A 57671-nucleotide genomic window follows, 5' to 3' on the forward strand; every position below is an offset into this window, starting at 1 on the left:
TGCGTTATCATCATCTTCTTCCGTATCAGAATTGTCTTGTACTCCAGCGTTAGCCTGCGCCCATGCGACACGCTGTTGCCAAAAAGCATAGTCATCGACAAGGTCTAACAGTTCAAGTTTATGCTCAAAGGTCAAATCATCAAATCTGTATGTAGGAGTCACATCATAATGGTCTGCTGTTGTAACTGTCCTATATTGCGTTTTTGAAGGATCTAAACCTAGATTAATATTCATTGAGTACACAGTGTTAGGATTTACACCAAATGACGATACTTGACTTTGTTTTACCAATTTATTTTGATTTATGCTGCTATTCACGTTGTAAATATTGCTTGCGAGAATATACTCACCTATCGTCCTATTTGTTGCAGTATCTTTTGTTGTATTATCCTTTGCAAACTGCACACCCACAGTTTTAAGGTCACTAAATGATGAAACGAGTATCGGCAATGCGATAAGGAAAAACAGTGACGTCAAGATATTTCGTACATAGTCTGTTATGTGTATCTTATCTGCATTGACGATGATAAGTATTCCTATAAGCACCACTGTCATTCCTGCCAACGCCCACGCTATAGGGTATATAATAGTATCTATGTTAAATACGTCTTTTATAACGTTGTAAAGATTAAAATTCAGCACCTGATCCACAGCTTCTGAAATGTAATCCACAACATATGCAAGCCATTTCAGCAACGTATACTCAACATTCTGTACCATTTCTCCGTGCCAAGTTTTCTTGACGATTATCTCCTGCACTTCAGGCAGAAGTGTACGAGGGTCAGCCGCAAATGCAAGTATGCTCAATGACATTGTGCTTATAAGCAGTGTTATGAATACAGAAAACGCATATTTTTTCGTTTTTGATACTCTCATTATATTCTGACTCCTCGTTCATCGTTAAGATTTCTGAAATTTTCATTTCTCAAATCAATAGTTGCACTATCAACATTTACCAAATCAGCATGATAACCGATAAGGCTACGATTATTACGGATAATGTCGATTTTATTATCACTTGCATTCGTCACGCAAGTCGCATTTTCAGAGCCTAAGCTGAAATTTCTATAGATTACATACACATTATTGCAATCAATAGCGTTGTCCTCTATGCACTTTTTTAAATCAGCATTATTCTCAATGGAATTTTCATTTACATTGTGTCCTGATGTTACTGCATAGTATGTATTTTCCTCCGTAAACAGCTCAAATTCTGTATACAGTATGCGATTATGCTCCAAATCAAGTGCATTTGATAATTCTTTAAACGTTGTCATATCATTATTAATGAATGAAGTATATTTCCAATCTGTCATGAAAGGCTTAAAACTATTCTTGATAAAATTCTGATACTGTTCATTATCCCTGTTAGGTTCGCTCTCAATAACTTCACTCAACGCACTGTATATACTGTCTGTGCCATAGCCTGCAAGTAATTTTTGCGTTTCATCTATCCATTCGTACACAAAATCTTCTGGTTCGGCAAAATTGTTCTTTCTCCAATTCTTATCGGCAAAATCTTTGAGTTTGTCATAATAGCGATAAACAAATTCCGACCAATCACAGCACAGACTCATTATATCTTTTGCGTCTGTTATAACATTTACTCTGCTCAGAACATCATTATAATAGCGGTCATATGGTTCATTCGTTCCGTACTCTGGCGATCCAACTGTCACTGTTATATCATAGTCAAAGTCACAACTGTCATAATCACAGTCCTCTTTAATTCGTTTGAACATATCAGCTATTGACTCAAAATCTTTATTCGCTCGTATATAGTTATACTGAAAATCGTCAAGATTACCGATTGCTTTATCAATCAGCTTATCTTTAATAATGCCATCAACTACGCCTGTAAAAACGCCTTTTGAAAACTTGCGTAGTGGCATTCTTCCACTTTCATTTTCTTTTGGTAAACCATCATTACCTAGTCTGTCATAATCAACGCCTATCTCTATCGGACCACTCTCATGGAGAATGTGATAGGTAAATGCTTTGAACGCTTCTTCATAGTCTATGCCGTCATAAACACCCTCTGTACGTTCGATATAAAAATCGAAGTTAAAAAAATCACCATTGTATAACCTTTCTTTCATAATTATCCGTCCTTTCTGTTTCTAATGCACTGTATGCACCGCTATAGGCTCAAAGCTTAAGACCCATAGCGGTACATACAATATGTACCGTCCGCTCCGCTTATTTAATAAAAAGCATACCGCTCGATGTTGCCGCCTGAAAATCCTGAATGATAGCAGGACCAAAGCCGAGTATTGCTAAGCCTCCAAGTATTCCTATAAATACACCTTTTGTTTTGCTCATACCGCCATTGCCACCGCCAATAAGCATGATACCTGCAACTATCACTGCAAGAACTGATATGGCATAGCCAATATACTTAGCTGTGTCACCCAAGTCATTGATCCACTTGAGCAGACCAGACAGGTCAGCAAGGACTACAGCCGCCTTGCCATTGTCATTCACATCAATAGCGTCTGCACTTGCGGATACAGCGTTCATCAACATCATTGACAATGCGGCAACTGATGATGAGAGCGTTGCACCAATTTTCTTCATCTTCTTGTTTTTCATAGAAATCACTCCTTGATTTTTTGTATCAGCGTGACCGCTGAGTTATATTTGTAACAGCAACTTCTTCACTGTTATCAACTGTTCTCTGTTCTGTAGCTTCCTCCGCTACAGTTAAAAAGCTGACAAGTGTTTCGTTGTAGTCTTTGCCCAATTTAGGAACGTGAACTGTAATGTTATACCTGTCAGCATACTTCTCATTTATTTTTGCAATTCCATTTCGACCTGCTTCATCATTATCTAAGCAAAGCACAATGTTTTTTATTTCAGGATATCTTTGCAGATATGATTGCAATGCAACATCTGATGTTCCCGACAGTGATAGCCTGTTTTGCTTTTTCCAAACATCATAATCAGGTTTTTGCCCCAATCGTTCAGCCCTTTTCTTTTCAGATATGACATACATCGTTGCATGACTAAGCAAGTCAACTGGAGCTTCAAAGACATAAACAGTATCCTTGTTGCCCTCAGGTGTCAAGTGCGTCAGATTGAAACTGTACTCTTTTTGACTTCCGCTTACATTTTTGGGCTTGCGCTTATAAAAGGTATTCGTTATCTTGCTCTCGGCAAACTTTGCTTCATTCTTATCATCAAAACCCACAAACACAACATTTTTGTATTGATCCTGATATATGTAACTATTTTTAATACAATAGCTGACTATATGAGGGTCTATCATTCGTGTTTTCGTGAGATAGGCGGCAGCGTTTCTATACGTTTCGCTTTTAGGTGGCAAATGAAATTCTTTTGGCTCATTCTTTATTTCAGGAGCTTTCACAAACTCCGTCTTAATATTTCCCGACAAGTCTATAATTGTTTCAAATGCTTCTTGAACGCCCATACCATCAATTTTCATAAGCCAATCAATGCAATTAAGCCCTTTAAGATTTTGCGAATTCCAATACCAACGTTGCCTGTCACCCTGAATTATAAGGCTATCATGCTCTTTGCATTGATATACAGAGCCTGCTTTTATAAAGGTAAAACCCTCTTTTCGGGATAGAAAGTCAAGCATATCCGTTTGCCGTGCGTCTGCCATTTCTTCAGGAGAATAGCGTATGAATTTCTTGCCCGAACCTATGTACTCACGCCGTATTGCCATTGAGTTTATCCCCCTTTTTAGAATATAAAGCAGAATTTTTAAGCCTTGCCAACTCAATTATCGACTTTAGCGATTTACGCCGTCTATACTTCTCTGCGTCACTTTCCACTAAATTCATTATTTTAGTGATATAGTCTGTATAGAGCTTGATAGCATAATCAATATTTTCAACGCTCTTAAAGTCAATAACGTCCATATATCCATCAAATGCGGTACAATCTTTTATTTCTGAACGAATAATTCCTAACGCTTTATGCTCACTGCCATAGTCCGCCACTAAGTACTCAGCTATATATAATCTGCTCAATACTCTATCCGCAAAAGCAAGTGAAAATGCTTCTGCACTTTTGTCCACGGACAAAATCTTGCAAGCATATGGCTCTTGTCTTGCAGTTCTTTTAAACTCGTCTGCTGAACTGCACCCGAAATAGCTGTTAAACGCATTTTCATCGATATAAAATATCTTTGATAGTCGCCTATTACAGCCTATCTGAATTTTATACAATAATTTTCACCTCCGAAAGAAAAAAAGCCCCTGACAATCAATCAAGGGCTTATATCTTAAATTCTTCTATTGCGTGAAGCAGCAATATCTTCATCGCCAAATGGAATACCAAGCTTTTCAGAATAGAGCTTTCCGACAGAACTTAAAGTTTGATATGTCTGATAATCATAGTCAAATGTTCCTACCTTAATATGCTCTCCGTTTGATTTAACTCCTTGCAATGTCAAAAGCTCACTATCTTCCTCCAAAACTATTGCACGGCACTGTTTAAACGTTAAGAACATCGTATCATCAACCGCAGGAATATCATCATCAACGATTTTTCTTGCTTTTTTAGATTTTTCATAGAATCGGTTATCACCCTGAACGCTCTTAACGTATTCCTGTAGGCTACCATATTCCAAGCTCAGGTTATCATCATCGTTGTAAATCTTCTCTATATAACTCTCAGGAACACTATAGGTGAACTTTGCAATTATCGTTCCTGAATTATCTCGGATGTAGCTCTTGTCGATAACAGAAGTAACAGCGTCTTGCTTGAAAACTATATCCATATCCCCTGAGTTATCATTCAAGCCTATTTCCGATGTGAGCTTATTGAGTTCTTCTCTCTTTTCCTGATACTCCTTTAACTTCGGAAACTCTCGCTCTGCTATCTCTTTTGACTTCTGCATATTTTTTTGAGCTATTTTCAACTCTTCCTTATGTTTCGATAACAACTGTGGCATATCAACGTCTATAGCATTATCAATGTTATCAAAAACATCTGTGTTCGACACGCCAAGAGAAGTAAAGAGCGTTGCATTTTCGTGCGAAACTATTGTCTTGAAAGAGCCATATCCGCCAAGTGATGAATACTGAATTTGTATTTTAAAACCTCTGTAATCACACACATCAATAGGCTCTTCGCCACCAACTTTTCGCAATGCTTTTACAGCCTTGCCTGCTTCTTCCCTATCTGTTATCTTGTTATCAACTATTTCTACGCAGAAATTCTCAGAACGTGGATATTGCTTTGAATACTCTACTGCATTATCGAATATCTCGATAAACTTCTCTGCTCTTTTTATTTGCGTAGGAATAGTGAATGTTATTTCTTCTCTTGCTTTCATTCTATCAGCTTCAAACTCTGCCTTTTCACGGCACAGATTATCCACCTGAGTTGAAAGCTCGAGCTGTCTTTTAATGCGAGGGTCACCTGTTGCCAAAGATTTTATCTCAGCGTAGTTCAATGCCGCTTCGTCAACATCATCTATCGAACGTCCAAGCGGTTTATTTGTCATGACCTGAGATATAAACTTCTGCTTATACTCAATTGTCTGCCACGAGTAACTATCGAATGTACCCTCTGTTGCATAACGGAAAATTTCGACCTCCTTGCAGTCATTTCCCTGACGGAGTATACGTCCCTCACGCTGTTCGATATCAGACGGACGCCATGGAACATCTATGTGATGAAGTGCGCATAGTTTTTTCTGAATGTTTGTGCCTGCACCCATTTTCTCCGTAGAGCCGATAAGTATACGCACTCTGCCCTCATTCACATCTTCAAAGAGCTTTACCTTTTCCTTATCATTTTTTGCGTCATGAATGAATTTTATCTCTTCTTCAGGAATACCAAGAGCAATAAGCTTGCTCTTGATATCATCATATAGGTTAAAACCCTTTGACGGCGTAGAGCGGTCAAGGAAAACTACCTGTGTCAGGCTATCATCTTTTGTTTCTTCCCATTTGTTGAAGATGTTATTTACCGCCATATTAACCTTGCTGTCAGGATTATCTTCCACAGTTGGGTCGACAAGTCGCATATCTAACGCACACATCTTTCCGTCATTGGTTATTTTCAGCATATTATCCTTGCTAGGGTCAACTCGTTTTTGATGAACTTCCTCTGCTCTTTCGCCACAATCAAAGATAAATAGTTTCTGTTCCTCTGACGGCTTAGTCAGGCATATCGTATACTTGCCGTTTTTCAGCTTTGGCACTGGTAACTTCAATGTTTCTGCTGTTTGGATATCTGCCACTCTGCGATAGATACTCATCAATTCAGGCAAATTTTTAAACGTTGAGCAACGTTTTTTGGCTCTCCACGAGTTACCTGTAGGAGATAACTCTATATTTGTTGTCACTTCTGCAAAATCGGCAACCCATGAATCGAAATGCTGTAGACCTTTTTCTCTGAGATAATCAGGCTCGAGATATTTTTTCATGACATACATTTCAGTAAGTGAGTTTGAGATAGGCGTACCAGTTGCAAATACAATGCCACGATCCAATCCATTCTGCTTTTCCTTAATGTACTGAATTTTCAGGAGCAAGTCCTCACTTCGTTTGGACTCAGTCGTTTGTATGCCTGCAATCCTTGACAGCTTTGTGTTTATGGAAAGATTTTTGAAATTATGTGCTTCATCAACAAAAAGTGCGTCAACGCCAAGGTTTTCAAAATAGATATTATCGTCCTGCTCAGTATCATATTCAAGATTTTTAAGTCTTGTTTCTAACTGCTTCTTCTTTTTCTGAGCGTCCTTAACAGACAGATTATCGTCATCATCAGAACTTTGGATAATGTCTATAAGCTCATCTATCTGCTGTTGATAGTATTCTTTTCGCTTTTCAGGCGAAATTGATATCTTTGCAAAAGTTGAATAGCCCATTATTACTGCGTCATAATCTCCTGTTGCTATTCGATTAACAAACGCTTTTCTCCTGCTTTTCTCAAAATCCTCTGATGTTGCAAGAAGAATATTTGCGTCAGGATAAAGCGTCAAGAACTCTTTTCCCCACTGTCCTATCAGATGATTAGGAACAATAAACAGCGGTTTATTTGCAGCACCTATTCTCCTCATTTCCATGGCAGCGGCTGTCATTTCAAATGTTTTTCCTGCACCGACAACGTGAGCAAGCAATGTGTTTCCACCATACAAAACTCGTGCAACTGCATTTTTCTGATGATCCGCAAGCTGTATTGAACTTGTCATTCCTGCAAAAAACAGATGTGAGCCGTCATACGTTCTTGCACGTTCTGTGTTATACTTTGCGTTGTAGATGTTTTCAAGGTCCTGCGTTCTATATGCGTCTGTCCATACCCATTCTTTGAATGTTTCCTTGATTTTCTCCGCCTTGTGATTAGCAGCTATGGTTTTTTCTACGTCTTTTTCTCTGACCTTATTTCCCTTATCATCATAGACCAAGTGACCCAGCTCATCACGCTTATCACGCCATACTGTGCTATCTCTCAGATTAAGAGAGTTTTCAAGTATGTACATAGCATTTATATCCGCTGTTCCATACTCCGTGCTTGTGGACGAGTGATAATTGCCATTGACCTTATTTGACAGTTTCCAATTTGCTGTTGCAGTGTTGTGTTCAACAACTGTACCAATGCCGAAAACCTCTTCTACAAATTGCTCTATATATTTTTCAGGTATCCATGATGAGCCTATCTGAGCTAGTATATCAACTGCTTTGATTTTTTCAGGCTGTACCTTTTCAAGTGCTTCAACGTTTACTTTCAGCTCAGGAAACCTTGATGATAGAAGTTTTGCTTTTCTTAGCTTTTCGACCACATTTCCCGACAGGTATTCGTCTGCCGTCAACCAACCATCAGTACGCTGAATGTCAGCAGAAAACAATTCGTCAGGGTCACGATACATAAGTATGCCGTTAAGTCTGTTAATGCACTCGTCTACTTTATATCCTGTTATTTTTGATATGTGATTAAGGTCAATATATCCATATTCCGCAAGTGTAGCCTGAAAGCCGTCCTCAACTGTATCACAGTGAGTTATTTTTATTGACGGACGTATTGTTCTTTTCAATAAAATATCTGACTTTTCAAACTTTGGTGTTTCAATGCTCTTGAGAAAATCGAGATTATCGTCCCTCACATATCTGAGAGTGTTGTAAACCAGTTTATTGTTCGGGTCAGTTATCTTGCCGTATTTTACGGAGAAATAATTATACTTGCTTTCAAGACTTATTCTGATTTTCTCGTAGTCCTCATCCGATATGTCTGTGTTTTGAATGTTTACAGCATACCTCAAATCTTTGGCAAGGTCTATCGCAAGAGTGAGCATTCCCTTTTCTCTTTCTGTAAACGCCTTGCCGCTTTTCCTTTTTGCTTCTACAAGAACGCTTCCGTTTCTTTTATAGATATTATCATTAATTGAAACGTAAAATCCGTCAGGAATGTTTTCAGGTGCAGGCAATGCTTCTTCCTGTTTCTGCGTATCGTCTGCTTCAGCGGCTACTGGTCTGAGAGATAATTGTGTATAGCGCACATCTGTATTATTCACTAGATTTTCAACACACTCTGACAATGCGTCTTTCAGACTTTTATCTGAAAAAGGGTCAACTGTCATTTCAGGACCATAAGGACCTGACTTTATTTTTAGCTCTCCACATATCATTTCAGGGTGATTGATAAAATACTGATTTATACGCTGACCATCTTCATTATAGGCGGTATCGACCCATTCACTGAGTTTTGTCTGTGGAAATGACCTCTTCTTCAGAAAGATTATATCACTGACAACTGTTGTGCCTGCAGTAGCTTTAAAAGCCGTATTCGGCAACCTAATTGCACCGATAAACTCAGCTTTTTCGTCTATTTGCTTTCTGATTTTACTGCTCTGCTTATCCATTGTTCCTTTTGACGTGATAAAAGCTATCACACCATTTGGACGGACCATTTCAAGCGTTTTTAGGAAGAAATAATCGTGTATCATAGCATGGTCACGATTATACTTCTTATCGACTACACTATAATCACCGAAAGGAACATTGCCGACTGCCACATCGAACGTGCCTGCTCTGAGCTTTGCGTTTTCATAGCCACACACCTGAACTTCTGACTCAGGGTAGAGCTGTTTTGCAATCCTGCCTGATATGCTGTCTATCTCCACCGCAGTAAAGAATGACCTATCTGCAATATTCTCAGGCGCACAGCCGATAAAGTTTCCAACGCCTGCGGCTGGCTCAAGTATTTTACCGCCACTAAAGCCAAGCTCTGACAACGCTGTATACATTGCGTTGATAACAACAGGCTGTGTGTAATGGGCATTAAGCACCGAGCCTATGGCATTTTGATATTCTTCTTCCGTAAGAAGATTTTTCAGTTGTTCATACTCCTGCGACCACGAGCTATTATTTTTATCAAACGCTTCAGGGATACCGCCCCAACCAACATACTCCGACAGCACTTGCTGTTCATCTTTGGTTATGTTGCGATTTTCTTCTTCAATCTTTTTTAGAAGCTGAATAGCTGTCACGTTTCTATTGAATTTCTGCTTTGGACCTCCAATGCCTAGCTGTTCGTCAGTGATAACAAAATTTTCAGATAAAGAGCCGCTATTGACCGAGCCTTCATCATCTATTTTAACAAAGTTGTTAGGCTTAGTTGCCAATGCTTCAGACTCAACTATCTCCTTTTCCCTCACCGCTTCAAACTCGGCAATGACCATTGACAAGTCCTCATCATGAGAAATAGGATACCAACCTGTATTATAGTCAAGGAGCGTAACTGTATTTTTCTCTTTGTCGATTTTTGAAATCGTGTAATGGCGTTCGCCATAATCTATTTCATCACCAACTGCAAAAGGTATCTCAACTTCCGTATCTTCCAATGTCGAATTTTCAAAGAAAGAGAGTTGTTCTGCATTATTTTCCTGCTGCATACCCTTGACAATATTGCGACTTTGGTGTATAATAATATTGAAGTCAAGATTGTTTGTTAATTCGGAGTATTGTTCTCCCCATCTCTCAAACATTGCTTGGCTTTTTTGTTTGTCACAAAAAAGGAGATTATCAGATTGAACTATTCTCCTAAAATACTCAGAAAAATTATTTCTCCCATACACACTTGTAATGAAATTAGAGCTGACATTTTCAACTTCATATCTACCCTCGCCATTTGGCTTTATGCTCGCAATTATCGGATTATCACTCTTGTCAACTTCTGATGTTACAACAATGATACTGTCTTTACGATTTGGAGAATCAATAATCATTACAGGGTGCGAGAGAAGTTCTGGTAATCTTTTTATCTGCTCAATTTCAAGACCATGCCGATGATTTTTTTCATCAGGCGGTAAAATTGCATTTTTCAAATGCTTTTGTGTATACAGCATAGGCAGCTGTTCACAGCCAACATCAAGCAAGATTTGTGGAGTGTCACATACTTTTAAGCTTGTATAGAATGGTAATACTCCGCCTAAAGCTTCATCAACCTGTTCTGCAAATGATTTTTCAGAGCTAATATCATTGACTTCCTTAACATTGTCAGGGTCATTATCAATCATTTCAATATGCTTTATAATGACATAATCATCATCCGTTTCAGCTCCGAGAAGAAGTGCTTTTGCCGTTGACTGTATAAAGCTTTCTTTGTTATATACAGCGTCATAGTCTTTGAAATATTCAAAGAACTGATTTTTTTGATTATCTGAAAAAGAGGAAATAAACTTGACCGCTACCCTATTTTCTAGGTCAACTTCAACTGCGTACTCACCACTCTCTTTGTCAACAACATTAACAATGTTATCTCGTTTTTGCTCAATGATATACTCTCTCGATACACCATTTTCGGAAATAACGATCGTATTGTCCTCATCTTCTGTATTGTCAGCGGTAATACTTTCACTTATCTTAATATCATTTATTTTCGAAATGATTCCGTCAAGTATACCTGCAATATTGTTTCTATCAAAACGCTGATAATCTATATCGTGAGAGTCAAGCAGTGTATTTATCTCACCGTCTTTTTTGATACTTTCTTCAAGATTATGAATTCTGCCCTCTTGCTCAAATTTGACAGACAAGTCACGCTCAACAACAACATTATAGTTGTTATAATTCTCATATTGAGAAAAAACGCTCTCTATATACTCAGGTGCATTTTCTTTTAGATAGACTGTGTTAAGCAAAAGAGGCGAATCGGTGACTACCACATCTACATTGTCAAGCATTATATCCAGACGCCTTTTTTGTTCTGAAAGTATTTTGCTTTGATTTTTTAAAGTTCCATCAAGGTGTTCAAAATCCTTAGCATATACAAGCTCTTTTGCAACTTCGGAAACATAATCAGCGTGATACCCCAGTTTCTTTAATTCGGCAACAAGTTGTAATGCAGTTGTTGATTTTCCTGCCCCCGGACCTCCATAAATATTAACGATAAGCGTGGTGCTTATGGGTTTAATATTGTCCTCATTCTCATTTTTGTCCATGGACAAAACATTCGCAAATGTTATCTCTTTTCCATGTATGTTTATGGCTTTGACAGGTCTATACGCCTGAGTTGAAATATTATTGAACCAAGTATCTACAAAAGAATTGCAATTATCCTGTTCGTCACTGTCTGGTTCATACGTTTTATATATGCTCATGCCGTCCTGTTGATATGAAATTGCAGTAAGTGTTTTATTTTTACTATCAATATCAAACACTATTTCAGGGTCAACCATTAAATCGCCATTCTGCTCATAGTAATGTGCCATTGCTACAGAATTGCTACCGATTTTGTCCAAGGACAAAGTCATAAAGCCTAAGTCGCTTTCAAGCTTGAGATATTTATAGTCCGTCAGAAAATCAGGAAACAGCTCGACAAACTTTGAATACAGTCTTTGCTGTTTCATCGTGCTTGCGGAAATAATATTACCACGGTATTTTTCCGTTTCTTTTTCTTCTTTTTCAGATGTTGCCTCTATGGTGTTGCTTATGGCATACTCGTTATCCCTGATGAGCTGCTTAACATAGCCGCAGGCAGTACGCCAGTTTACACAGTATAGTTCCGCTCCATTAGCGTCAGCAAAGACAACGCCCTTGGAAGTCGCAGACCATTTGACTACATCAGGCATTTCAGCAAGCTCGATAGGGTGTGAACCTTTATATACAGCATAGGTATACCGCATAAGCACCTTAGCTGACTTGTTGATGTTATAGAACTTGATAACTGCCTGCTTATTAACTTTTTTATAATCCGCCTGAAAAATCTGTTTAAGCACTGTTTCCTGTTGCTCAGCGGTAAGCGTCAGACGTTCAGCTTTTTCAGGAACTTCTACAAATTCATTGTAGTCAGGCTCAGGCTCAACCGTATCATCAGGCTCAACAACATATCTATCATCTTCTTTTTCAGATATATCATTTTCCGTTTCGATATCAGCATTATCTGTCACTGTTGTTTCTTCAACTGTGACTTTCTGCTCAAACTCTGAAATATCATCATTGACAATTGGCTTACGCATAGCCTGTCTGCCCTGAGCTTCTTCCAGTGACACAGTTTTTACAAGCTGTTTTGCAGTTCGGCAAAAGACATTGACATAGACTGCCGCAACAGTACCTACAAGCTCCTGAGCATTTTCATTGATTACAGGAAAGTTTGAAAAATCGTACTTGTACTGTTCTTCAATGACGTTTAATCTTTCGCATACTGTATATGTAACTGTTTCTGCGATCAGCTCACATAATTCCGTTGAAAGCTGTCCTGTTGGTGACTTTGGGTGTGAATACACCGACTCGAAAACATAATCATAAATGTTATTATGAAAGGTTTTCTCGCCACGATCTGCTCTTGTTTCACTACCATTCTTTTCGTACATCTTATCCAACATATCAAAGATATACTCATTATATGATACGTTGTATTTCCACGGCTTGATATCTTTTCCGTTAGTTTGAGATACATCAAACAAATGTTTCTTTATGCCGTTTTTGTCATAAATGGTCATTGACCTTGTACCACCATTGATACGAAGTCCAATATTGCTCCATACCTCAAATGGAGCTACAGCCGTAGCATTTCTGTTAATATTGTAAATCTGAAGCTGTTCATCATATGGATAGGCATATAGATTAGACGCAAACTTATGAAATTCGAGCCATTCCTGCAAATTAAATTTTTTCATCTTTTTATAATCCTCCGCAAACAATTCTCTAAAAAGAGTAGCATTTATATGGGTTGTTGCGCAAAAAAAGAGCCGTATAGCTTTGTAACGGCTTTTTTTATATTATCTTCCTAGACCTCTGCTTTCACCTGTCATGTCAAGCACTTCGTCTTGTCCTCTGCTGTTATCGTATGAGTTCATTCTTTTCATATTTCTCGTATAATTCAGACCATTTACAACACTGTCACGAAGTTCATTGTAAGTTTCCGCCTTTACTGGGTGAAAGAACTCCACATACTCATAGCCTGACGTTTTTTTCTCATTTCTGACCTTACGTTTGGGCGAGTCAAAATATTCACCGCTTTTGCCATTTCTGACCTGAACATTTTCAAGCACAAAACTGTCAGAAAAAATCACAGAGCCAACACCCTCTATATCTTTAACGGAACTTTCAAATATTCTTGCCAAAGTGGGCTGAAACCTGTCATTACCGAACTCCACTGTTGTATACTTGCCATCATTCTTATTGAATGAGTCCATTATAGCCGAATTTAGCACCTTTCGGCTCTCTGCGGTGATAGGGTGAAAAACTTCCTTAAATTCCTTGACATATTCACCCTTATCATTGATAACATAATTTCCGTTCTGGTCCTTTGTACGAACCATCAGTGACGGCAGCGCAATAAAAATCTCATTACTGTCTTGCCTTTCCATTATCTTCACCGACTCAAGCACATAACTGTCATCAAACTTGACTGTAGCATAACCTCTCAACTGAGGGCTATTATCGTTAGTATAATGCGTTGTTCTAACTGAAATTTTCATTGTAATACAGACCTCCTATAGTCTTTTTCCTCTTTTTTGATAGTTTTCCTCCTGCTCCAACTGCCACTCATCACAATCAAAGTCAGAATATTCGTCCACCACTGCGACATTATTCAGTATACATAAACCTGAAACATAGTTTACACAATTTTCGCAGCACTTGATGTCAAGGTTTCCACAGCTAGTAAACTGACTTATTTTGCGTTCTATTTCAATCACACTTTACACTCCCCCTTTATAGCAATTTCTTTAGCACAGTTATAACATATATGCTTATTCTCTATTTCAAATGGTGCATTAACCTTGCCACAGAAATAGCAATTATGCTCCTGTTCATCTCTGTCATTGATAACCAAGAATTCATCATCAAATAATTCTCCTACCAGTGTTTTGTTTTTATCATAGGATTTAAACATGGTATCCGTTAAATCCTGCGGAATAAACACCAAGTAACGATTACCACTCAATGAAACTGCTGACGCATAGCCTGTGTCTAACAGATGAATTTTTTGCGTTTGGTAGTTTTCAGACCATTCTTTCATTTTTATCATACACTGCCTGCACACTGGTTTGCCGTTACATAGTATTCTGCTATGTGTATGCTCTCCGCACACTGCACAAGTATCTGGTTTACGTTCATATTTCAGATAGAGCTTATATCCATCCGTATAAATCTCAACCTCTTTGCAAATTCTGTTATTATCTATAATTCCTTTTCGTATTCCTGCAAACAGCATTTTTTCTTTATCCTTTTTTGCCATTCACACCGACCTCTCTTTCAAGAATATTTAATAACTGCTCCAAAAGCTCCTTGTTCTTTCCTTTTCCTGTGTCTGTCATATCCATCATATTGAGAGCATATCTTATTCCCTCGACAAATCCCAAATCATGGGCGTCATCAATTACATTCGCTTGCAGTTCACATTCTTCTTCTTGAAGCTGAATTAATCGCTCTTTCCGCTCTTTGTAGGTTTTCACCCAATGGGTTTGAGCATAATCTGTTTCATAATCATCTTGAAAGCTTATCATGATTTCTTCCAAGATATCAAACTTAGTTTTCTTTGGCGTTTCAGTATTCATGGTGTTTCTCCTTTCGTATATAAAAAGAGCGTATGAATTTCTTCACACGCTCGTGTTTGCGATTTTAAGTTGTGTGTCACTGTGACACACTTATGTATCTAGGTTACTCTGTTCTTTTAACCTTATATCCACATATTTTCTAATATAAACCGAATTTCTGTTCGAATAGTTTTCACTTTTCTGAAGAAATTCGTATTTTTCGTCTTTTTCTAATAGCTCTGTGAACGTTTCAACTTCTTCTGGCAAGCCCTCTATGCGTACTTTTACCATTCTTATCAGCTTCTATTATTATAATTTTGTTATTATTTATCCATGTCATGACCTCTTGCTCGATTTGTCTATAACATTTGTACTTTATAAGTAGTTTTTCAAGATAGAACTGAGTACGTCATAAATAGTTCTTTTATCAGAAAACCAAAAATGTGCATATGCCATTTCAAGCCGTAATTGTACAAGAGGAGGATGATTTTCTAATGTAGAAGTTGAAATACTCATAATATCAGCTATTTCAGGCAAAAGGGAAGCATAGCTTTCCTTAGAACCCCAATCATAGTCAGAAAGTAATTGTTCGATAAAATTGGCAGTATCAGTTTTTGCTTTATTAAGTATTTCTTTTACCTTTATCTTATCATTAAGAGAATAATATAACATAAGGTTTCTTTCATCATACTTAGCAGAAAATTGAATACCCGACAGGCTAAGACCATTTAAAATACTATTTGCGTGTGATGTTTTTATCATTAGAAACTGCCTATTTGGTATTTCTTTTGCCACCTTACAACCATAATTTAACCACATTCCTTTTGAGAAGTCTTCGATTTCTTTTATTTTCTCATTATTCATATCTCTACCTCCCCAGCCCCTGCCCAGTTGCAGGGGCTTTTTTTCATGTATAGATTAATTGATCCCCTTTTTACTGCCTTTTCAGACAATATCAATTACCTTTTCTTTTTCTTTCAGCTGAACATCACAGCAGACGTTCCAAAAGTTCCTTATTCTTTTCTCTTTTCAGCTAATATAAAGATCAATCCCATAAGTGCAGGAAGTATCATGATCGGTAGTATTCTTGCCTTAATATACTCTGACGGAGTTGACCAATCTGCTTCGTTATTGACAACAATTATCGAGTTGACTGCATTTGCGATAATAAAAGTGATGTTGTAGAAATTACGCTTGATTAGCTTTTTCATTTGAATATTCTCCATAATTTTTATATAATAAAAATAGCGTATGAAATTCTTCACACGCTCGTGTTTGCAATTATTATTGCTGTGTGTCATTTATAACTTCGGTGAACTTATATGTTCCAACAGGAAGTCCTTTTATATTGATAACTCCACCTTTATCAGCAGAAATATACGGAAAATCCACAACTTTGCCGTCAGAAGTTATTCCCTTCAAGTTATACATCTGTGGTCTATCACTATTCCTTTTATGTAGTTTTGTAAGCTTTGAGAAGAAATATTTTTTGAGTTTTTTCATTGCTTTTACTCCCATTCTATAGTTTTTATTGAATACCCATATTTGCTTAGATACTCCAAGCACGCCACATAAGGATTACGAAATTTATCTTGTGGCAATGCTTTTTCATCAATAGTGATTTTATTTATTTCCTGTATCACATCATTGAATATCGATTTTAAATTATTATTTTTATAGGAAACGATAGCTGCTGTCTTAAACCACAAAAATGTGTTTTCATTTATTAAAAGACCAATTTCTATACTATTGCCATTTTTTGAATAACAGTTTCTTCGTATTCCGAATACTCTTTGATTACTTTTGGGTCTGTAAAAAATAATCAGGCTTTCTTCGTTTGTTTCGGCGTACACAGCAAGAAACCCATTTTGTTTACAGTGTTTCTTTAATTTACAAAATAGCTTTTCAGAAAGATTTAATTCCTTTGGCTTAAAAATTCCTATTGTTCTTATGATATCATATGAACTGCAATTTCTTTCCCATGTTTCTAAATCATCAATAACAAGATCCGTATTGTCCATTGATACCGCAAAATCGTTTGGATACATAGTCAAAAGCATATCAGTAAGCTCGCTTGAGCTAAAACCAACGCCTTCGTCCGCATATTCCTCAAAGAATTGCCCCATAACATATGTTAGCAAGTATGGTAAACTTACAATATCGTATGAAGTCTTGAGAACAGTTTTTGCCGTGCCACCATTTCTTGAAATGACAAACCTTAATTGTCTATAATTTGACAAGAATCTCATCCTTTCTTAGCATTAAATCGACCGATAGTGCGTAACATCTTCTGCGATTTTTCTCCTGAAAAATGTTTCTTTATTCTGTCAATATCGGTGTACATATATCCATCACTTTCACAATAGCCACCCTCATCGATAAGGTCATAGTATGTATAAGGCGTATCAGGATTAGTGTTGAGGTCAAGAGCTGTAATATGTTCCTTCATAACACTAAAGCCATACATGGTTACAAGCTTGTCTACGATATCATCAACGGACGCTGCATTGTAAAAACAGATAACGTATCCGACAAGAAGCAGCATATCTTCGCCTTTTATTTCATTACTGCAAATCAGAGTTCCTGTTTTATTATCGTCTGCTATAAAGTATCTATATTCATTCATTTTTAGCTCCAAAATCTTCTCGCTTTGTCACAGCTATGACATTAGACTTAGGGTCATGAATTATCAAGTTCTCTGTACAGAGCTGTTGCTCTATCAATGAAAAACACTGTCCCATGCCACTATAGTGATTTCTGCGGTGCTTTTTGAAAATCTTTATGATATTATTCATCATCAACCATTATCTCCACATATTTTCTGACATAAACTGAATTTCTGTTCGGATAGTTTTCGCTTTTCTGTAAGAACTCATATCCGTCTTTTTCAAGCTGTTTTGTGAACTTTTCAACTTCTTCTGGCAAACCCTCTATGCGTACTTTTACCATTCTTATCAGCTCCTATTATTATAATTTTGTTATTATTTATCCATGTCATGACCTCTTGCTCTGTCAGTTGTGGATAATGCTCTTTTTTCTCATCAATCTCTGAGCAGATGTTGTTTGTGATATCCTTGGTCCATTCTAAAAAGATATGAAACATAAGTGAAACTACTCCACCGCAGTACACAAGACCGCCAACATTTAGCATTAATTCAGGTATATCACGTACCATATCTCTCAAATCAATTGTTTCTGATATCTCTGTCACAAAATATCTTTTATCAGTGTAAAACATTATGTACCTTGCGGCACAATCATCAATACGTCTTAATAGTCTTACATTATACCCTTTTTCTTTCAGCTCGTCAGCTATGCATTCTATGACTTTTTGTTCTTTTATCATTTTTATTTCCTTTTTATCACGTTTTCTTAGTTTAAACAGGCAGACAAAATTGTACAAATTAAAAACAACAAATAAGATATCCAGTATCTTCATGATTTCACCTTGAAACGCTTTTCTATTTTCTTAATAATTTCGATCGGTTTTCGCCAAGCATATAAAGGATCACCAGTGTATATTGACCACAACAAAGACCAAGATCCTATTACAAGTACATAGCATATAATCAAAAAAAGAGTGTTCACATTACTCTACCTCCCCTGCCCCGTTGCAGGCGTTTTCTTCTATTTAAACTGCTTGTGCTTTGAAAATAAATATGCTATACTATTTAAAAGTCTGAATTTTTAGCGAGTTAAATTTTTGCCAATAGCCTTTGTAGTTTTTTTTATCATGATTTTTAAAAATTTCTCAAAACGTGCCGTATCTGCGGCTGTGGCTTTGTAGCGTTCAGGAACATCATGATACAGTTTAAATGTTCGTCCTTTTCCTTTTTGCCCAAGTTCCATGTATTATTTTTCTCCTGTCATGCTTATTAACTGATATCCATTTTCTTTTAAATATCTGGCGATAACATCTTCTTGATTTTCAAAAAACAGCTCTAATGAATTGTCTACCCAATAAGTATCCGTGTCGGGGTCATAAAAGATTGTAAACCTATAGTCCTCAGCTGCCTTATCTACGCCTTTCATTTTCGCTATCATTTTATTAAAATTGTTATCGCAGCCGTCATAAAATGAAACACCGAGCTTTTCATCATCGCCTCTTTCAAGGCAACCAAGGTCAAACCACTTAGAGTCATCACTTTTATGTATGACGTATATCTTTGTGCTTTTATAATTTGGATAAAATAACAGCAGCTGTTCATGCTCATTAGCCGCATGATATGTCAAGTAGCTCTTACTTTTATAGTGATTTTCCAATCTTTTAAATATGCTCATTTCTCAACTCTCCGAATGATTATTTCTTTTAAGGTGTATCTCCCTGTTAATGCAGCCCTTAAAAGTATCAATATTTGTGAAACAAAAAATACAACGTACAATAGTACTATAAATACATTGTATTTTTGAGGTATAGACCATTCGTTTGAAAAGAAAGAGCAAAGTATTGCAGCTATAGCAATACTTTCAGCAAGAATAGTCAACTCATCTATTAAAATGGACTTTACCGCATATATAATTTTTTCCTTTTTACTAGGATACCTGATTTTAAAAGTTACATCATGGAGTTCATTTTCGTTATTCATCTTCATTTCCGCCTATCTTAGTTTTTCCGCTATAAGTGATTTCCCCATTATGAAACTTGGCTATAATGTTTCCCTCATATGTGTATTTTTTCGAGAATATATTTATCAATATAGCACACTGCATAAAGTAGAAAATTGAAAACATAACTATCATAAAATCATCGTTACCACAGTGTTCTTGCGGTAAGATCCATCCGTTCTCAAAACAAACACATACTAGAATAGCTGAAATGATACTTTTGCCAAACAATCGAATTTCATCTTTTAAAATAGATGTTACTGTATAGATTACTCTTTCTTTTTTGCCTGGATACTTGAAATTAAAATCGATATTCACATTATTCATTCCCGTCCTCCCAAGCCCCTGCCCAGTTGCAGGGGCTTTCTTCATGTATGATAAATTGATCCCCTTTTTACTGTCTTTTTTCAGACAGCATCAATTATCTTTCTTTTCGCTTTCGGCTGAACATCACGATAGCAGCTCCTGCGAGAATGATAGCCACGCTGCACAGTGCTTTGCTGCCGTCTGAGTCATTGTCCGTTACGCCTGTGTTCGGCGTATCAGGAGCTTTCTCATTTACCATATCTGTGTCAACAGTCTGTGCATATGCCACTGTCACCTGTTTGGAGTCAGCCACAAGATAACCGTATGGAACTGTGCTGCCGTCCTCGGTGATAGTGTATGTACCAACTGGAACGCCCTCAAACTTCGCAAGTCCGTCCTTGTCAGTGGTTGCCTCAATGCGTATCTCTCTGCCAGTATCGGAAATGCCTGAAAGGATAAATCTGATGCCCTCAACGTTAGTCATATCAGCAGTTTTCTTGTGTACCTTAACTGTTCCTGTCTGCTCGTTATTAAGAATAGTTTCATCAATAGTCTGAGCATACTCGACCTTGACCTCTTTTTCGTCAGCTACGAGATAGCCGTATGGTACTGTTTCCTCGTCCTCGATAACCATGTAAGTTCCGATTGGAACTCCATCAAACTTTGCTATGCCGTCCTTATCAGTTGTCGCAGGGATATCAATAGCTCTGCCGCTATCAGATGTACCTCTGAGATAGAATTTTATTCCCTCGATGTTCTTCTGACCCTCAGTTGTCTTGTGAACTGTGATAGAGCCTGTCTTTTCCTTGTTCTCAATAGGAACTTCTTTTGTTTCAGCATAGGTTACTGTCACGTTCTGTGGGTCAGCGACAAGATATGCAGTTGGTACTGTTTTCTCATCTTCATAGATAGTATAAGTTCCAATTGGTATCTCACTGAAAATCGCAACGCCGTTCTCATCAGTTACCGCAGGAATGTCGATATCTCTGCCGCTGTCTGATGTACCTCTCAGGTTGAATGTGATACCGCTGACATTGATGTTGCCAACAGTGGTTTTTGTGACCTTTATCTCGCCTGTTTTCTCGATATTCTCGAACGCAACCTCTGCTGTTTCGTTGTATTCAACTGTTACTTCCTGCTCATCAGCAGTGAGGTAAGCCGCAGGAACTGTTGATCCGTCCTCTGTGATGACATACTTGCCGATAACAAGCTTATCGAACATTGCTACGCCATTTTCATTCGTTGTCGCTTCAAACTTCAAGTCCTTGTTTGTATCAGAAATTCCTGTTGCAAAGAACTTAATGCCCTCGATATTGAGATTACCTGTTGTTGTCTTTGTGACCTTTATAGAGCCACTTTTCTTCTTGTTTGTCATTTCAGCCTTGACGATATCATCGTTTTCAGTTATTTCAAACGGATAAGGAGTATCGTCTATCTCGTAAATATCAGGTGCTGAAATCTCACGATAGAAATATTTGCCTATAGCAAGCTGAAACTTTGCAATGCCGTTCTCGTCTGTAGTTCCTGTGATGACCTGTTCTTTATTTTCATTAAGAATTTCAAAAGTACAATCAGGGATAAGCTCACCTGTTGAAATGTCAGTCTTTGTTATCTCAAAAGGAATAGTGTTTTGTTTGTTGTCAAAATCCACAACAAACTCCACCTGCTGTTCAACAAGCTTGATAGTCTGTGTTGGCTCATCAGAAATTGAATAGCCCTTTGGTGCTTCGATTTCTGTCACTGTGTAGCTGTAGCCCTTGTAGATAGCCTTTGTTGTTTCAGCTATGCCGTCTGTGCCTGTGGTTATGGTGTCGATAACTGTTCCTTTCGGATAGATACAATAGCCATTGCCAACGTAGATATCCTCGGCTGCTGCCACTTCAAACTTTGCGCCTGCAAGGTCAGCTCTTGTTTCAGCGTCACGCTTGTGAATTGTTATCTTGCCCTTGTCAGGAGCAGAAGCCTTGTTGATGAACTCCGTTTTAGCCGTCTTGTCAGCGGTAACAGTGATAGCTTTCTTTGATGAAATCATATATCCGTCTGCCGTGGATATTTCTCTCCACTCATAATCGCCCTCTGGCAGACCTGTTACATCAATATCACCCTTATTGTTTGGCGTAAGGTCTGTAGCCTGTGAAGCGAGGTCAGTGAAGCTGTAGCTTCCGTCCTTTCCAGTTGCCTTTACAAACTTGTAGCTGTCACCGACCTTGCAAGCAAGCTGAAACTTGACGGCTTTGTACATATCAGCTGTGGCTGTCTGAGCGTTGCCGAAGTAATCTGTGAATGTTTTGTTGATGTGAGCTGATCCTATAGGTGTTGTTATTTTCAGATAAGCCTTTACTGGGTCTTTATCCTCGTAGCAAGAAACCACCATTTCCTGAACGTCTGAGCCGCCCGAAAGGATAAGAGGTGAACACTCGTCAATGTGGTCAACATACTTGCCCTTTGTCTTTGTTATCGTTATGACAATGTTTTTCAGGTCTTTCTCGTTATCGGCTGTAAGGATAATCTGTGAGCCTGACTTCTGAGAAGTTACTGCGTTCGGCTTTGAAACGCTGAACTGTGATAGAGAGCTGTCAAGCTTAACTGTGGCTGTCCACTTTCCTGTCTTGACATCATATTTTGCAGGATATGTTGCTTTTTTGCCTATAATACTCTTGTTGTTTGAAGTACCACTAGGAACATCATAGTGCGAAAGCATTTCAGACTTCATTTTCTTGTAGCAATCGACAAGGTCATTGTGATGACTGCTTGCGTTGCTGCCGTTGTAGCTGTAGGCGTTGAGAAGCTTTGTTTCATTGCTTGAAAGTCCTGTTGTGCTTTCATCAAAAAAACGAGCAGAAACCGCCTGTGACATAACACTTGACGCACACAGTTCGGTGTCCTTAGAATAGCCGTACTGAGTTTTGCCTTTGTAACTGTAAATACAGAACTCTTTTATCTGATACTGCATATCATCAGGAATATGACCGTTTTTCATGTAATCATTAAGTGTCTGCTGCTTTGAAACTGTTCCGCTATTATGCAGCTTATCAAAGTTAATGCAGTAAGCGTAGTTGTTATCAGATGTTGTGAAATACGGCACTTCTGATGCAAAGTATCCAGTGAAGTGAGTGTCATTGTATTTCCCTGTTTCAATATCATAGCCCTTTGGCAAACCTGAACCACGGAAATCATAGCTCCATGTTGACAGCCACTGCTGTGTGGCTTGGTTTTTGTCGGAGAACGCACTGGCTGTTATGCCTTGTGTAAGAGCCGACAAGCTGAGCAGAAATGCGAGTGCAACACTGCTAAGACGTTTGAAAAGACTTTTCTTTTTCATTTGTTTTCCTCCTAAAAATTTTTTATCTATCTAAAAAGCCATAAGGCTTGATTTTCGGGCAATAAAAAAAGCAATCCGAAAGAAAATCGAATTGCTTTTAAATCTTATTCAATTTTATTTACATATCAGTAAAGGAGATATATTTCCCATGCAGGCTTGCCGTCTGAGTTTATTGCTGAGCCGTCACCATGCCACTCGGCATATACTACAATGTGCGACTCGTATTTTATACGCTTATACAGAACATCAATGTGTCCTCTTACCTTTTGATATAACTCGTCATATGATGAGTATGTATCAGGTGAAACAGTATCAGGTGTTCCCCAAGAGTTATCGTCAAGGTTGGCTGCTTTTTCCAATGCGTCATAACAATCATCAATAGAAGAATAACCACACTCCTCATATATTGATGAAATGAAATCCCATGACTGTTTTTTGGAATAATCGTTAAGTTCCCTGCACGCTCTGTCTATATCACTCTGAGTAAGCTCGAACTTTGGTTTTGGCTTAGCCGTTGTTGTAGTCGGCTTTGGCTTCGGGGCTTGCGTTTTCTTTGCCGTTGTTGTGGTCTGTCTTGTAGTTGTTGTCTGACGCTCTGTCTGTCTTTCTGTCTGACGTTCCGTCTGCTGTGGCTGATAGCTGTTGTTATTGTCATTGCTGTAGCTGTTGTTGCCCGAACCGTTGTTTGCGGTGCTGTGGCTGTAGCTCTGATTATTTACTGTGCCGCCATTACTAGCCTGTGGGCTGTTCGATTTTGTGGTTGTGCCACCCTTTGTGGTAGTCGATGATTTACCACTGCTTGTGCTTGCGGACGTTGTTGATGATGTTGTGGTAGCCGAAAGAGATGTTTCCTCGCTCCGAGAGGTCAGTGTGGCTTCCGTTGTGGTAGTTGCCGAAGCTTCTGTGCTTGAAGCTGTTGTGGTTGCCTTTGGAGGGGCTGATGATGTGTTGTCTGTGTTGCCGCAGGCGGTTATGCTTATCATTGTCGCACTGATTATCAAGGCGGCTATGGCTTTTATCGTGTTCTTCATATGGTTTTCCTCCTTTTTTAGACTTGACATATATCTTAAAGTGATGTATACTTATATATAGAAAAGGTAAACCGCATAGACGGCTATCCTCAGTTTTTGATTATGTAAAAAATAACCGCAACTTTTGGTCGAGGGCGGTTATTTTTTTATGCTTTTTATCAGCTCGTTGAGAGCGACAATCAGCACGATAGTCAAGACAAAGAAAGCTAAGTCCATTCTATCACCTCCCGAATATCCTATTTTGCCTGAGCCTTTCGGCTGACAATATTCAGACCATTCCGTGTGGGAGGACACCGCCTACCGTTTAAGTTTACCTTTTCCAAACTAGATTATATCACAATCATTTCTTTGTGTCAATTTTTCATTTTGTCCGTGGACAAATTTAGCTGAAATATCCTGCTTGAAGATTAAGCGAATAGATGTACATATCGTCCATAAATTCCTTTATCATATGGTTTATCCAGAACATATAGTGTGTTCTGAGCATTTCTATCGGTTCTTCTGAGGGCAGTTCTCTCTGCGTATGGAGAAGTGGATAGTAAAGTGACAGCCAGTATCTTTCAGAGTTGCGGTCAAACCTTTTCCAAAAATCTTCTTCGCTGACTTTCATCTCAAAAAGCATATTCTTGAATTGTATCTGGAATTTTTTCGATGTGCGTAAAAAAGCTTTTCTTGAGCCACTGAAATCATGGTTCTCACCCATGCCGTCAAGCTGATTATAGTATGCTTTGAAAATCTTATCATAGTATGCTTTCATTCGTTCAAGACAACGTTCTTCTTCGGTCATTGCTAAGTGCTGTGGCTGTTCCGTAGCCGACCAAAACTCCTCACCGACAAAATCTTTTATTTCGTCAATGGTGTAAAGAAGCATTGTTTTTTTATCAAACTCAGGGTCATTGAGCTTTTCTTCCCCTTTTTTGATAAAATCATCAACTTCATTGCTCGGTCTGATAAGGCTCTCTATCTTCGCTTCATCAAGTTCGGGCAAGTTTTTATAATACTTATAATCTTTTACCATTGTTATACCTCCCATATGTTTTCTACACCTATATTATACCATACAGCAAGAAAACACGTCAACGGCAGAATAGCCAAACTTTCGCACCAAATATTGTGCATTTTTGAATTGATTAAAACATTTATAGGCTTGTTTTCAGGGAAAACTCTCGAGAAAAAATTATAATGACAACGATCTATCATTTGTCATGTCAAGCGCATCGTCTTTTCCAATTTCTTCTCTAACATAATCAGGGACGCTCACCAGTTCATCAAATTCAAGATTACCCAAAATCATATACATTTTGTCTTTACTTTCTCCAAAATATACTCCGCTGTCAAATTCGCTGTTATTATTATACCGCTTCACCAACTTCATTTTTTCGAGGTCAACAAAAACATTAATCGGAAATTCAAGTATCTCATCGGTAGTGTAGGCTATCGGTATATGAGAAAGGTCAGAAAAATCTGCGTCATTTTCAAATTCGATTACTGTAAATTCATTGATAAGTTCTTTGGCAATGCTGACCATATCCGCCCTTCTTTTCATTGTTTCAATCTCAGCTTGTGATAAATCATTTTTTACGGAATCAATTTCATTTTCAGTAAATACAGCGTATTTCAGAATTTCGTCCTTAAAGATATCTTTTTTCGCAAACTCCAAAAGAGCCTGATTAATACTGTCAAACCCGACCTGTTCGCAGCAGGCAAGTTCTTCTTTAAGCATTGTAAATCGAGTCTTACGCTCGATATCGATCGGTGTAAAATCAAGAATATCCTGCTGTTCACTGTATCTTTTTTTTACTTCCCAAGCACAGGTATCAAGGTAGGCATTTTTCAAATTCTCCTTACCGATATTATCTGAAAAAGGAGAATAAACAAATGGAAATTCTGCGGCTTTTACACCATAATGCTTAAAATAGTCGATGATATCATCACTTGAAACGCTTTGCGTCAAACGTCCTGCGATATACTCGTCATCGTCCTTAATTGTACAACACTCATAGCTATCATCAACGCCCAGCTTTTTGATATATACTTCATCACTTTCTTCCGTATAGCCATTAAAGTCCATTGTTCTTTTGTGTTCAAGAAAGCAATCATCAGTTATCCAAACTCTGTGAGTTGAATATGAGTAATAGAGAAACTTAAACTCGTGAGAATACTCATTTTTAACAAGGTCCTTGTTTTCTTCAAAGAAATCTTCAAAGGACTGTCCCGAAGTCTGAAATTGCTTGATAACGTCAAAACTATGTAATGTATTATGAACGTCCTGTTCTGTCATATCTATTCTCCTCTATCGTCTTCGTCATTCTTTTCATCATTCTTGATAGCAATCTTTCTTGCAATCCTTGAAAAAGAGATTCCTAATGCTATATATACAGGTATGCATATCATAAACTTATAGTTTATATTTACCGAAACATTAAGCTTATCTACAGCAAAGCCAATCATGAAATTACTAAAGGTATTCGCTGCTAAGACAATTCCAAATATAATTCCTAGTGCATAAAAAGATATCGATATACTTTCAAGCACCTTAATCATAAGTTTATCACCAAAGAAATATTTAGCTAACTCCCAAGTCACAATAAATGCAGCTGGGGTCATATAAACCAAAAAGCCTGCCATTAACTATCCTCTCCTTTTTCTATCTTTTTTTAGTCTTTGTGTCCCCCATACGCAGATCAACAATGAGGTGACAACTGAGAAAATCACAAAAATTACTCTCTTATAAAAAAACTCCCACTGCCCTGAATACGGCATACCATAGCATAATATAACTATAGCTGATACTAAGTTTGCCACGAAAGAAAGGACATACACAGGGAGCATTTCAATTATTGCGTGTTTCATCATAGCGACCTGCCTGTCTTTTCCGTGAGGTCAAGTACATCATCAGTGTCATCTAAAAAAGATGATATCGGCTTAAAACCTATATCGTCATCTCTCTTTAGCTTTTCAATTCCTTCTGCAAAGCAAGGATCTTCAATAGCAGCATTGATTATATCAAGCATTTCCTTCTTCTGTTCTTCAGTCATTGTGTAATGAAAAACAGGACCCTTATCCATACTACTGTCATTAGTCAGAGCTGAGTAGTTTTGCTCGGAAAGCATATAGAAAGTGTGCAGTCCTGCCGATGAGCCGTGATGACCTTCCTGCTTAGTCACATATCCTACAGGTATGCCAAGTTTGACAGCCTGTACGACTTGCTCTTCCGAAAGAAAAATATCATTTTGTGACTGCTTGTCGCACAGCTCACAGGCATTGCGGCAATTTTCAGCTATGTCTGAGATACGCTGTTTGGTTGCCATATAATTAAGGACTTCATCTTCCCTGATAAGCCTATCTTCAACAAGCTTATCATAAACAATGTTATCTAGTTCTGAAATCTCAACCCCATTCTTTCTATCTTCATCTATTCCTTCAATAAAGTAAACTTTGGCTTCAGTTCTCATTGTTTTTATCATTCCATCAATGTACTCACCAGTTTTGTTTTTGGGGGCTTTTAAACAATCTTGTCTTATTTTATCAAAATCTCTCTCAGTTATTAACGTTGTATAAAGCATATATTCAAGTCTTGAAATTGCAGGCTCATTAGTATCATTCCAATCCATTGCCATTTCAGCACTTTCAATATACTGTTCTTTATCAGCGAGGCTCATATTTTGAGCGTAATGAGATACAAGTTTGCCTGCATAATTTTTATCAGCGTTATCCAACACATCTTCTATAGCCATGTTGTAGTCCTCAAGGTGATCGTCCATTTTCTCGTAACGATAGATAACGTCAGAAATAAAAAGATTGCTGTTTTTCAGAAAATCCTTTGAAAGTTCAATGTTGCCTATTTTCAGACTATCCATTTCGTCCAAAGCATTGAGTATATCCTGCCGTCTATCATCATTCTCTTTGATACAGTATGCCTGAGATATTTCCGCAGGCGTTAGCTCAATGCCAACTCGCTTTCCGTCAATGACACGTTCGATTATCATTGTATCAGAATTAATCTTATTATAGACAAAAAGCGTAGCATAGCAATCGCCCAAGCTGTTATGTGCAGTTTCAGCTCTTTGTGACCAGTCATAGCCGTAGTAGTCGGCGGCTGTTGTGAGCTTCTGCCATTTATAGCCGTCACGGAAACTGTTCCGTTCACCATATATCTCAGCGAAATCTTCCATAACATCAATTGTATCTATATCGTCAGGAACTATCGCACCATTTGCTTTAAGAAAACCAATGTCAAACTGCGTGTTGTACCCGATTATAGTATCAGAATTTTCAATAATAGCATTTATCTCTGATATTTTTTCAGAAATAGCAGGGCGATCAGCGACCATTTCAGGACTTATGCCGTTCACCTGTTCAGCTTCTTTCCATTCGGTACGGTGCTGCGGCTTGAAATATTCATCGAATAATACATTTCCGTCAGTATCTATGATAGATACTTGTAGCAACTCGTCCCCGTCATATGGGTGAAAGCCAGTTGTTTCTGTGTCAATAATGATATATTTGTTTTTCATAATTATTTATCCTCCTCTATCCAATGCAATTTCTCTTTGTAAATTTTCAAAATAGCTTGACATTTTTCAAGGCTATCCTTTGGAAGTTCAAAGTTATCACATTTACTTAAAATTTTATTGACATTTATTTTTTCTCGGTATTTTTGTTGAAAAATGATGTTGTTATCATAGAAAAGGTAATCAAAGTAGTTTTGATTATTATGCAAAACTAAATTTGCTTTATTAAATATCGCAACAATCTGGTTAGCCATATCCGACGTTTGTGGCGCATTAGCAACCATTTCTGGCGTTATTCCGTTTTCCTTTTCAGTTTTTGTCCACTCTTTGTGTTTTTTGGGTTTAAAATAGCTGTTAAAAAGAATATCCCCTTTGAAGTTGATGATTGATAGTTGTAATAATTCATCTCCATATTCATATCCCGTTGCTTCAAAGTTCATAGCAATGGCTGTTGACGGATCGTTATCAAGAGCATTTATAACCATGCTCAATTCTTCAATTTTTTTCTTGTAAGGCTCAACAGCACACCACTTTGCCTCTTCAAGTTCTCTTTCACGTTCTTCCTGCTCACGTTCTAGCCTAGCCTTACGATATGCCCTTGCCTGTTCTCTGCGTCTTTCTTTTTCGGGCTGAAAAAAAGCCTGCAACTCACTCTCTGTTGCAGGTCTGACTTCATCAGGTTTGTAATACTTGCATGGCTGTTTGCTTTGTTTGCTTGGCAAAAGCTCTATGCCCTCTACATTTTCTGCTACAAGAAAGCCCTCAAGCGCCCACTGACGTTCGGTCTTGTAGCTGTCATATTCTCTGTGATAGTGCTTTACTTTCATACCATTACCTCCATTTCATTAGTCACATGAAAATCTCGAACCTGATTTTGATTGCTTCGAAGTAGTATGGTGCATAGGTGCAGTTGAAAATAGTATTGGGCACATAGTATTTGCTTGGTACATATTCTTTCTCTCCATTTTTGTCGATATAAGTTTCAGGTGGATCTGAGTCATAAACAGTGCCGTTCCACAGGTTAAAGGCAAGACGTGTTGTTTTCAAGCTCGTATGAGTCTGAAAAGGCTTGCTCAAGCCCTCAAAAATAATAACATCTTTTTTTTCATCATATAGTGCACTTATATGTTCACGAAGCACGTTATCCATTGTCAAAAGATATGCAAGCGACAAGTGATAGCCGTCAAGATAGGGCATTTTCTTGCACAACTTATTAAACAGTTCCTCATGTTCTTCGTCATAAAATATCATTTTTCTTTCCTGCCTTTCTTGAAAAGTCTGTATTTTTCAGGAATAAATTCTCTGATTATTCCCCAAATTCCTGTTATACAAAGAGCTATTCCCAGTGAACCATAAAATATTTTTTCCATTGTCCAATCACTCCTTTTTATAAAAAAAAGGACACCTGAACCTTCAAGTGTCCTTAAGTTTGTATTCGATTTTTTCTGTCCTCAGGCAAAATCATTTTTCAGCTTTGAATTTATTATATACTTCTTCATCAAGTTCTGCAAGCTCCAAAGCTTCAGATAGCTTAAACCCTCTTGCTAAAAGGTTGTCGATTATATTCATCTGCATTTTTATATTAGCTTGAGTTTGTTCCAGTTTCTCTCTTGACTTTTCTACAGATTCATTCGAGCTATGTACTTCTTTCTCATTTATATCCTCTTTTATCATTTCCATCGTAATATCTTTGCCATCGTTGTATTTATCGATCCAATATCCTTTTATTTCACAAATAAGAGCAGCAATTATATTACTTATTAGGAATGGTAAGAATGCGTAATTTAATGCTGCCTGCACTATTCCTTTTGGCGTGTAGCCAATCGATATCAGAAAATCGGAAGAATCATATTTTTGAAACAGGCTATCAGGTAGAACGTCAAAAATAGCGTCCTTAATGTATATCATCAATCCAATTGCAGTAGATAATATAATATTTGCTAATGTAGCAACTTTGTTGTTAGCCATGCAACTGACAATTGACCATGAAATGGTTATTGCTAATACTATCAATACATATTGTATGATGAAATCATATGAATTATTTCCTAAATGTGCAATTTTGTTAAAGACATCAAAAAGTACGGCTACCGATATAAGCTCTAAAAAGACACTATCTAATAAAAATGAACGTAATGATGTCGTCATTTTATTTAGTGACCTTATAAAATCAATCAGAAAAAAACATATTGATATTATTACTAGCATTGCTTCAGAAAATCCATTCCGAATAATTAAAGTTAATATAATGTTAAAAAACATCAAAAACCATGCTGTGCTATACATTCGTTCAATCAAGTATCTGTTTTGGTATAAAAAACGTCGAAACTTTAGCCTGCAATTAAACAAGAATTTAAATAAACTCACGTGTCCACTTCCAACATAGAATTATTAGAAGAATGATTGTTGCACATACAAAAATTACTTTCCATTTTTGCGACAATGGACTGTAATATTTTTCACGAATTATAATATATATTGCCATTAGCCAAATAACTATCAATCGTGGAAAAAGTAAACGTGTCGATTCTGTTGACATTATATACACCGTCAATAAGCAGAGTATATCATATAACGATACCATTAACTCATTCTTTTTGTTCTTATTTTTCACTGTGTATAAAATTCCAACTAAGAATATTATTATGAATATAATACAACCAATCATTCCTCATTCTCCCATTTTATCATTTAAAGTGACTTTTGTCAACAAAAAAGGACACCTGAAACTTCAAGTGTCCTTACGTTTGTATTCGATTTTTGTCCACGGACAAAATTACTTCTCAGCTTCGCCCTCGTCATAAAAGCCCTGACTTAAATTGCACATATCATCGACCTCAGTTTCTGAACTACGCTATAGTCAGCATTACGCATTCCAATACATATCCATGTATTTCTTGCCGTCCTCATGTGATATGTGCAGCTTATCAACTACCATATCAAGTGTTTTTTCATAACTTGCGCCAAGTTCTTTGGCGGCATTTATTAAGCCCTTGGCTTCGCCCTCAGCTCTGCCTTCAATTATGCCCTCAGCTCTGCCCTCAGCTTTGCCGTCATCATAAAAGCCCTGACTTAAATTGCACATATCATCGACCTCCTTCAGTCTGTTTTTAAACTTGACTCCATAATTCTTTTCGAGAATATCCATTGCTTTTTCCACTGATACTCTTCTCATATTCGTAAGCAGGTTAAGCATTTCTATCAATCCGCTGTAATTCTTATCTGACTTTCCCAGATTTATCATTACAAGGGACATCATATCGTATTTTTTATTGTCTACAGCACCATTTCCAACTATAGCAGTCGGCTGAAAACTGTATTCTGTGATAGTGTTCTCCAATGCTTTTGGAGCGTGGGTGCATATCCAAATGGAATACACCTTTTTCATATCATCAAAATTTGAATTTGCAAACTCAACGTTGTACTGTGATGAAATAAGGCGGCTAAGATAGTATATACCTCGTTTCTCCAGTGTATACCCATTGTGGTATTTGTTCTGTGACTCGAGATTGACTATCAGCTCGGCTTGCTCGTTGCTGTTCGGAAGCTTGACCTTGTACTTGATGTCAAAGCTACGTATGCCGTCATTTTCCGAAACGGACTCACTGCCTGCTGCGTCTATCAGCTCAGGGCTGTCATCAACAGGAACGTTGCCAATCTCAGGCTCACCATCAAGGCAAGCGATTATCTCGTCAAGGGTACAGTCTTTGAACTCTCTTACTGCGTACTTGAGAATGTTTGCAAATACATCTTTTCTTGAAAGCAACTGTTTCGCCTTTGCGTCATATAGCTTGGCTTTTTCGGATTTTAACATAAGCGTCCTTTCTGTGATACATTTGTTTTCATCTTTATTTTATCAGATTTTTATGATAAAGTCAATAAAAAAGGGCATTTTTCATTGACTGTGCATTAAAAAAACACTCATTAAACACCTTTATTTTGTCCACGGACAAAAAACTATCACAATGACATTCCGCTATTTATTGTCATGCTCAGTCCGTTATTTTCAGACCTCTCCTTTACCATTTCTGCAAAGCCATTAAGCACTATAGCATGGCTATGACACAGTGGCAGAATTTTGAACTGCTCAAAATCTATATCATTGTTTTGCAGAAAATCATTAGCCCACTCGACAACATCGCTGTGATATCTCATATCACGTCCGACCTGATTATGTTGCTTGACTACAAGTGCCATTGTGCAGGCAATATCAAATGCCGTGTTATTCTCTATCAGCTCATCATATGCACTGTCAAGGTCATAATGATAGCCGTCTGCATTTCTTGCAATACAACTGTCGATATCTTGTGATATCGACATTACTCTGTTCTTATCCTCAAAGTTGAAATACATTTGCCGAAGCTCCTTTGTAACATTTATCGCTTTTTCCTGTGTTATAAAATCGTATTTGAAACGCCAATCTATTGTGTAGTTGTCTATGAGAGGCTTAGCCACCGCAGAGTAAACGCCAGTGTTAGCCGATATAATGCAGGCGGCATTATCTGAAAAAGATAGGATTTCAAAAAGTTCTCCGCTATAACCTTGATACAACTCAGCGACTTTCATCGTCTTATCCTTGAATATATCGTAGGAATTGACTTTCCGTCAGCATCAGTGACATATTCAACGTTAGAGAACGAACAAGTATATCCAAGGTCATGCGCCCATGCAAGCACTTCTTTTTGCTTGTGAATAAAACATCTCACTCTGCCAAGCTCATTTGGATCAGGCTTAAAACTGTCCTCATTCATCATTTCTGTCACCTTTTCAGCCGTATAGCGTCCAACATAAGGCAACTTCTTATATGGTCTGAAAGATATTTCATCATTGATAAGACCAATATAGCCGACCTCAAACACCATTTCTTCCTCATATGGATACCTTGCATAGACAACAGGCTCTAAAGGTCCACGAAAAACAAACGTCATAGAGCCACTGTGATGTTCATCGTCCTTGAAGTATGCGGCTCTGTAGCCCTCTATTCTTGACTTGTTTTTGAACTTAGAAAGTTCAAAATCTATTGCTCCGAGATGATGTTCAGCCATTGTTCTCAACTTCCTTTCTGCTATCTTCACTCTTGACCGCAGGAGCGACTGTTTTCTTCAGCGTAAAGCTTTCCTGAGCAAACAGCTCTCGTACAGCTCTAGGGACATATTTTCTGTACATGACCTCAACAGCTTCGTTGATTTCTTTTGCGAGCTGTTCGTCAAAGTCTGCACTGTCCATGCCCTTTTCCGCCATGTAGTGCCTTATCAGCGTTATCTTTGTTTTGTCGATATTGTCTGCAAAATTAAATTCGTTCTTCATGATTTTAATCTCCCTTATTCAGATTTCAGATTGTCCATGGACAATTCTGTGAGTTTTATAAGTTCATCGGCTACCTGACGCCATGTCAGTTCCAGTCTTGTTGCGCCATTGGCATTGAGTATACGATTGGTGAATTTAATCAGCATTGTATCTCCGCAGAAGATGGTGTACTCTCCGTCAGGCGTTCCATAAGACGTATTAATGCAATGATTTCTCAACTGTGTAGCAATGTCAAATGCCGATATATTTCTTTCAAGCATACGTCTGATATCATACTTTCTCGATATTCTTATCACAGCCGTATCGACCTCAACTTGCATTGATTTGCCGTCCCATCTAACAGGCTTAGTGGCTTCGTTACCGCCCTCCTGCTGTTCGGTCATATGCTGTTTCAACAGCCTATATACAAGCTCGTCCAACTCTTGCTCACTCATTCCCTGAATGAGCAATGGTTCAACGCTGTATATCGTGTTGTAAACAGGACTTTTATAGACCTTTTTAATCTTTGGCGGATTAAGAGCCTTGTCGATATCATCAACTGTAAAGTCTTTGTTTTGGTCCGCAAGCTCAATTACCTGTTTTGCCGCCTTTGGTGTCAAAGCTTTTTCTACCTTTTTTAGATAGCTAAAAAGCACTTTCTGCTGTTCATTATTCAGAGCGTCTATTATCTCAACAGCGTGTATCGACAGCATACCAGTATCGACCAACGACTTAAGCTCGTCAATAAGATTATTGATATGGATACACCGATATAACGTTTTTGGTGAAATTCCAAAAAACGTTGACATTTCCGTTACAGACATATCCTCACCGAAACGTTGTCTGTAGCCATTAAACATATTACATATTTCTGTAGGCTTCTCACCTTTACGCTGTATATTTGCATGACAAACAGCCTTGAATGCTTCTTTGTCATTAAAATCACAAACACGGCAAAGGATAGTTTTCTTTTCAAGTTTCTGGAGTGCAATGTATCTCTTATGACCTGAAAGCAACTCGTACTTGCCACTGTCAAGCTCTCTGACAGTGGCAGGCGTAAGCTGTCCCATGCTCTTGATAGACTCTGTAAGCCTGTTCAGCTCTTCTTCGTCAATGTTAAAAGGCTGTGCAACATTATTGTCGCTATAAAAATCTATATCCGTGAGCGGTATCTCCGCATTATCTTTGATTATTCTGCTTTCCTCGATAACAGTATCTTCTGTCGGAGCTTTGGTGCGGCTCTGAGATGTTGCTAATATCTTATCAAATTTCATATGCTCACGCCCTTTCCTCAATTTCTGTTGCAAGTTCCTTGTACTGTGCTGACACCCTGTTACGCTGTGCCGAACTCAGCACCACAGCTTTTTCTTTCATCGGTGACTCAGCTACAGCCGACATTTGCTCTATGTATGTTTTGAATACCAACTCACCGTAGGTATTGTCGATCATTTCTTTTGTATTTTTGCAGATATTAGTTCTGCTATACATCGTAGTCACTATTCCAAGAATGCTAAGGCTGTCATTCAGTTCTTCCTGAATTTCCTTTACCTGAAGTATCAAATTTGGCAAAGCGCCAAAAGACATAGGCGAAGCCTGACAAGGAATAAGCACATGGTCTGCGGCAGTCAGAGCATTGTCAAGCATGACATTAAGACTTGCAAGACAATCGATTATAACGTAGTCATATTTCTCTATGATTTCCTTGCCCTTTGCAAACGCTCTTTTCAGCACTGTTTCCTTAGACCTTACCGAAATGAGGTCTTTCTCAAGCTTGTTCATGGCGTTAAGCTCTGAGGGAATGAAGTCAATTTTGTTGACTTCATTGTGTACGATATACTCAGAGATATTGCAATCACGCTTGTTGATGACGTTATACATCAGCCCTGCAATATTCTTTTCAGCCGCATAACAGCCAAAGAACTGTGACAGTGACTCCTGCGGGTCAAAGTCGATAAGCAGGACCTTGCGTCCCCTGATAGCAAGTGCAACACCTGTGTTAATGGCTGTGGTAGTCTTTGCGACTCCACCCTTCTGATTAGCTACTGCGATAATTTTTGTGTTCTTCATGAAACATCGTCCTTTCAGATATCTTGTGTTCTTCAATAATCTAAAAAAGCATAGAAAAGGCAGATGAAGAACACTAAACCTGCCTGTCAGGGAGCTACCCTGTTCTATGCCATGATGATGAAAACATCATCAAAATCATCACCGACAAGCTGTTAGTGACAATTTTCATGTTGCTTTTTTCATCGATCCGCTACTTATATACTTAAAATACTTTAATTACTTATATATACTTAGGGAGGTCGCAAATGGCGTATCTACGCTGTTTCAAGCGTTTAAAAACCACTTTTTCCTAACGTAGCGACCACTTTTTCCTAACCAAAAGCCACCTTTTCCTAACGAAAAACCACCTTTTCCTAACCAATCGACCACTTTTCCCTAACTTTCAACACACTTTCATGTTTTAGAGCCACTTTTTCCTAACTTTCAACAATTCAGAGCAGAAAAACCTGATTTTTGTCTGCGTAAAGACCACTTTCCCCTAACGAAAAGCCACCTTTTCCTAACCAATCGACCACTTTTCCCTAACTTTCAACACACCTTCATGTTTTAGAACCACTTTTTCCTAACTTTAAAAACCACCTCGTTAGGAAAAGGTGGTTTTTAAATCGGGGCGTCAGGTTCATCCCAACTTTCATTCCATTCTATGCTTGTTTTGATGATATTATAGTAATCATCACACGGCAGAAAACATTCGCTTCTGCCGAGAAGAATGAAAGAAACGCCCTCAACTGCTCTGCCGTTCTTGTTATACTTGGCTGTCAACGTGAACTCTGATGTATCAGAGTTGTTTATTTCAAAAATCGCTTTGCCAATGCACTTCTCCTTGAATTGGCTGAATTTTAAAAGCTTATCCTCACAGCCCATAAGCTGTCTGAGCTGTTCAATAGAGTACTCAAACTTGTGCCTATTTCTTGAAAAGAAACTTGCCTTGAAGTCGGAGAGCAAAATCTCATAGAGCCTGATAGCATATACAGATTTGAAATTCAGGATACTGCCTATCTCGTATTGCGTATAAAAGCCTTTTTGTTGCAAAACAAAAGGCTTAACATCATCGTTAAGCCTGATAGTAAGTATTCCATTGTTGCATGAGCAGGAAGAAATGAGGTTGATTTTTAGCCAACTTTCACGATTTCCAATACCACCCGTATTGATTTTAATGAACGCTTGCATAAGCTTATCCGTAAGCTCATTAATATCACCATACATGGACTTAGGTTTCATTCCAAGATACTTCGCAAGGTCCGTTATCTTACAAGTATATGTTTCCAGACCCTTGTCTGAGGGCTTTATCTGCGAAATGAGCAAGCGAAAAATCTTATGCTGCCACAGTGTCAACACATCCTGCTTGCCCTTGACCATGCTGTTTGACATGACTATTTTGAAGTCCTTATTCAAAACCAACGCATTGCCCATGATTTTCTCCCCCTTTTTTGCCGATTATTTCCTCAAAAAACTTGAGTGTTCAAGTCCCGTTTGCCGCACCAAGTTAGAAAGCTTGCAAATCCTTTATTTATGAGGGTTTGCGAGTTTTTTGTTTTACAATAAAAACAGCTTCCGAACAGCCGCTGACAACTGCTCGGAAGCTAATGCTTTACCTATCATATATCGCTTATCCCTGCACTATCTTTCTTCTTGCACATGATCCTATACCCCACTCTCCCGTAAATAAAACTCAGAACCCAGCCTGCCGGCATTGACAGCCATACTGCCGATACGCCTATGACCGATACCAGAGCGTAGGTGAAAATAATTCGGAACGTGAGATTTATTATGCTTCCGGATAAAAACAGCTTCAAACACCCAAGCCCCCTTAACATTCCGTTGAAGCTTGAATTTATTCCCATTATTATATAACAAAACGCAAGGTCTGTCATGTAGCCCATGCCTGTTTCTATAGCGGAAGCTGAAGAGCTTGACAAGTCCATAAAAAAGCCCAAAAATCGCCGTCTGAGAAGCATTATCACTGCAAATTCTATCACCGCTATGCCTGCGCATAACAGCACGCTCGCCTTGTAGCCCTCTCTGATACGCTCTTTTTTGCCTGCCCCAAGATTTTGTGCTGTGTAGGTGGATACCGCATTTCCACAAGCTATGAACGGCATTATCGCAAAGGAGTCTATCTTTGAAGCCGCCGTGTACCCTGCAAGCACGTCCGAGCCAAAGGGATTGACAGCAGACTGCACTATTAACATTCCCACCGACACCACTGACTGCTGTATCACCGATACTGCCGCATAGGACGACATCTCTTTTAACACTGCCCCCGAAAAGAAGCTGAACTCTGCTCTTTCATGGTCTTTTATGTATACCTTGTCAGTAAGAAGCAGAAACGATATCACTGCCGATACTCCCTGAGCAATGAAAGTCGCCCATGCCGCACCTGATACGCCCATGGAAAATCCCCCTACAAACATAAGGTCAAGCCCTATGTTCAGCAAAGAGGACATCACAAGCAGATGAAAAGGCGTCTTTGAGTTGCCAAGGGCACTAAATACCGACGCTTGCACGTTGTAAAGAAACATAAACGGCATACCTAAGGAATATATCCGCAGATAGTCAGCAGCGTCATTTATGATATTCTGCGGCGTTTTCAGAAGTCTTAAAAGCGGCATACTAAGCACCACACCAAGCACCGCTATCAACGCTGCGACCATAAGTGAAAATATCAGCACAGTGGAAATGCCCGTCTTGACCTTTGACTTGTTCCCGGCACCGCAGTATTTCGCTATAAGCACCGATGTTCCTATGCCCGTACCAGTTGCAACGGCTATCATGACCATTGTCACTGCAAAGGAAACTCCCACCGCCGCAAGAGCTTCGTCACCATTTATCTTGCCCACTATTATGGTGTCCATGGTGTTGTAAAGCTGCTGAAAAAGATTCGCAAGTATAAGAGGCTGTGCAAATCGGAATATTATTTTCTTAGGGTCGCCCTCTGTCATTATTACATTTTCCGGCTTATTTTTCAAATTCTTCACCGCCTGTGAATGTGGGTATGTATCTTTGCTGGTTTACGTCAAAAAGCCCTTTTTCCGTCAGCCCCACCTCTGGGATAGTCTGACACAGCGACACTGTGAGCACCACCGTCATACGCTGTATGTTTCCCCCTGTGAGGGCAAGGGCTTCTCTGAAAGCTTTCTGTGCCTTTATCTCGCCTGTGATGTTTTCACCGCTTAGTATGCCTGCCACAGGAAGGGAGTAAAGCCCTGCCACCTTGCCGTCAATAGCTATAGCCGCACCGCCGCCGTTCGCTTCAACAGCTTTCACAGCGCAAAGCATATCCTCAGGGTCAACGCCCGATACAACGACATTATTGCTCTCCTGAGCAAAGCTTGCGGCAACAGCTCCCCTTTTAATGCCAAGACCTTTTATAAAGCCACTGCCTATCTCACCACTCCTGCCGAAACGCTCCACAACGAATATGGGCAGAATATCGGCTTTTGTATCACCGCATACAATGCCGTTGCTGACTTCAAGCCTGCCTTTTACAAGCCTTGTGACTATGCCACCCTCGGGCATTTCAATTGCATTTGCAGTAACATAGCCCCTCTCAAAGCCTGCTTTTATCTCAAAAGAATGGCTGTCAAGCCCTCTGGGCAATATCACAGTGTTTTTAAGCTCAGGATAGCAAGTTATGTCAAACTCATGCCTGCAAAGAAACTCGCCGTTTTCAGCCACAAGCCTGCCCTGGTGATAGACCTTTTTCACTGTCATATTTTCAAGGCTATCCATAAGCAGAAAATTCGCCTTTCTTGAGGGAGCGACCGAGCCTATGATATCGTCAACACCATAGTGCCTTGCGACGTTGAGAGTAGCCATTTTTATTGCTGACACAGGGGAAATACCGCATTTCACTGCAATGCGCAGAGCATTATCTATACAGCCGTTTTCCTTTATATCCTCCGCAGACTTGTCATCAGTGCAGAATATTATATCGTCCGTAGGGATATGATTTTTTACTATCCCCTCGCAAAGAGTGCGGCAGTTCGGCTCTATAGTTCCCTCTCTTACCAACACCGCCATTCCGCAGGCCAGCCGCTGCTCAAGGTCGCTTATGCTTTCGCACTCATGGTCGTCACAAAGCCCGGCGCAAGCCGCCTGCTGAACGTCACGAAATCCCATTGACGGACAGTGACCATTCACCTTTACACCTGCCCTTTTTGCCGCACCGAGAAGCTTTATTATCTCCTCATTCCCGACCACAGCACCGCTTATCTCACCCACAGTTTTCGCCCTGCACTCTTTGATAACATTGGTGATATCATCTTGCGTTTTCAGGGTGGAAAGATACTGCGAAGAAAGCTGCAAAAAGCTTTCTATGGGCATTTCTCCAAGCATTTCGCATATAGCTTTTATGCCCTTAAGACCAAGAGTATTGGACATCTGCATAGGGTCAAAGAATACACAGCCCGTTCCGTGCGGCACTGCGCCCTCGCAGTATGCAAAAGGCGTGAGCTTTGAGGACTCTATGTGCATATGAGCGTCGATAAAAGAAGGCGCAAGATACATCCCTCTGCAATCAATAAACTCTGTTGCTCCAGGCTCAAAGTCAGGGCAAACTGCGGCGATAATGCCGTTTTTTATCCCCACCGAGCCGCTGTCTATTATCCGTTCTCTGTAAACGTCAACTATTCTTGCGTTGTAAAAATAAATATCAAAAGGCAGCTTACCCTTAGCCGCCAGTATAAGTTCCTTTAGCTGCCGATCATTCATAAGCTGCCTCTTTCAGATACAAATATTATCAGTGTTTATATAGCGACTTGTTCAGCGCAAGATTGCAAAGCACATTGATTATACATCTTGACGCCGCAAGTGAAGTTATCTCGCTCACATCAAACGGAGGAGATACCTCCACAACGTCCATTCCACAGATACCGGGAGCTGTCACGAGCTTGAGAAGCCTTAAAAGCTCTCTCGGGAGCATACCGCCAAAATCAGGTGTGCCAGTACCCGGGCAGAAAGCAGCTTCCAGAACGTCTATATCAAGGCTCACATACACTGCCTTACAGCCCTTCCATGCGATATCGAGGGCAAGCTCTGCCACCTTGTCGATACCATACTTGTCTATATCCTCCATTGAGATCGCAGTACAGCCGCTGTCACGGGTGAATTTTGACCATGACTTGCAGCAGTTTCCGCCTATGCCTATCTGCACAAGATTTTTTGCGCTGAGGTTAGGCAGGTGAGTGGAATGATACCATTCTGTGCCGTGCATTTTTTCGTCCATTTGGATAGCGTCGCAATCGCTGTGGCGGTCGATATGGATAACGCCGATATTGCCGTCGATATACTTTGAAATGCCCCTGAGCGTAGGGAAAGTGGTAGAGTGGTCGCCCCCAAGAACGATAGGCGTTACCCCCTGAGAGAATATATAGCCTATGCCCTTTGTTATCTGGTCGAAAGTCTTTTCGGCATTTGCAGGAAGTGTGTAGATATCTCCTGCGTCGCAAAGCTTTATGTTTTCGTATAGGTCAACGCCATAGTCAGGGTTGAAAGGGGATATCTGCGAAGAAGCGTGTCTTATGCCGGCAGGGCCAAGTCTTGTGCCTGAGCGGTTTGACGCACCGCTGTCATATGGGATACCCACCACTGCAACGTCATATTCCGACACCTTATGGATATCCTCGCAGAAAGGGCTTCTGAGAAAAGTTTCGTGGCTTGTGTATGTAGGGCCGAGATTTGTTCTTGCAAAACAGCTCATGCCCTCGCTTTTAATGCTGTCCGCAGGCTCTAATCCAAGCTCAACGGCTCTCTTTGCCATTGTAGGAAATCTTGTGTTGCCAAATTCATCAAATCTTGCCGCCGTTTTCATGGCGTGCAGTTCATTTCTGTCTATCATGATTATTTCTCCCTGCTTTCTTTTATAAGCGGAAACTGAAGCTCCGCTATAGTTTCATCACTGTTGTCCGTAAGTGTTATGTCTATACGGTATATCATCACTCCGACGCTTCCAAGGGTGTAGCCATGCTCCTGTGCAAGACAGCGCATTTTCATTATAAGCTCACCGAAATAGCTGTAGCAATTCCTGTGAAAAGCGCAAACGTATTTTCCTCCTGCCACTGTTGTGAAGCTTTCCTTGTCAGCCTGATCTGCCGAGCAGAACACCATAGGGCAGACCTCGGAGTCCATATCGTCAGGGTCAACTGAGTTTTTTATGGTCATTGCCACCTTATCAGTGGCAAGCACAGGTGAAGTTCCGCCTATAGCCTCCTCAAGCTTCATAAACTCTATACCAGTGAGATTCGTTCTGAACTTATTGCTCTCCCCTTTGAGGGCATATCGTTCAGGAAGCTCCTTTATAACAGGGTCATCAAGCTTGAAATCTGTGTTGTTAAGTTCTCTGATAAATTTAAGCTTTTCTTTCAGCACACGGCTTATTTCAAGCTTATCCGCTATCTCCTGCTGTAAAAGCTCATAACGCTGTCTGAGAACACGCTCGGACTTTTCAAGGTTTCTGTCGCTGAAATAGTCCTCTATTTCTTTCAGTGATAAGTTCAGCCTGCGAAGCTCTTTTATAGTGCCAAGCTTTTCACACTGCTGTGCCGAATAAAACCTCCGCCCTGTGAGCTTGTCAACATAGTCAGGTCTTAAAAGCCCTATCTTATCGTAATATCTAAGCCGTTCGGTAGGTATGTTTCGATACTTTGCTATCTCGGTTATGCTCAGAAGCTTTTCCCCATTCGGGACAAGCTGTCCGTTTTCGTCTGTATAAAACACAGTGTATTTCATATCATCAGTCATATCTTGTCCCCCATTCCAATTATTATGGCAGCTTATTCAAGAGCCTGCTCGTCCTCTGCACCTGTTCTTATCTTCACAACGTTTGCAACGTCATAAACAAATATCTTTCCGTCGCCTATCTTGCCCGTATAAAGCACCTTTCTGATAGTGTCGATAAGAAGTCCAAGAGGAACAGTGCTTATAACTATCTCCACCTTTATCTTAGGCAGAAGCCTTGATTCAAGCTCAGAGCCTCTGTAAAGCTCAGTGCTTCCTTTTTGTATTCCACAGCCGCTCACCTGCGTAACTGTCATACCTGTTATATCAAGCTTATCCAAAGCATTTTTCAGCAACTCGAACTTTGCGACGTTCATAAGAACGACCACCTTGTGCATCTTTCCGTCCGCCTTGTAGTCAGAAGCGTTAAGCTCTGAGGCTTCGTCTATAGCCCTCACCTTTGAAGGCTCGTCAGCGGCAGCGGTGATGAACTGAGCAGTGTTGAGAAGATCCGCATAGCTGCTTGAAAGTCCATGCTCGCACTTGTCAAGGCCAACTATCTCTGTGTTCTCGCTAACTCTCAGACCCATTGTTTTCTTTATCACTGTGAACACTATCACCATAATAAGCGCTGTCCATGCCGCCACTGAAAGCACGCCTGCAAGCTGTATAAGCAGATCCTTCGGGCTTCCTGAATATATAAGACCGCTTTTCTTTGCGAAAACGCCCGTCATAAGCGTTCCCCATGCTCCACACAAACCGTGAACACTTACCGCACCCACAGGGTCGTCAGCCTTTAGCTTTGTTATAAGCTCAACACCAAACACCATTACAAAGCCTGCTGTTATGCCGATAAAGAATGCTCCTCCTGCCGAAACTGTGTCACAGCCTGCGGTTGAAGCCACAAGTCCTGCAAGTGCTCCGTTAAGGGTCATTGTCACGTCAGGCTTGCCGTAGCGCACCCATGTGATGAACATTGCAGCTATTGCGCAAGCCGCCGCAGATATGTTTGTGTTAAAGAAGATATCCCCAAGCTTTGCCGCCGCATTGCCGCCCTGAGCGGTGAGAAGCGAGCCACCGTTAAATCCGAACCAGCCTATCCACAAAATGAATATGCCCAAAGCTCCGATAGTGAGATTATGTCCCGGTATGGCTCTCGCCTTGCCGTTTTTATCAAACTTGCCTATCCTTGCTCCCACAAGCAGCGCACCTATAAGTGCAGTAGTTCCGCCAACAACGTGAACGGCAGTTCCGCCTGCGAAATCGTGAAAGCCTATACTTTTGAGCCAGCCTGCACTGTTCCATATCCAGTGACCTGTTATAGGATAAACTATTCCGCTCATAACAGCCGAATATGTAAGATAAGCCTTGAACTTTGTTCTGCCTGCCATTGCTCCTGAAACTATAGTCGTGGCAGTTGAACAAAAGACAGTTGCGAACATAAGGAACACTCGCTTAGGCAGATCTCCTGCGGCTGCAAACTTTCCTGCTGCGAACAGGCTTGGCGTTCCGATAAATCCTCCTATGGAGTCGCCATACAAAAAGCTGAAGCCGATAACCCAGAAAAGAACAGAGCCTATGCAGTAATCCATAAGGTTTTTCATTATTATGTTGCCTGCATTTTTTGCTCTGGTGAAGCCTGTTTCCAGCATTGCAAAGCCTGCCTGCATAAAGAATATCAAAGCTGTGCAGAGAAGAACCCACACGGTATCCAGAGATGAATACATTATCGCACTTCCTTTTTCATATTATTTCTTATTTTGCGACATGAACGTCTGCATAACTGAAGTTATACCAGAACATCGGGCTTGGGTCATATGTGAACTTGTCGCTTACTGCGTAAACATCAGATGATGTGTAAAGTCCAAGGTAAGGGCACTCATCAGCAAATATCTTATATGCGTCAGTATAGTAACCCATTTTCTCAGCGTCGTCTGTTGTCTGAGCCACTTTATCAAGAAGTCCGTCTGCTTCTGTGCTTGTCCAAAGTGTTTCATTCGTTCCGCCCTCGCAAGCGTTAGAGCCTGCATATAATGTCTTTAACATTCCCATAGGGTCAAGGAAGTCTGACATCATGTATGTGCCGACTGCGTTGTAATATCTCTCGCCGTTATCCTTTGTCTTGTAGCCGAACATATAGCTGAAGATATCGCTGTCAGGCACTTCCACAAGATTCATTGTGATAGCGCCACTTGCGTCTACCATTGACTTGAGAAGCTCAGCCTGCTTCTGCGTCTGTGAAGTCGTATAGAAATCAAACTCAAAGCCGTCAGGATACTTTGACTTTGCAAGACATTCCTTTACCTTGTCATAATCCTGAGTATAAACATCGCTTTCGGCGATAGTTGAATCCCACTTATCCTTATCCATATACATCATGGATTCGCTCATTGGAACAACAGCCGACTGCTTTGCATAATCACCGCCGATAGTTGTTGTTATCTGGGAACGGTCGATACAATATGCAACAGCCTTTCTTGCCCACTCGTCATCAAAAGGCTTTGAAGCTGTGTTGAATGCGATATAGTTTGAAGTCGTTCCCTCGCATGAGAGGATATTGAAGTTCTGACAGCTCTGATATACAGACATAACGCTGTTTGACATACCCTCGACAAAGTCTATCTGTCCGCCCTTTGCCGCAAGTGCTAATGCGCTTTCGTCCTCGATAACGTAATATTCTACCTTGTCGATATCGAGAGTATCAGGGTCGCCCCACCAGTTTTCGTTCTTTTCAAGAACTATCTCGCTTCCTGATGACCATGAAGAAAGCTTGTAAGGACCTGTGCCGACAGTCTTTCCGTCAGCAGTGCCGTACTTGTCGCCTTGCTCCTCTGTTACAGACTTCTCGACTATAGTGCAGGCTGATGTTGCAGGAACATACTGCCATGATGAGTCAGGCTGCTTAAGATGAACTGTCAGCGTCCAAGTATCGTTGTCGGCTTCAAAGCTGTCAACGTTTGCAAAAAGATAGCTCATATAATAGTTGTCTTCTGTTACTCTGTTAAGAGAATAAAGCACATCGTCCATTGTCATTTCATTGCCGTCTGAGAACTTTACTCCCTGTCTTATCTTGTATGTGTATGTAGTATCGTCAACCTGCTCCCAAGATTCTGCAAGGGCAGGTTCAACTTTTGTGCCGTCATGTGAGAAGTTAAGAAGCGTGTCATAGCAGTCATAACCTGTGAGAGTTGCTGCCACGATAGTGAAGTCGGCAGGGTCAAATGATGACGGCTCCTGAGTATAGCCTACTCTGAGAACTGTCTCTGAATTTCCTCCTGAAGAACCTGAGCCTGAACCGGAACCTGTGTTGTTGAAGCAGCCTGTCATACAGCTTGAAACTGTTATTGCCAATGCAGCAGCGGCCGCGATCTTGCGTGAGAATTTTTTCATGATAACTTTCCTTTCTTCAAAAGATTTATTACATATCCGAAGCAGTCTTGCTGCGGTCAATGCCTAGCGGGAAATGACAGGCAACGTAATGCCCGTTTCCAATGTCTTTGAGCTTTGGCGTGCGGTTGTCGCACAAGCCCTCTTTGAAATATCTGCACCTGCCTGCAAAGCGACAGCCCTCGGGGATATCCACTGCGTTCGGTATATCTCCCTCCAGCAGGATATGCTTCTTATTTTCAAGAGGGTGTTCCTTTGGCTTTGCTGAAATAAGTGCCTGAGTATAAGGGTGAGCAACGCTGTTATATACCTGCTCCACCGTACCCATTTCCATTACCGCTCCCAGATATACCACCGCTATCCTGTCGCAAACGTGACGGACAACGTTCAAATCATGGGAGATAAAAAGTATCGTCTGCCCTTTATCCTCTTTCAGGTCGAGCATAAGATTCAATATCTGCGCCTGCACAGAAACGTCAAGTGCCGAAACAGGCTCGTCTGCAAGAATGAAATCAGGCTCCAGCATAAGCGCCCTTGCTATTGCAAGCCTTTGGAGCTGACCGCCCGAAAGGTCTTTAGGATATCTTGTGAGCAAGTCCTCCGGAAGCGCTATATACTCCATAAGCTGTTTTATCCTAGCCTTGTAGACCTCAGGCTTTATCTTATGCACCTTTGCAGATTCTTCAAGGCTAAAGCGTATAGTCTTTTTCGGGTCAAAGGAAGCAAGAGGGTTTTGAAAGACCATTTGCATTCTTGAACGCAGTTCCTGCTGTTCCTTTCGGCTCACATGAGTTATGTTTTTGCCGTCAAAATATATCTCGCCTGAATCAACGTCGATAAGCTTCAGAACGCATCTTCCTATGGTTGATTTGCCCGAGCCGCTCTCGCCTATTATGCCGAATATCTCGCCTTTGTAGATATCAAAGCTAACATCATCAACGGCGTGGATATATCTCGTCTTTGCCTTTGCAAGCTTGTAATTGTCAAGGCAGAAATACTTTTTCAGATCTCTGACGCTTATAAAAGGCTGTCTGTCTTTTTCTTTGCTCATTGTGATGTCACCTCCCGCCACTTGAAGCAAGCTGTGCTGTGTCCCTCAGACACATTTTCTGTAACAGGCACGCAGCTTCTGCATTTATCGTCAGCATACTTACATCTTGGTGCAAAGGCACAGCCCTTGAACTTTTCATACAGAAGCGGAGGACTGCCAGGTATGCTTTTCATTCTTTTTTCTGTGTCACTCTCTCTTGGATTGCTTTCAAGGAGCGCCTTTGTGTATGGGTGAGCAGGGTGGTCGAAAATATCCACAACGCTTGCGGTCTCAACAGCCTTTCCTGCATACATTACAGTTACGCTGTCGCAAATCTCAGCCACAACACCAAGGTTGTGAGTGATGAATATTACCGACGTTCCGCTTTCCTGCTGGAGCTTTTTTATAAGCTTTAGTATCTGCGCCTGGATAGTAACATCAAGCGCCGTGGTAGGTTCATCTGCAATAAGAAGCTTCGGCTCGCATATAAGCGCCATTGCTATCATTATTCTCTGTAACATTCCTCCGCTCATTTCAAACGGATACTGCTCGTATCTTTTCTCTGCAGGTGTTATGCCTATCTTTTCAAACATCTCGATGACCTTTTCTCTTGCTTCACGGCGATTTAAGTTTTTCTTCGCCCTTAGCATTTCTGCTATCTGCTCGCCTGCTTTCATGATAGGGTCAAGGGAAGTCATAGGGTCTTGGAATATCATTGCGGCTGTGCTGCCCCTGAAATCACGGAGCTGCTTTTTGCTCATTGCAAGAACATCTTTCTCGCCGCTGTCATCTCTTATGTAGATATCCCCTGCATATCTGGTGGTCTCCTCGTTATGGAGCCTTATGACCGACTTTGATGTTACGCTTTTTCCACAGCCGCTCTCGCCTACGATACCATGTATCTCCCCTTGCTTCACTTCAAGGTCAACGCCCTGAACGGCGTATACGATACCTCTAACTGTCATAAAGTCTACAGAAAGGTCTTTTATTTCAAGAACGTTTCCTTTTTTCATCTTTTACGCCTCCCCGTTTGCCTTAACTGCTGAAAGCTTCTTTATGCCGTGTTTCTTTTCGTATTTCTTGAATGACGGAAGCTTTCTTGATGACGGGTCGAGATAGTTCTGAACACCGTCGCTGAAAAGGTTTATGGATACTGTTACAAGTATTACGCATATTGCAGGTATAAAAAGCAGTGCCGAGCTATTATAAAGGTTGCCCATGCCGTCACGGAGAAGCGTTCCCCAGTCGGCATTCGGAGCCTGAACACCAAGTCCCAGAAAGCTCAGAGTAGCCATTGATGTGATAGCCGTACCGATATCAAGTGTGAACTGCGATATCATAGGTGTGATGATGTTCGGCAGGATATGCACGAAAATTATCCTTGCGTCTGAAAAGCCCATTGATTTGCAGGCTTCAATATACACCGCCTTTTTCTCTGTCATTATCATTGATCTTGCGGTCTTTGTTGTAAGAGGAATATAAGAAATGCCTATGGCGATGATACCTGTCATCATGCCCTTTCCCATTACTGCAATAAGGATAAAGGAAAGAAGAAGTGGCGGTATTGCACTTATAACGTCCCACACCCTCATTACGATACTGTCAAGAGGACCTCTGTAGTATCCGCAGATAAGCCCAAGAGGAACACCTATGACTACCTCTATGGCAACTATAAGAAAGGCATTCAAAATGGAAGTTCTTGCACTGCATATAAGCCTTGAAAAAAGATCTCTGCCAAGTCCGTCAGTTCCGAAAATGTGTCCCTCAGAAAAGGCTGGAGCATATATGGCATTCACGTCTGTGGCAAGAGGGTCATACGGTGCGATAACGCTTGCAAAGAGCGATACGAAAACTATTACCGCAAGGAATATTCCCGTCACCGCCACAACAGGTGTGAAAAACGTTCCTGCTTTATTTTTCTTCTTCATTAAAAATCCCACCTTATTTAAGATCAACTCTCGGATCAAGAACGGTATAAAGTATGTCGATAACAAAACTCATTACAAGATAAGCTCCAAGCATGAAAAGCACAAGTATCTGAACTATAGGAAAATTGTTTTCCTCTATCGCCGATATGAGCAGACCGCCTATACCAGGAAGAGAAAAGACCTGCTCAACTATTACCGTCGAGCCTATAGAGCCTGCTATCATGTATCCTGCAACTGTTATAACAGGAATAACGGCGTTGTGAAAAGCGTGCTTGTAGGTTATGTTGCTTTGCTTTAATCCCTTTGCAGCCGCCGTTGCGATATAAGGGGATTGAAGCTGATTTATCATGTTGCTTCGTGTGATACGTCCAAGCATCGCAACGAACGTCAGCGCCATTATCAGGCTCGGTATCGTTATACGCTGTAAGAACTCTCCGAAATTTGTATATGTTCCGATAAACGAATATCCAGGAACGTACTTTGTCATGAAAATAAGTATCAGTATGCTTACCAAAAATGACGGCGCACCTGAAAGCACAAGCATAAGTCCCGAAATTGCTGCGTCTGAGGGTCTGCCTTTTCTCAACGCCGCTGCAACTCCCATTATAACAGCTATCACTGAGCCTATGACGGAACTCATTATCACAAGTCCGAATGTTATTGGAAGCCTTGACATTATAAGACCTTTTACGTCCTGACCGTCAACATAGTCTGTGCCGAAGTCGCCTGAAAGAACTCCCTTTATCCACCTGAGATACTGTATATGCACAGGGTCGTCAAGGTGATATTTTTTTGTAAGAGCCTGCCTGAGTTCAGGAGTGGATTGATTGTTTCCTATCATTACTGTGAGAGGGTCTGCGTCTGACATTCTCAGAACAACGAACACCAGAAAGGATACCAAAAACATTATGACTATCATTGAAAGCAGCCGTTTGATTATAAATCTGAACCTTTTCACTTTACATTCCTCCTATATTTACAGCTGCGCTTTGCAGGATTTTCTTGTTTAACTTTCATTTTGCTTTTTGAAAATAATTTACTCCGCGAAACTTTTCTTTCGATATACCTATGATATATCCTGTAGCAACTACAACTGCAATACTAAAAATCAGTCATTTTATATTTTATATATAAACTTTTTATTAATGCAAGCTGCTTTTTCAACTTACAGAAAATGTTGCATGAATAAAGAAACTTTATATCCTGCATTTTGTTCATATTCACAAATACAAGAAAAGAGGGGCGCTCCAAAGCAGAAGCACCCCACAAATGAAGATTTGGTAATCAGTAGAAAGCTTAGTCCTCAAACATCTTTCTTGCAGCGAAGCATATCATCTCGGCAGCGAGATCAGTGCCGTATTCGCTTACGTCGATCATAAGATGTTTGTTGTCACGGTCACCACGATTTTTGCCTGTGACGTATTTATAATAGTTGTGGCGCTGGCGGTCAACACGTTTTATGAGCTTGTCAGCCTCCGGCCATGAAAGGTCATAAGTTTCACACATATGCTTTATCCTTGCTTCCAAAGGCGCATAAAGAAAAACGTTCATGTGGTTTGGATATTCTCTGAGAACATAGTCTGCACATCTGCCAAAGAATATGGCGGATACACGCTTGTTTGCAAGATCTCTGATGATATCCACCTGCGCTTTTACAGCCTTGTCGGAATAAAACTGAGTTGATGAGCCGTAACCGAATGACTTCAGCAGGCGGTCAGCGTTCTTGTCAAGCATTTCCTCACTGTCAAGAAACGAGTCACGGCTTATGCCTGCACGCTCCGCCGCCATATCTACAAGGTCCTTGTCATAAAACTCCACGCCAAGCTCAGCCGCCGCCTTTCTTGCGACCTCTCTTGCGTTGCAGCCGAACTCACGGCTTATGGTAATAATAAACTTTTTCATAGTCTATGCTCCTTTTTTATTTATGAGATTTTCTTTCGTGGCGGCTATCCTCCGCTCCTGTCTGGCTTTTATCTGGATCTTCGGCAAATTCCAACCGAATTTCACCGACATGAGCCTTAGGGAAAACGTCACCACAAGGCTCACCATGCAGGCAGGCATGAACGACATCATGCCATAGCAAAGCAGAAAAGCCGCTGCACCTGTGGCAGAAGCGCAGGCATAAATGTTGCCCACAAATATCTCAGGCTTCTTGTTCACGAAAATATCCCTGAGAACTCCGCCCCCAACGCCCGTTATAACTCCCGAAAACACAAGCAAAAAAGTGTTGTCTGACACGCCGCTCCTCATTGCCGCTGTTATACCTGTAACAGTGAAAATGCCAAGCCCTATAGTATCGAGCATGAGCATTGCAGTATCATAAAGCTTCAACGCCTTGCCCCCCAGGTCGCCTTTTACAGCCAAGGCTGCAAACACAAGCACCGATATCAAAGCCGCCGCACTCATTGCAAGGGGGTCACGAAACGCCGCCACAGGGTGACTTCCGATGACGATATCACGCATTATCCCACCGCCCACAGCCGTTGTCACTCCTATTATTATAACGCCGAAAAGGTCAAAACGTCTTTTTATCGCTGTCAGCGCACCGCTTGCCGCAAACGCCGCAGTGCCGATAAGTTCAAGTATCGTAACGATAACATCAAAACGCTCATTCATTCAACGTCCCTGCCTGCATATTTGTGTATCTTCCGCACCGCCGTCGCCTGACTTATGCCAAGCTTCTGAGCCACAGCCACAGATGTTCTGTATTTTTCATAGGCTCTCATCACAAGTCCGCTTTCGTAAAATTCAAGCATATCCTTTAGGGAAGCATTCTGTGCAAATACCTCAGACGAACCGCCTGTTATCCTGTCAGGCAAGTCGAAAACGTCCACCTTTTTCTTCTCGGTAGTAAGAACGATACGCTCGATAGTCCTATGCACCTCGTCGATATTTTCTTTCCAATCATATCCCAACAAACAGCCCATGGCACGAGGTGTGAACTCAACGCTCCGTGAGTATTTCTTGTTTGCCGAGCCGAGATAATAGTCGATAAAGCTTTTAAGATCCTCCGCACGCTCGCCAAGAGAATACATCTGTACCTGATAAGGCTCGAACTCGCTTATAAACTCCTCCGACAGCTTGTCAGCACCTTTAAGCTCCTCCACCGAATGTTCAGAAAGCCCCACAGGCACAATGCCTGCTTTTGCGCATTTTTCAAGGACTGCCCTTTGAAGCCTAGGCGACAGCCTGTCTATATGCTTTATTATCACAGCGTAAATGCCCGAAAGCGGCGATATCATCGACCCCTCTCCAAGAAGCTCCTTTTCTATGACTTCTTCCCCGACAGGTGCGCAGTCATAGGTGTAAAGCGTTCCTTTTTTGCCGTATATAGTGGAAGCAAGATAGCTTTTGCCGCTTCCTGTGGGACCATAGATGTAACACGGACAGCCTGCGTCACAGAAAACTCCTGCAAGCCGCCTTGCGTCTCTTGAACGGCTGCTTTGGGCGATATAACGCTGTCCACCGTCACGTCCTGTCATAAGCTCTATTTCATCAAGAAGCTTTTTGTTCTGATACTGCAAAACATTGTAACGCTCCCTCAGGTCGTCAAAGCCTGTTATCTCCCAAGAGGAATAGCTTATTATCATCTCAAGCTCTCCGTCCTTGAATACCGGTATTCCCGTGACGAAAGTTTCGTCATTGTCAACGCCTTTTTGCACCGTTGTGACACGCTTGTGGCTTTCAAAAACCATTTGCGTCACGCAAGGGGAAAACATCTTCATCATTTCCTCTGAGCCTGCGAATTTACCTATTATGTCAGAGCCTTTTACGCTTCTGCCGCTGAGATAGGAGTTTGAAACAAATCTGAACACTCCGCTGCTGTCGGCAATAGTCACTCCTGGGTGGATACTTTCGAGAATGTGCCCTAGCTGTTCATAATCCATTTGTCTGCACTCCTTTCTGCGGCTTTATAGTTTACACATTAAGTATCTTTGAGAAGAACTGCTTTGCACGGTCGCTCTTAGGGTGCTTGAACACTTCCTCAGGGGTGCCGTCCTCGATAACATAGCCGCCGTCCATAAAGCAGACTCTGTTTGCCACCTCTGCCGCAAAGCCCATTTCGTGTGTAACAACTATCATTGTCATTCCTGCCTGAGCCAGGTCTTTCATAACGTTCAGAACTTCGCCAACGAACTCAGGGTCAAGGGCGGAAGTCGGCTCGTCAAAGAGTATGACCTCAGGCTCCATTGCAAGGGTCCTCGCAATAGCCACACGCTGCTGCTGACCGCCTGAAAGCTGAGTAGGATAAGCGTCTGCCTTGCCGTCCATTCCAACTCTCGCAAGAAGCTCCATGGCTTTCTTCTTTGTTTCTTCCTTGTTAGCCTTTTTAACCTGAACAGGACACTCCATGACGTTTTCAAGCACTGTTTTGTGCGGCCAAAGGTTGAACTGCTGGAACACCATTCCAACGTTCTTTCTTATGACCTTTGCAGCCTTTTCGTTAAGTTTTTTGTTGTGCTTGTCCTCGTCGATGCCCTTCAGGGAAACTCCGCCTATATCTATCTCGCCTGATGTCAGCTCCTCGAGATAGTTCAGGCATCTGAGAAAAGTGCTTTTGCCAGAGCCGCTGGGGCCGATAACGCTTACCACCTCGCCCTTGTAAATATCCATATCTATTTTTCTGAGGACCTTAAGCTCCCCGTAATTCTTTGCCAGATCGTGAACCGATATAACAGGCTTTCTGCTTTCAGCCATTGTATTTTACACTCCTTTTTCGTCAGATAGCAACACGGTTGTTGTGCTTTTCTATACATCTTGATGCGAACTCGATAACAAGGTTCAGCGCCCAGTAAAGAACGCCTGCACAGATATAAACTATCAGAGGACTGAAAGTTATACCGATAGCCTCTTTTGTCATCATTGTCATTTCTGCAACTGTGATGATAGAAAGGATAGATGAGTCCTTAACAGTCTGAACAAACTGTCCTGTCAGTGACGGAACGATTATTTTCAAAGTCTGCGGGAAAATTATTCTCACCATTGTTTTAAATCTTGACATTCCCATTGCATATGAAGCTTCAAACTGTCCCTTTGGGATAGCGCTGACGCCGCTTTCAAGGATAACTGCGGTATAAGCCGCTGTGTACATTCCAAGAATTATAACGCCTGTTGAGAACGCTGAAACGTTCAGACCAAGAGCAGGGAGTCCGTAATACGCAAGATATACCTGCACCATAAAAGGGGTGCATCTGAATATCTTTATAAACGCCCTTGCGATAAGCTCAACAGCCTTGTTTTTTGAAAGGCACATATAGCCTACCGCCGAGCCTAACACCATTGCAATAAGGATAGACAGCACCGATATTGCCGCCGTTGTTCCAAGACCCTGCAAAAGCAGCGGAAGCGCTATTTCCGCAACGTGCATAAATTCGTTCATATATCTGCGCCTCCTTATCTTCTTTCAAGTCTTTTCTTCTGAAGCTTTACAAGTTCTTCAAGTCCTGCGCAGATAACAAAATACATAACTGCGATAGCAATATAGAAAGGCAGGTTTATGTATGTCTGCGTTACAAGACGCTGAGCCGTTCTTGTAAGCTCTACGATTGCCAACACAGAAAGCATCGGCGACACCTTTATAACGTTTATGAACTCGCTTGTTAGCTGCGGCAAAGCTACCTTGAATACCTGCGGGAAAACTATCCTCATTAGTATCTTTGGCTCGCTCATACCCAAGGCTCTGGCCGCCTCCGTCTGACCTTTTGGCACAGCCGTAAGTCCGCCACGGATTATTTCTGCGATAAATCCGCCGCTGTTAAGGCTAAGAGCGATTATGCCTGACGCCAGGTTTGAAAGGTTCAGACCCATTACTGCAAGCGCCTGATATATAATGTATATCTGCACCAGCACAGGCGTGCCACGGACAAAGCTTATATAAACTGCGACTATCTTTTTCAGTATTCTTGAAGGAAGCGAGTCGCCGCCCATTCTCATCACCGAAAGCAGCATACCAACGCAAAGCGCTATAAGTATCGCTGCAACGGATACGAATACTGTATAGCCAAGACCTTTCAGCAGCAGGTCTTTATAATGCCATACTATGTTGAAATTCTCCATTGATATATAATGCTCCGCCGTTTGCGACGGAGCATTTCCTCCTTTCAAAGGTGCTTTTTACTCGGCAGGGATATAATCGCTCTCAGGCAGGTCAACGGCTTCACCAAACCATTTCTTCTGGAGCTCTGCAAGAGTTCCGTCCTCTTTGAACTTGTGTATCTCAGAGTTGATATAGTCAGAAAGCTCTGTGTCTTCCTTACGAACAGCCCATGATACCCAAGTGTCTGTGCCGACCATTTCAGCCTTGCCTGAATCGTCAGCCACTATCTCATAATCGTCAGGATTCCTCATTACAACTGCGGCGCAGCTTGCATAGTTCTGAGCAACAAGGTCTATCTTGCCGTTCTTAAGCTCTGCAAAAGCCTCAGGGAATGAGTCGTATTTGAGCAGTTCAGCATAGCCGTCCTTGCCCTCTGACTTTAGCTTCTCGTTGAATTTCTTTGTATCGTCCTCATTGTAGCAAGAAGTCTGTGTGCCGACCTTTTTGCCTGACATATCTTCGATAGACTTGATGCTGTCATCGCCCTTTCTCTTTACGAAAACTGTAGTTCCGTTCTGGATAGGATAAGTCATCGTGTACTTGCCTGCACGTTCAGCAGTTACGCCGAGTGTTGCTCCAACAACGTCATATTTCTTTGCTTCAAGTCCTGCAAGTATTCCTTGGAACGGCAGGTCGATATAATCAAGCTCTACCCCCAGATCGTCGCAGATCTTAGCGAACAGATCTGCGTTGTAGCCTATGATCTTATCGCCGTCCATGTATTCAAAAGGCTCATAAGCGGCTTCTGTCGCAACTGTGAGCTTACCGTTTTCCTTGATCTGATCCAGTGTGAGCGGACCTGTGTTCTTGCTGCTTCCGCAGGCTGTAAGACATCCTGCCGCAAGTACTGAAGCCACTGCCACTGCACAAACTTTTCTTAACATTCCAAATCTTCTTCCGCTTTTCATAACTGATTCCAACCTTTCACTTACTTTTCTAAATAATTCGGAGCGCTGACAAGCCAGACACCCTAGTGCCGCTGTCAACGCTCCGTTGCGTTTGATATTATATTTATTGGAAGGCGAATTATTTTTCTATCTTTATTTTCTCTTGCCGATCTTCTTCTGATAAGCAAGGATAGACATGAACTCAAAAATGATATTTGCGCCCATATAAGCTGTTATCTCTGAGTGGTCATATGGAGGAGCAACTTCTACTACATCAAAGCCTGTGAAGTTCAAATCTTTCAGTGCTCTTATATATTGAAGTGTTTCAAAGGAAGTAAATCCGCCCACTTCAGGAGTACCTGTACCTGGTGCATAAGCCGGGTCAACAAAGTCGATATCGAATGTAAGGAACACCTTATTGTCGCCAACCTTTTCCTTGATGACCTTGAGAAGATCTTCAGGAGAATATGTGTGGAGCTTGTCACCTGGGATAACCGTGAAGCCAAGGTCTGCGGCGATCTTGAAATCGTCAGGATCGTAAAGAGAACCTCTCATGCCGATCTGAACCGACTTCTCAGGATCAATAAGACCTTCCTCCATTGCTCTTCTGAATGGTGTGCCGTGATTGTATTTCTGACCGAAAACCGTATCGCACAGGTCAAGGTGTGAATCGAAATGCACAAGGCTTACCTTTCCATGCTTCTTTGCGATAGCTCTGAGTTCGCCAAGGGTGATAGCGTGGTCGCCGCCAATGCTTATTGGAACTGCACCGCATTCAAGAACACCGTCCAAGGTCTGCTCGATAGCCGCATATGTTTCATGGATATAGTCAGGAATTACAGGAACGTCGCCAAGGTCTGCGCCCTTGAGTGAATCCATAATGTTGACGCCCATTGCAACATTGTTAGGCTTTATCATTGCCGAGATGTTTCTTACACCGTTAGGACCAAATCTTGCGCCTGCTCTGAAAGAAGCGGCGGTATCGAACGGTATACCAACGATAGCGAAATCCAATCCCTCTGCTGAGGTCGCGTGAGGAAGCCTCATGAAATTACCCATATTACAAAAACGAGGAGAGCCTGAGGCACTCGGTGGCTGACAATTGTTGTTGATCATTTGAGGTCACTTTCCTTTCAAAATCACTGAGAAACATATCCGCATGACCGTTCAAGTCATTTCTGAATTGCTCTATGTGCAGAATTATATCACCATTCCTGCAAGTTGTCAAGAGCTAATTTTCAATTTTTCTGAAAATTATTCACTTTGGAATAAGTTTTGTTATCACTCATATAGCGCATTTACGCCATTTCGTCCATATCAAAGTCACAACTATTCATTTTTGAATAGTTTCTTTGTACAAATCTACAAATGACAATAATGCAACATTCAGGTGTCAGACTTTCATTTTGTTCATATCTATTTTTTATTCAAAGCTGAATAAAATAAGAATTTTTCATTAACACTATTGCCAAATAAAAAGCTCTGTGCTATACTGATAATCAAAGCAATGACGCTCTTATAACCGATACGGCAAT

Annotated in this window: 58 protein-coding genes (1 of these 58 running past the window's edge); all 58 read right to left on the minus strand. The window is 40.6% G+C overall.

Annotated elements, in window-relative coordinates; translation table 11 throughout:
- Nucleotides 1–876 carry the start of a collagen-like protein gene (locus RBI_RS09350; protein WP_038672538.1) on the minus strand. Its footprint begins 1737 nt before the window's first position, so the window shows 876 of its 2613 coding nt (coding positions 1–876); its start codon is at nt 874–876; its stop codon lies beyond the left edge, outside the window.
- Nucleotides 876–2099, minus strand: coding sequence for a hypothetical protein (locus RBI_RS09355; RefSeq protein WP_038672540.1), 1224 nt, complete (start codon nt 2097–2099; stop codon nt 876–878). Before RBI_RS09355 ends, RBI_RS09350 begins: the two co-directional genes overlap by 1 nt.
- Before the next feature lie 100 nt (nt 2100–2199).
- A complete protein-coding gene (locus RBI_RS09360) occupies nt 2200–2592 on the minus strand; it encodes a hypothetical protein (protein ID WP_038672541.1) in 393 nt (130 codons plus the stop codon).
- 25 nt (nt 2593–2617) lie between these two features.
- Nucleotides 2618–3691 (minus strand): DUF3991 and TOPRIM domain-containing protein, encoded by a 1074-nt coding sequence (locus tag RBI_RS14220; RefSeq protein ID WP_051706733.1) that lies wholly within the window; start codon nt 3689–3691, stop codon nt 2618–2620.
- Entirely contained in the window at nt 3675–4196 is a 522-nt protein-coding gene (locus RBI_RS09370; RefSeq protein WP_038672543.1) for a hypothetical protein, read from the minus strand. Before RBI_RS09370 ends, RBI_RS14220 begins: the two co-directional genes overlap by 17 nt.
- A 56-nt stretch (nt 4197–4252) precedes the next feature.
- Nucleotides 4253–13096, minus strand: a complete 8844-nt coding sequence (locus tag RBI_RS14225) for a DUF6908 domain-containing protein (RefSeq protein WP_051706735.1) — start codon at nt 13094–13096, stop codon at nt 4253–4255.
- A gap of 102 nt (nt 13097–13198) precedes the next feature.
- Nucleotides 13199–13900: a SpoVG family protein gene (locus RBI_RS09380; protein WP_038672545.1), complete on the minus strand. Its 702-nt coding sequence runs from the start codon at nt 13898–13900 to the stop codon at nt 13199–13201.
- A gap of 15 nt (nt 13901–13915) precedes the next feature.
- A complete protein-coding gene (locus RBI_RS09385) occupies nt 13916–14119 on the minus strand; it encodes a hypothetical protein (protein WP_022288332.1) in 204 nt (67 codons plus the stop codon).
- Nucleotides 14116–14661 carry a hypothetical protein gene (locus RBI_RS09390; RefSeq protein WP_038672547.1) on the minus strand — a complete coding sequence of 182 codons (546 nt, stop codon included), beginning with the start codon at nt 14659–14661 and terminating at the stop codon, nt 14116–14118. Before RBI_RS09390 ends, RBI_RS09385 begins: the two co-directional genes overlap by 4 nt.
- Nucleotides 14645–14980, minus strand: coding sequence for a hypothetical protein (locus tag RBI_RS09395; RefSeq protein ID WP_038672550.1), 336 nt, complete (start codon nt 14978–14980; stop codon nt 14645–14647). The genes RBI_RS09390 and RBI_RS09395 overlap by 17 nt, the downstream gene beginning before the upstream one ends.
- 90 nt (nt 14981–15070) lie before the next feature.
- A complete protein-coding gene (locus RBI_RS09400) occupies nt 15071–15250 on the minus strand; it encodes a DUF3970 family protein (protein WP_038672552.1) in 180 nt (59 codons plus the stop codon).
- Between the two features lie 84 nt (nt 15251–15334).
- Entirely contained in the window at nt 15335–15823 is a 489-nt protein-coding gene (locus RBI_RS09405) for a hypothetical protein (protein ID WP_038672553.1), read from the minus strand.
- A 149-nt stretch (nt 15824–15972) separates the two neighbouring features.
- Nucleotides 15973–16170 carry a hypothetical protein gene (locus RBI_RS09410; RefSeq protein ID WP_038672555.1) on the minus strand — a complete coding sequence of 66 codons (198 nt, stop codon included), beginning with the start codon at nt 16168–16170 and terminating at the stop codon, nt 15973–15975.
- Nucleotides 16171–16243: 73 nt separating this feature from the next.
- Nucleotides 16244–16462, minus strand: coding sequence for a prealbumin-like fold domain-containing protein (locus RBI_RS09415; protein ID WP_038672558.1), 219 nt, complete (start codon nt 16460–16462; stop codon nt 16244–16246).
- A 5-nt stretch (nt 16463–16467) separates the two neighbouring features.
- A complete protein-coding gene (locus tag RBI_RS09420) occupies nt 16468–17199 on the minus strand; it encodes a hypothetical protein (RefSeq protein ID WP_038672560.1) in 732 nt (243 codons plus the stop codon).
- 5 nt (nt 17200–17204) lie between these two features.
- A complete protein-coding gene (locus tag RBI_RS09425) occupies nt 17205–17585 on the minus strand; it encodes a hypothetical protein (RefSeq protein ID WP_038672562.1) in 381 nt (126 codons plus the stop codon).
- Nucleotides 17578–17757 carry a hypothetical protein gene (locus tag RBI_RS09430; protein WP_038672564.1) on the minus strand — a complete coding sequence of 60 codons (180 nt, stop codon included), beginning with the start codon at nt 17755–17757 and terminating at the stop codon, nt 17578–17580. The genes RBI_RS09425 and RBI_RS09430 overlap by 8 nt, the downstream gene beginning before the upstream one ends.
- The gene (locus RBI_RS14635) at nt 17747–17908 is read right to left on the minus strand and encodes a DUF3970 family protein (RefSeq protein ID WP_081856012.1); all 162 of its coding nucleotides are present in this window, start codon (nt 17906–17908) and stop codon (nt 17747–17749) included. Before RBI_RS14635 ends, RBI_RS09430 begins: the two co-directional genes overlap by 11 nt.
- Nucleotides 17868–18398 (minus strand): hypothetical protein, encoded by a 531-nt coding sequence (locus RBI_RS09435; RefSeq protein WP_038672566.1) that lies wholly within the window; start codon nt 18396–18398, stop codon nt 17868–17870. Before RBI_RS09435 ends, RBI_RS14635 begins: the two co-directional genes overlap by 41 nt.
- A gap of 248 nt (nt 18399–18646) precedes the next feature.
- Nucleotides 18647–18808, minus strand: coding sequence for a hypothetical protein (locus RBI_RS14965; protein ID WP_158455146.1), 162 nt, complete (start codon nt 18806–18808; stop codon nt 18647–18649).
- Nucleotides 18809–18811: 3 nt separating this feature from the next.
- Nucleotides 18812–19240 carry a hypothetical protein gene (locus RBI_RS09440; protein ID WP_038672342.1) on the minus strand — a complete coding sequence of 143 codons (429 nt, stop codon included), beginning with the start codon at nt 19238–19240 and terminating at the stop codon, nt 18812–18814.
- Nucleotides 19237–19545, minus strand: coding sequence for a hypothetical protein (locus RBI_RS09445; protein ID WP_038672340.1), 309 nt, complete (start codon nt 19543–19545; stop codon nt 19237–19239). Before RBI_RS09445 ends, RBI_RS09440 begins: the two co-directional genes overlap by 4 nt.
- Nucleotides 19538–19936 carry a hypothetical protein gene (locus tag RBI_RS09450; RefSeq protein WP_038672338.1) on the minus strand — a complete coding sequence of 133 codons (399 nt, stop codon included), beginning with the start codon at nt 19934–19936 and terminating at the stop codon, nt 19538–19540. Before RBI_RS09450 ends, RBI_RS09445 begins: the two co-directional genes overlap by 8 nt.
- A 49-nt stretch (nt 19937–19985) precedes the next feature.
- Nucleotides 19986–23192, minus strand: coding sequence for a SpaA isopeptide-forming pilin-related protein (locus tag RBI_RS09455; RefSeq protein ID WP_038672567.1), 3207 nt, complete (start codon nt 23190–23192; stop codon nt 19986–19988).
- Nucleotides 23193–23317: 125 nt separating this feature from the next.
- On the minus strand, nt 23318–24223 hold the full coding sequence (locus tag RBI_RS09460) for a hypothetical protein (RefSeq protein ID WP_038672569.1): 906 nt from the start codon (nt 24221–24223) through the stop codon (nt 23318–23320).
- Between the two features lie 382 nt (nt 24224–24605).
- Nucleotides 24606–25241 (minus strand): hypothetical protein, encoded by a 636-nt coding sequence (locus RBI_RS09465; protein WP_038672571.1) that lies wholly within the window; start codon nt 25239–25241, stop codon nt 24606–24608.
- Nucleotides 25242–25400: 159 nt separating this feature from the next.
- Entirely contained in the window at nt 25401–26504 is a 1104-nt protein-coding gene (locus RBI_RS09470; RefSeq protein ID WP_038672573.1) for a hypothetical protein, read from the minus strand.
- A gap of 2 nt (nt 26505–26506) precedes the next feature.
- Entirely contained in the window at nt 26507–26851 is a 345-nt protein-coding gene (locus RBI_RS09475; protein ID WP_038672575.1) for a hypothetical protein, read from the minus strand.
- 224 nt (nt 26852–27075) lie between these two features.
- Nucleotides 27076–28740: a 3'-5' exonuclease gene (locus RBI_RS14230; RefSeq protein WP_051706736.1), complete on the minus strand. Its 1665-nt coding sequence runs from the start codon at nt 28738–28740 to the stop codon at nt 27076–27078.
- A gap of 2 nt (nt 28741–28742) precedes the next feature.
- Nucleotides 28743–29564, minus strand: coding sequence for an exonuclease domain-containing protein (locus RBI_RS14235; RefSeq protein WP_051706738.1), 822 nt, complete (start codon nt 29562–29564; stop codon nt 28743–28745).
- A gap of 22 nt (nt 29565–29586) precedes the next feature.
- Nucleotides 29587–29988 (minus strand): DUF6075 family protein, encoded by a 402-nt coding sequence (locus RBI_RS09495; protein WP_051706739.1) that lies wholly within the window; start codon nt 29986–29988, stop codon nt 29587–29589.
- On the minus strand, nt 29985–30107 hold the full coding sequence (locus RBI_RS15445) for a hypothetical protein (RefSeq protein ID WP_270764123.1): 123 nt from the start codon (nt 30105–30107) through the stop codon (nt 29985–29987). Before RBI_RS15445 ends, RBI_RS09495 begins: the two co-directional genes overlap by 4 nt.
- Nucleotides 30108–30198: 91 nt before the next feature.
- A complete protein-coding gene (locus RBI_RS09500) occupies nt 30199–30885 on the minus strand; it encodes a hypothetical protein (protein WP_207640607.1) in 687 nt (228 codons plus the stop codon).
- A gap of 718 nt (nt 30886–31603) precedes the next feature.
- On the minus strand, nt 31604–32551 hold the full coding sequence (locus RBI_RS09510; RefSeq protein WP_051706741.1) for a hypothetical protein: 948 nt from the start codon (nt 32549–32551) through the stop codon (nt 31604–31606).
- 146 nt (nt 32552–32697) lie between these two features.
- Nucleotides 32698–33303 (minus strand): DUF3849 domain-containing protein, encoded by a 606-nt coding sequence (locus RBI_RS09515; RefSeq protein WP_038672581.1) that lies wholly within the window; start codon nt 33301–33303, stop codon nt 32698–32700.
- Nucleotides 33300–33782 carry a hypothetical protein gene (locus tag RBI_RS09520; protein WP_038672584.1) on the minus strand — a complete coding sequence of 161 codons (483 nt, stop codon included), beginning with the start codon at nt 33780–33782 and terminating at the stop codon, nt 33300–33302. The genes RBI_RS09515 and RBI_RS09520 overlap by 4 nt, the downstream gene beginning before the upstream one ends.
- Nucleotides 33775–34044, minus strand: a complete 270-nt coding sequence (locus RBI_RS09525; RefSeq protein ID WP_022287869.1) for a hypothetical protein — start codon at nt 34042–34044, stop codon at nt 33775–33777. Before RBI_RS09525 ends, RBI_RS09520 begins: the two co-directional genes overlap by 8 nt.
- Nucleotides 34045–34058: 14 nt before the next feature.
- A complete protein-coding gene (locus tag RBI_RS09530; protein ID WP_038672586.1) occupies nt 34059–35297 on the minus strand; it encodes a ParB/RepB/Spo0J family partition protein in 1239 nt (412 codons plus the stop codon).
- 4 nt (nt 35298–35301) lie between these two features.
- A complete protein-coding gene (locus tag RBI_RS09535; protein ID WP_038672587.1) occupies nt 35302–36090 on the minus strand; it encodes a ParA family protein in 789 nt (262 codons plus the stop codon).
- Nucleotides 36091–36690: 600 nt separating this feature from the next.
- The gene (locus RBI_RS09540) at nt 36691–37503 is read right to left on the minus strand and encodes a replication initiation protein (RefSeq protein ID WP_038672589.1); all 813 of its coding nucleotides are present in this window, start codon (nt 37501–37503) and stop codon (nt 36691–36693) included.
- Nucleotides 37504–37688: 185 nt separating this feature from the next.
- Nucleotides 37689–39059: an MATE family efflux transporter gene (locus tag RBI_RS09545; protein WP_051706743.1), complete on the minus strand. Its 1371-nt coding sequence runs from the start codon at nt 39057–39059 to the stop codon at nt 37689–37691.
- The gene (locus tag RBI_RS09550; protein ID WP_038672591.1) at nt 39049–40803 is read right to left on the minus strand and encodes an adenine deaminase C-terminal domain-containing protein; all 1755 of its coding nucleotides are present in this window, start codon (nt 40801–40803) and stop codon (nt 39049–39051) included. The genes RBI_RS09545 and RBI_RS09550 overlap by 11 nt, the downstream gene beginning before the upstream one ends.
- A 28-nt stretch (nt 40804–40831) precedes the next feature.
- Nucleotides 40832–41929 carry an agmatinase gene (gene speB, locus RBI_RS09555; protein WP_051706745.1) on the minus strand — a complete coding sequence of 366 codons (1098 nt, stop codon included), beginning with the start codon at nt 41927–41929 and terminating at the stop codon, nt 40832–40834.
- A 2-nt stretch (nt 41930–41931) separates the two neighbouring features.
- Complete coding sequence (locus RBI_RS09560) at nt 41932–42831, minus strand: MerR family transcriptional regulator (protein WP_038672593.1); 900 nt, start codon at nt 42829–42831, stop codon at nt 41932–41934.
- A 32-nt stretch (nt 42832–42863) separates the two neighbouring features.
- The gene (locus RBI_RS09565; RefSeq protein ID WP_038672594.1) at nt 42864–44534 is read right to left on the minus strand and encodes an ammonium transporter; all 1671 of its coding nucleotides are present in this window, start codon (nt 44532–44534) and stop codon (nt 42864–42866) included.
- Between the two features lie 28 nt (nt 44535–44562).
- Nucleotides 44563–46197: an ABC transporter substrate-binding protein gene (locus tag RBI_RS09570; protein WP_038672595.1), complete on the minus strand. Its 1635-nt coding sequence runs from the start codon at nt 46195–46197 to the stop codon at nt 44563–44565.
- Between the two features lie 28 nt (nt 46198–46225).
- Complete coding sequence (locus tag RBI_RS09575) at nt 46226–47245, minus strand: ABC transporter ATP-binding protein (RefSeq protein ID WP_051706747.1); 1020 nt, start codon at nt 47243–47245, stop codon at nt 46226–46228.
- Complete coding sequence (locus RBI_RS09580; RefSeq protein WP_022286942.1) at nt 47242–48237, minus strand: ABC transporter ATP-binding protein; 996 nt, start codon at nt 48235–48237, stop codon at nt 47242–47244. The genes RBI_RS09575 and RBI_RS09580 overlap by 4 nt, the downstream gene beginning before the upstream one ends.
- Before the next feature lie 3 nt (nt 48238–48240).
- Nucleotides 48241–49152 (minus strand): ABC transporter permease, encoded by a 912-nt coding sequence (locus RBI_RS09585; protein ID WP_038672597.1) that lies wholly within the window; start codon nt 49150–49152, stop codon nt 48241–48243.
- Nucleotides 49153–49165: 13 nt separating this feature from the next.
- A complete protein-coding gene (locus RBI_RS09590) occupies nt 49166–50110 on the minus strand; it encodes an ABC transporter permease (protein ID WP_051706749.1) in 945 nt (314 codons plus the stop codon).
- 338 nt (nt 50111–50448) lie between these two features.
- Nucleotides 50449–51054: an AAA family ATPase gene (locus RBI_RS09595; RefSeq protein ID WP_038672599.1), complete on the minus strand. Its 606-nt coding sequence runs from the start codon at nt 51052–51054 to the stop codon at nt 50449–50451.
- Between the two features lie 3 nt (nt 51055–51057).
- Nucleotides 51058–51768, minus strand: a complete 711-nt coding sequence (locus tag RBI_RS09600) for a trimeric intracellular cation channel family protein (RefSeq protein ID WP_051706751.1) — start codon at nt 51766–51768, stop codon at nt 51058–51060.
- Nucleotides 51765–53039 (minus strand): sigma 54-interacting transcriptional regulator, encoded by a 1275-nt coding sequence (locus tag RBI_RS09605; protein ID WP_038672602.1) that lies wholly within the window; start codon nt 53037–53039, stop codon nt 51765–51767. Before RBI_RS09605 ends, RBI_RS09600 begins: the two co-directional genes overlap by 4 nt.
- A gap of 31 nt (nt 53040–53070) precedes the next feature.
- Nucleotides 53071–53850, minus strand: coding sequence for an amino acid ABC transporter ATP-binding protein (locus RBI_RS09610; RefSeq protein WP_022286948.1), 780 nt, complete (start codon nt 53848–53850; stop codon nt 53071–53073).
- A gap of 22 nt (nt 53851–53872) precedes the next feature.
- On the minus strand, nt 53873–54532 hold the full coding sequence (locus RBI_RS09615; RefSeq protein ID WP_051706754.1) for an amino acid ABC transporter permease: 660 nt from the start codon (nt 54530–54532) through the stop codon (nt 53873–53875).
- 14 nt (nt 54533–54546) lie between these two features.
- Nucleotides 54547–55209 carry an amino acid ABC transporter permease gene (locus RBI_RS09620; RefSeq protein ID WP_022286950.1) on the minus strand — a complete coding sequence of 221 codons (663 nt, stop codon included), beginning with the start codon at nt 55207–55209 and terminating at the stop codon, nt 54547–54549.
- A gap of 57 nt (nt 55210–55266) precedes the next feature.
- Nucleotides 55267–56133 (minus strand): transporter substrate-binding domain-containing protein, encoded by an 867-nt coding sequence (locus tag RBI_RS09625; RefSeq protein WP_158455150.1) that lies wholly within the window; start codon nt 56131–56133, stop codon nt 55267–55269.
- A gap of 156 nt (nt 56134–56289) precedes the next feature.
- On the minus strand, nt 56290–57252 hold the full coding sequence (speB, locus tag RBI_RS09630) for an agmatinase (protein ID WP_022286952.1): 963 nt from the start codon (nt 57250–57252) through the stop codon (nt 56290–56292).
- Nucleotides 57253–57671 lie beyond the last annotated feature (419 nt).

This window comes from Ruminococcus bicirculans (ex Wegman et al. 2014) (genome assembly GCF_000723465.1).
Lineage (GTDB): Bacteria > Bacillota > Clostridia > Oscillospirales > Ruminococcaceae > Hominimerdicola > Hominimerdicola aceti.

Coding starts and splice junctions, on each gene's coding strand:
- RBI_RS09355 (WP_038672540.1), bottom strand. CDS start 2,099: ATGAAAGAAAGGTTATACAATGGTGATTTTTTTAACTTCGATTTTTAT.
- RBI_RS09360 (WP_038672541.1), bottom strand. CDS start 2,592: ATGAAAAACAAGAAGATGAAGAAAATTGGTGCAACGCTCTCATCATCA.
- RBI_RS14220 (WP_051706733.1), bottom strand. CDS start 3,691: ATGGCAATACGGCGTGAGTACATAGGTTCGGGCAAGAAATTCATACGC.
- RBI_RS14225 (WP_051706735.1), bottom strand. CDS start 13,096: ATGAAAAAATTTAATTTGCAGGAATGGCTCGAATTTCATAAGTTTGCG.
- RBI_RS09380 (WP_038672545.1), bottom strand. CDS start 13,900: ATGAAAATTTCAGTTAGAACAACGCATTATACTAACGATAATAGCCCT.
- RBI_RS09390 (WP_038672547.1), bottom strand. CDS start 14,661: ATGGCAAAAAAGGATAAAGAAAAAATGCTGTTTGCAGGAATACGAAAA.
- RBI_RS09395 (WP_038672550.1), bottom strand. CDS start 14,980: ATGAATACTGAAACGCCAAAGAAAACTAAGTTTGATATCTTGGAAGAA.
- RBI_RS09400 (WP_038672552.1), bottom strand. CDS start 15,250: ATGGTAAAAGTACGCATAGAGGGCTTGCCAGAAGAAGTTGAAACGTTC.
- RBI_RS09405 (WP_038672553.1), bottom strand. CDS start 15,823: ATGAATAATGAGAAAATAAAAGAAATCGAAGACTTCTCAAAAGGAATG.
- RBI_RS09410 (WP_038672555.1), bottom strand. CDS start 16,170: ATGAAAAAGCTAATCAAGCGTAATTTCTACAACATCACTTTTATTATC.
- RBI_RS09415 (WP_038672558.1), bottom strand. CDS start 16,462: ATGAAAAAACTCAAAAAATATTTCTTCTCAAAGCTTACAAAACTACAT.
- RBI_RS09425 (WP_038672562.1), bottom strand. CDS start 17,585: ATGAATGAATATAGATACTTTATAGCAGACGATAATAAAACAGGAACT.
- RBI_RS09430 (WP_038672564.1), bottom strand. CDS start 17,757: ATGATGAATAATATCATAAAGATTTTCAAAAAGCACCGCAGAAATCAC.
- RBI_RS14635 (WP_081856012.1), bottom strand. CDS start 17,908: ATGGTAAAAGTACGCATAGAGGGTTTGCCAGAAGAAGTTGAAAAGTTC.
- RBI_RS09435 (WP_038672566.1), bottom strand. CDS start 18,398: ATGAAGATACTGGATATCTTATTTGTTGTTTTTAATTTGTACAATTTT.
- RBI_RS14965 (WP_158455146.1), bottom strand. CDS start 18,808: ATGGAACTTGGGCAAAAAGGAAAAGGACGAACATTTAAACTGTATCAT.
- RBI_RS09440 (WP_038672342.1), bottom strand. CDS start 19,240: ATGAGCATATTTAAAAGATTGGAAAATCACTATAAAAGTAAGAGCTAC.
- RBI_RS09445 (WP_038672340.1), bottom strand. CDS start 19,545: ATGAATAACGAAAATGAACTCCATGATGTAACTTTTAAAATCAGGTAT.
- RBI_RS09450 (WP_038672338.1), bottom strand. CDS start 19,936: ATGAAGAAAGCCCCTGCAACTGGGCAGGGGCTTGGGAGGACGGGAATG.
- RBI_RS09455 (WP_038672567.1), bottom strand. CDS start 23,192: ATGAAAAAGAAAAGTCTTTTCAAACGTCTTAGCAGTGTTGCACTCGCA.
- RBI_RS09460 (WP_038672569.1), bottom strand. CDS start 24,223: ATGAAGAACACGATAAAAGCCATAGCCGCCTTGATAATCAGTGCGACA.
- RBI_RS09465 (WP_038672571.1), bottom strand. CDS start 25,241: ATGGTAAAAGATTATAAGTATTATAAAAACTTGCCCGAACTTGATGAA.
- RBI_RS09470 (WP_038672573.1), bottom strand. CDS start 26,504: ATGACAGAACAGGACGTTCATAATACATTACATAGTTTTGACGTTATC.
- RBI_RS09475 (WP_038672575.1), bottom strand. CDS start 26,851: ATGGCAGGCTTTTTGGTTTATATGACCCCAGCTGCATTTATTGTGACT.
- RBI_RS14230 (WP_051706736.1), bottom strand. CDS start 28,740: ATGAAAAACAAATATATCATTATTGACACAGAAACAACTGGCTTTCAC.
- RBI_RS14235 (WP_051706738.1), bottom strand. CDS start 29,564: ATGAAAGTAAAGCACTATCACAGAGAATATGACAGCTACAAGACCGAA.
- RBI_RS09495 (WP_051706739.1), bottom strand. CDS start 29,988: ATGATATTTTATGACGAAGAACATGAGGAACTGTTTAATAAGTTGTGC.
- RBI_RS15445 (WP_270764123.1), bottom strand. CDS start 30,107: ATGGAAAAAATATTTTATGGTTCACTGGGAATAGCTCTTTGTATAACA.
- RBI_RS09500 (WP_207640607.1), bottom strand. CDS start 30,885: ATGACGACATCATTACGTTCATTTTTATTAGATAGTGTCTTTTTAGAG.
- RBI_RS09510 (WP_051706741.1), bottom strand. CDS start 32,551: ATGTTAAAATCCGAAAAAGCCAAGCTATATGACGCAAAGGCGAAACAG.
- RBI_RS09515 (WP_038672581.1), bottom strand. CDS start 33,303: ATGAAAGTCGCTGAGTTGTATCAAGGTTATAGCGGAGAACTTTTTGAA.
- RBI_RS09520 (WP_038672584.1), bottom strand. CDS start 33,782: ATGGCTGAACATCATCTCGGAGCAATAGATTTTGAACTTTCTAAGTTC.
- RBI_RS09525 (WP_022287869.1), bottom strand. CDS start 34,044: ATGAAGAACGAATTTAATTTTGCAGACAATATCGACAAAACAAAGATA.
- RBI_RS09530 (WP_038672586.1), bottom strand. CDS start 35,297: ATGAAATTTGATAAGATATTAGCAACATCTCAGAGCCGCACCAAAGCT.
- RBI_RS09535 (WP_038672587.1), bottom strand. CDS start 36,090: ATGAAGAACACAAAAATTATCGCAGTAGCTAATCAGAAGGGTGGAGTC.
- RBI_RS09540 (WP_038672589.1), bottom strand. CDS start 37,503: ATGGGCAATGCGTTGGTTTTGAATAAGGACTTCAAAATAGTCATGTCA.
- RBI_RS09550 (WP_038672591.1), bottom strand. CDS start 40,803: ATGAATGATCGGCAGCTAAAGGAACTTATACTGGCGGCTAAGGGTAAG.
- speB (WP_051706745.1), bottom strand. CDS start 41,929: ATGATAGACAGAAATGAACTGCACGCCATGAAAACGGCGGCAAGATTT.
- RBI_RS09560 (WP_038672593.1), bottom strand. CDS start 42,831: ATGACTGATGATATGAAATACACTGTGTTTTATACAGACGAAAACGGA.
- RBI_RS09565 (WP_038672594.1), bottom strand. CDS start 44,534: ATGTATTCATCTCTGGATACCGTGTGGGTTCTTCTCTGCACAGCTTTG.
- RBI_RS09570 (WP_038672595.1), bottom strand. CDS start 46,197: ATGAAAAAATTCTCACGCAAGATCGCGGCCGCTGCTGCATTGGCAATA.
- RBI_RS09575 (WP_051706747.1), bottom strand. CDS start 47,245: ATGAGCAAAGAAAAAGACAGACAGCCTTTTATAAGCGTCAGAGATCTG.
- RBI_RS09580 (WP_022286942.1), bottom strand. CDS start 48,237: ATGAAAAAAGGAAACGTTCTTGAAATAAAAGACCTTTCTGTAGACTTT.
- RBI_RS09585 (WP_038672597.1), bottom strand. CDS start 49,152: ATGAAGAAGAAAAATAAAGCAGGAACGTTTTTCACACCTGTTGTGGCG.
- RBI_RS09595 (WP_038672599.1), bottom strand. CDS start 51,054: ATGAAAAAGTTTATTATTACCATAAGCCGTGAGTTCGGCTGCAACGCA.
- RBI_RS09600 (WP_051706751.1), bottom strand. CDS start 51,768: ATGAATGAGCGTTTTGATGTTATCGTTACGATACTTGAACTTATCGGC.
- RBI_RS09605 (WP_038672602.1), bottom strand. CDS start 53,039: ATGGATTATGAACAGCTAGGGCACATTCTCGAAAGTATCCACCCAGGA.
- RBI_RS09610 (WP_022286948.1), bottom strand. CDS start 53,850: ATGGCTGAAAGCAGAAAGCCTGTTATATCGGTTCACGATCTGGCAAAG.
- RBI_RS09615 (WP_051706754.1), bottom strand. CDS start 54,532: ATGAACGAATTTATGCACGTTGCGGAAATAGCGCTTCCGCTGCTTTTG.
- RBI_RS09620 (WP_022286950.1), bottom strand. CDS start 55,209: ATGGAGAATTTCAACATAGTATGGCATTATAAAGACCTGCTGCTGAAA.
- RBI_RS09625 (WP_158455150.1), bottom strand. CDS start 56,133: ATGTTAAGAAAAGTTTGTGCAGTGGCAGTGGCTTCAGTACTTGCGGCA.
- speB (WP_022286952.1), bottom strand. CDS start 57,252: ATGATCAACAACAATTGTCAGCCACCGAGTGCCTCAGGCTCTCCTCGT.